At 45.6% G+C, this 44427-nt stretch carries 44 protein-coding genes and 1 tRNA gene; 36 read left to right on the top strand and 9 right to left on the bottom strand.

All coding sequences use genetic code 11. The annotated features are described in order from the left end of the window. Positions 1 to 291 precede the first annotated feature (291 nt). The 14 genes from QUA04_RS11370 (at position 292) to QUA04_RS11435 (ending at position 10564) form a co-directional block, all read left to right on the top strand. Positions 292 to 1161, top strand: coding sequence for a hypothetical protein (locus QUA04_RS11370; protein WP_333256852.1), 870 nt, complete (start codon positions 292 to 294; stop codon positions 1159 to 1161). Positions 1162 to 1288: 127 nt separating this feature from the next. Continuing rightward, positions 1289 to 1816, top strand: coding sequence for a hypothetical protein (locus QUA04_RS11375; protein WP_333256855.1), 528 nt, complete (start codon positions 1289 to 1291; stop codon positions 1814 to 1816). 50 nt (positions 1817 to 1866) lie between these two features. Further along, positions 1867 to 2691, top strand: a complete 825-nt coding sequence (locus QUA04_RS11380; protein WP_333256858.1) for a hypothetical protein — start codon at positions 1867 to 1869, stop codon at positions 2689 to 2691. Between the two features lie 15 nt (positions 2692 to 2706). Further along, positions 2707 to 3207: a hypothetical protein gene (locus QUA04_RS11385; protein ID WP_333256861.1), complete on the top strand. Its 501-nt coding sequence runs from the start codon at positions 2707 to 2709 to the stop codon at positions 3205 to 3207. A gap of 90 nt (positions 3208 to 3297) precedes the next feature. Continuing rightward, complete coding sequence (locus QUA04_RS11390) at positions 3298 to 3597, top strand: hypothetical protein (RefSeq protein ID WP_333256864.1); 300 nt, start codon at positions 3298 to 3300, stop codon at positions 3595 to 3597. 239 nt (positions 3598 to 3836) lie between these two features. Beyond that, positions 3837 to 5075 carry an IS110 family transposase gene (locus QUA04_RS11395; protein WP_333256867.1) on the top strand — a complete coding sequence of 413 codons (1239 nt, stop codon included), beginning with the start codon at positions 3837 to 3839 and terminating at the stop codon, positions 5073 to 5075. Positions 5076 to 5169: 94 nt separating this feature from the next. Then, positions 5170 to 6132: a GNAT family N-acetyltransferase gene (locus tag QUA04_RS11400; RefSeq protein WP_333256870.1), complete on the top strand. Its 963-nt coding sequence runs from the start codon at positions 5170 to 5172 to the stop codon at positions 6130 to 6132. 304 nt (positions 6133 to 6436) lie between these two features. Further along, on the top strand, positions 6437 to 6637 hold the full coding sequence (locus tag QUA04_RS11405) for a radical SAM protein (protein WP_333256873.1): 201 nt from the start codon (positions 6437 to 6439) through the stop codon (positions 6635 to 6637). 123 nt (positions 6638 to 6760) lie between these two features. Beyond that, positions 6761 to 6961: a hypothetical protein gene (locus QUA04_RS11410; RefSeq protein ID WP_333256876.1), complete on the top strand. Its 201-nt coding sequence runs from the start codon at positions 6761 to 6763 to the stop codon at positions 6959 to 6961. Positions 6962 to 7176: 215 nt separating this feature from the next. Next, positions 7177 to 7248 (top strand) — tRNA-OTHER (locus tag QUA04_RS11415). A gap of 130 nt (positions 7249 to 7378) precedes the next feature. Further along, the gene (locus QUA04_RS11420; protein WP_333256879.1) at positions 7379 to 7816 is read left to right on the top strand and encodes a hypothetical protein; all 438 of its coding nucleotides are present in this window, start codon (positions 7379 to 7381) and stop codon (positions 7814 to 7816) included. A gap of 235 nt (positions 7817 to 8051) precedes the next feature. Then, a complete protein-coding gene (locus tag QUA04_RS11425) occupies positions 8052 to 9491 on the top strand; it encodes a hypothetical protein (RefSeq protein ID WP_333256882.1) in 1440 nt (479 codons plus the stop codon). A gap of 70 nt (positions 9492 to 9561) precedes the next feature. Then, on the top strand, positions 9562 to 9879 hold the full coding sequence (locus QUA04_RS11430) for a type II toxin-antitoxin system prevent-host-death family antitoxin (RefSeq protein WP_333256885.1): 318 nt from the start codon (positions 9562 to 9564) through the stop codon (positions 9877 to 9879). A gap of 58 nt (positions 9880 to 9937) precedes the next feature. After that, on the top strand, positions 9938 to 10564 hold the full coding sequence (locus QUA04_RS11435) for a Uma2 family endonuclease (protein ID WP_333256888.1): 627 nt from the start codon (positions 9938 to 9940) through the stop codon (positions 10562 to 10564). 73 nt (positions 10565 to 10637) lie between these two features. On the opposite strand, the gene QUA04_RS11440 is transcribed toward QUA04_RS11435, so the two are convergent. Then, on the bottom strand, positions 10638 to 10892 hold the full coding sequence (locus QUA04_RS11440) for a DUF433 domain-containing protein (protein WP_333256890.1): 255 nt from the start codon (positions 10890 to 10892) through the stop codon (positions 10638 to 10640). 469 nt (positions 10893 to 11361) lie between these two features. Here QUA04_RS11440 and QUA04_RS11445 point away from each other — a divergent pair, with 469 nt between their 5' ends. Next, on the top strand, positions 11362 to 11703 hold the full coding sequence (locus tag QUA04_RS11445; RefSeq protein ID WP_333039029.1) for a hypothetical protein: 342 nt from the start codon (positions 11362 to 11364) through the stop codon (positions 11701 to 11703). 143 nt (positions 11704 to 11846) lie between these two features. Here QUA04_RS11445 and QUA04_RS11450 read toward each other — a convergent pair whose 3' ends face one another. Then, entirely contained in the window at positions 11847 to 12239 is a 393-nt protein-coding gene (locus QUA04_RS11450) for a DUF4189 domain-containing protein (protein WP_333256893.1), read from the bottom strand. Positions 12240 to 12374: 135 nt separating this feature from the next. On the opposite strand from QUA04_RS11450, the gene QUA04_RS11455 reads away from it, so the two are divergent. The 6 genes from QUA04_RS11455 (at position 12375) to QUA04_RS11480 (ending at position 16141) form a co-directional block, all read left to right on the top strand. After that, entirely contained in the window at positions 12375 to 13220 is an 846-nt protein-coding gene (locus tag QUA04_RS11455; protein WP_333256895.1) for a hypothetical protein, read from the top strand. 12 nt (positions 13221 to 13232) lie between these two features. Then, positions 13233 to 13871, top strand: a complete 639-nt coding sequence (locus QUA04_RS11460) for a ThiF family adenylyltransferase (RefSeq protein ID WP_333169993.1) — start codon at positions 13233 to 13235, stop codon at positions 13869 to 13871. Between the two features lie 306 nt (positions 13872 to 14177). Next, on the top strand, positions 14178 to 14357 hold the full coding sequence (locus QUA04_RS11465) for a peptidoglycan-binding domain-containing protein (protein ID WP_333256899.1): 180 nt from the start codon (positions 14178 to 14180) through the stop codon (positions 14355 to 14357). 143 nt (positions 14358 to 14500) lie between these two features. Continuing rightward, positions 14501 to 15067, top strand: a complete 567-nt coding sequence (locus tag QUA04_RS11470; RefSeq protein WP_333256902.1) for a DUF924 family protein — start codon at positions 14501 to 14503, stop codon at positions 15065 to 15067. Between the two features lie 175 nt (positions 15068 to 15242). Further along, positions 15243 to 15674 carry a hypothetical protein gene (locus QUA04_RS11475; protein WP_333256904.1) on the top strand — a complete coding sequence of 144 codons (432 nt, stop codon included), beginning with the start codon at positions 15243 to 15245 and terminating at the stop codon, positions 15672 to 15674. 11 nt (positions 15675 to 15685) lie between these two features. Then, a complete protein-coding gene (locus QUA04_RS11480; protein WP_333256908.1) occupies positions 15686 to 16141 on the top strand; it encodes a DUF6575 domain-containing protein in 456 nt (151 codons plus the stop codon). Positions 16142 to 16206: 65 nt separating this feature from the next. On the opposite strand, the gene QUA04_RS11485 is transcribed toward QUA04_RS11480, so the two are convergent. Together QUA04_RS11485 and QUA04_RS11490 are read right to left on the bottom strand one after the other, a co-directional pair. Beyond that, on the bottom strand, positions 16207 to 17553 hold the full coding sequence (locus QUA04_RS11485; protein WP_333256910.1) for a sorbosone dehydrogenase family protein: 1347 nt from the start codon (positions 17551 to 17553) through the stop codon (positions 16207 to 16209). A 356-nt stretch (positions 17554 to 17909) separates the two neighbouring features. Then, the gene (locus tag QUA04_RS11490; RefSeq protein WP_333256912.1) at positions 17910 to 18416 is read right to left on the bottom strand and encodes an autotransporter; all 507 of its coding nucleotides are present in this window, start codon (positions 18414 to 18416) and stop codon (positions 17910 to 17912) included. Positions 18417 to 19086: 670 nt separating this feature from the next. Between QUA04_RS11490 and QUA04_RS11495 the strand changes: the two genes are divergently transcribed. Then, positions 19087 to 19722: a L,D-transpeptidase gene (locus QUA04_RS11495; RefSeq protein WP_333256915.1), complete on the top strand. Its 636-nt coding sequence runs from the start codon at positions 19087 to 19089 to the stop codon at positions 19720 to 19722. Between the two features lie 148 nt (positions 19723 to 19870). Here the strand turns inward: QUA04_RS11495 and QUA04_RS11500 are convergent, their stop codons facing one another. Together QUA04_RS11500 and QUA04_RS11505 are read right to left on the bottom strand one after the other, a co-directional pair. Then, positions 19871 to 21739 carry a tetratricopeptide repeat protein gene (locus QUA04_RS11500; RefSeq protein WP_333256917.1) on the bottom strand — a complete coding sequence of 623 codons (1869 nt, stop codon included), beginning with the start codon at positions 21737 to 21739 and terminating at the stop codon, positions 19871 to 19873. Between the two features lie 72 nt (positions 21740 to 21811). Next, positions 21812 to 22585, bottom strand: coding sequence for a Uma2 family endonuclease (locus QUA04_RS11505; RefSeq protein ID WP_333256920.1), 774 nt, complete (start codon positions 22583 to 22585; stop codon positions 21812 to 21814). 281 nt (positions 22586 to 22866) lie between these two features. Between QUA04_RS11505 and QUA04_RS11510 the strand changes: the two genes are divergently transcribed. Continuing rightward, positions 22867 to 23616 (top strand): abortive infection family protein, encoded by a 750-nt coding sequence (locus tag QUA04_RS11510; protein WP_333256923.1) that lies wholly within the window; start codon positions 22867 to 22869, stop codon positions 23614 to 23616. 140 nt (positions 23617 to 23756) lie between these two features. Here QUA04_RS11510 and QUA04_RS11515 read toward each other — a convergent pair whose 3' ends face one another. After that, complete coding sequence (locus tag QUA04_RS11515) at positions 23757 to 23942, bottom strand: hypothetical protein (RefSeq protein ID WP_333256926.1); 186 nt, start codon at positions 23940 to 23942, stop codon at positions 23757 to 23759. A 181-nt stretch (positions 23943 to 24123) separates the two neighbouring features. Beyond that, complete coding sequence (locus QUA04_RS11520) at positions 24124 to 24990, bottom strand: HEAT repeat domain-containing protein (RefSeq protein WP_333256929.1); 867 nt, start codon at positions 24988 to 24990, stop codon at positions 24124 to 24126. 319 nt (positions 24991 to 25309) lie between these two features. On the opposite strand from QUA04_RS11520, the gene QUA04_RS11525 reads away from it, so the two are divergent. The 13 genes from QUA04_RS11525 to QUA04_RS11585 all read left to right on the top strand — a co-directional run bounded on the left by QUA04_RS11525 (position 25310) and on the right by QUA04_RS11585 (position 42562). Beyond that, on the top strand, positions 25310 to 26122 hold the full coding sequence (locus QUA04_RS11525; protein WP_333256931.1) for an ABC transporter ATP-binding protein: 813 nt from the start codon (positions 25310 to 25312) through the stop codon (positions 26120 to 26122). 260 nt (positions 26123 to 26382) lie between these two features. Next, complete coding sequence (locus QUA04_RS11530) at positions 26383 to 27120, top strand: ABC transporter ATP-binding protein (protein WP_333256934.1); 738 nt, start codon at positions 26383 to 26385, stop codon at positions 27118 to 27120. Beyond that, complete coding sequence (locus QUA04_RS11535; RefSeq protein WP_333256937.1) at positions 27117 to 27977, top strand: EamA family transporter; 861 nt, start codon at positions 27117 to 27119, stop codon at positions 27975 to 27977. The genes QUA04_RS11530 and QUA04_RS11535 overlap by 4 nt, the downstream gene beginning before the upstream one ends. Positions 27978 to 28169: 192 nt before the next feature. After that, the gene (gene cobN, locus QUA04_RS11540; protein ID WP_333256940.1) at positions 28170 to 32075 is read left to right on the top strand and encodes a cobaltochelatase subunit CobN; all 3906 of its coding nucleotides are present in this window, start codon (positions 28170 to 28172) and stop codon (positions 32073 to 32075) included. An 87-nt stretch (positions 32076 to 32162) separates the two neighbouring features. Continuing rightward, entirely contained in the window at positions 32163 to 33845 is a 1683-nt protein-coding gene (locus QUA04_RS11545) for a hypothetical protein (RefSeq protein WP_333256942.1), read from the top strand. Positions 33846 to 34194: 349 nt separating this feature from the next. Beyond that, a complete protein-coding gene (locus QUA04_RS11550; RefSeq protein ID WP_333256945.1) occupies positions 34195 to 35115 on the top strand; it encodes an NAD(+) kinase in 921 nt (306 codons plus the stop codon). Between the two features lie 161 nt (positions 35116 to 35276). Next, positions 35277 to 35762: a hypothetical protein gene (locus QUA04_RS11555; RefSeq protein WP_333256948.1), complete on the top strand. Its 486-nt coding sequence runs from the start codon at positions 35277 to 35279 to the stop codon at positions 35760 to 35762. A 169-nt stretch (positions 35763 to 35931) separates the two neighbouring features. Next, entirely contained in the window at positions 35932 to 37965 is a 2034-nt protein-coding gene (locus QUA04_RS11560; RefSeq protein ID WP_333256951.1) for a carbamoyltransferase, read from the top strand. A 101-nt stretch (positions 37966 to 38066) separates the two neighbouring features. After that, positions 38067 to 38483, top strand: a complete 417-nt coding sequence (locus QUA04_RS11565; protein ID WP_333256954.1) for an SxtJ family membrane protein — start codon at positions 38067 to 38069, stop codon at positions 38481 to 38483. Then, complete coding sequence (locus QUA04_RS11570) at positions 38484 to 38648, top strand: DUF5989 family protein (protein WP_333256957.1); 165 nt, start codon at positions 38484 to 38486, stop codon at positions 38646 to 38648. It begins immediately after the preceding gene. Positions 38649 to 38652: 4 nt separating this feature from the next. Further along, positions 38653 to 39885, top strand: a complete 1233-nt coding sequence (locus QUA04_RS11575; protein ID WP_333256960.1) for an SGNH/GDSL hydrolase family protein — start codon at positions 38653 to 38655, stop codon at positions 39883 to 39885. 13 nt (positions 39886 to 39898) lie between these two features. Beyond that, positions 39899 to 41224, top strand: a complete 1326-nt coding sequence (locus QUA04_RS11580) for a hypothetical protein (protein ID WP_333256964.1) — start codon at positions 39899 to 39901, stop codon at positions 41222 to 41224. A 6-nt stretch (positions 41225 to 41230) separates the two neighbouring features. Then, a complete protein-coding gene (locus tag QUA04_RS11585) occupies positions 41231 to 42562 on the top strand; it encodes a hypothetical protein (RefSeq protein WP_333256967.1) in 1332 nt (443 codons plus the stop codon). A gap of 221 nt (positions 42563 to 42783) precedes the next feature. On the opposite strand, the gene QUA04_RS11590 is transcribed toward QUA04_RS11585, so the two are convergent. Next, a complete protein-coding gene (locus QUA04_RS11590; protein ID WP_333256970.1) occupies positions 42784 to 44115 on the bottom strand; it encodes a hemolysin family protein in 1332 nt (443 codons plus the stop codon). Positions 44116 to 44427: the final 312 nt, after the last annotated feature.

The raw sequence follows: 44427 nt of genomic DNA on the forward strand, positions 1-44427 counted from the left end.
TCTCTTGTTTCATCTGTCGAAAGAATTCTTAAAGAATTTGGAGATAATTATGTAATTAATTTTGCTTAACTACTTAGTTCACCAGCTATTAATGAAACAGCGATCGAAGTTCAAGCCCAGGAGCCGCCGATCGAATCCAAGTTTGACCGCATCGTCTATCCTCGGCCGGTTAAGCCGATCACACAAACAGCAAAAATTACACCGGGGGGAGTCGATGGAAATACGACAGAGACAGATGGAAGTACAGCCGCCACATTTGTATACTTGCGTGCTGATTCACATCACCCAAGCATGGATACCGCCGAACTACATGGAAGTAGCGGCGGCATTGAAAGCACCAATCCCCAACACAAAGAAAGCGATCACGTATTGGCGCTGGCAAGGAAGAGTGAAGGAGATAAAGGGCGAGCTTTACGCAGTCAGCCAATTGAACTAGCGGCCATTTTCAACGAGTACGATCGCCCTCCCGGTCGCGGGGATGGTCGGGGTCGAGTCGAAAGTGAGCCAAAAGTGAGCCAAAGTGCGATCGGCGATTCGGCCAAAAATTCCCCCGGTGTAAAACTCTCTGATAAGTTTCTGGCTACCTACCCGCCCTACTTCGGCGAGGTTCATTACAAAGCAGATTGCACCGGGCAACTGAGCTTACTCGAACCGGAAACAGATGACGAGCCGCCAGAACCTGATGATTTCCCCAGCATCGATGCTTTTAATGATGCGATGGCCCGTTGGGATGCCGAAAACCCTGAACCGCTTGCTGTGTCTATGGATTCGATGTGCGAGTGGGCTCCGTGTCCGGCTGACTGGTACGAGCCAGAAGCCGAAAAATTGCCTTTAAAAGCTTCCTCCATGCGGGAATTGTCCGAAGTGCTGGAACTTTCACCTGCTCCCGAAAGTTCCAGCACTTGCAACTTTTCCATTCCCACTTTTGACACTTGGTGCGATCGCCCGAACCGACAAACTGACAGCGACGAACCGCCCGACACAGGGAATTTTGCTCGACTGCCGGGGCCCAAACCGCCCGGTTTTCCCCCAAGGGCGATCGGGCAGTCACATGACAGTGACATAAGCTCAGCCCACAAGGTTTACTGCATTACTTACTGCATGGCTGCTGCTGGTAGCAGTCAGTCAGGGCGATCGCCCCCAGGAGGTGATGCTATGTAGGATAAATGCTTGCGTAGTAAGGCGTTTGAACAACTTATCTCCCTTCTTATTTGCTCGCGATCGTCTTAGGAGACTTTAGGGCGATCGCTTCCTCTCACATAACCGTTAAACCTGATTTCAATCTCTTATGAAAATCAATCGAATTGGATTTGGATACACCAAAAACTTAGGCAACTACGAAAATTGCAAAATATGGCTAGAGGCCGATTTGGAGGACTGGGAAGACCCTTCGCAAAGCCTTGATATCCTTCGCACTCGCGTGGCCGAAGAACTTGAATTGCCCTACGAATGGCACGAGCTTAAACACCAATTGGCGAAGCAAATGGCATCCATAGAGACTTTCAACTCCATAATTGAATCTAAGAAAAATCAACTAGCTAAAGCCGAGGAAGCTTGGGATAACTTCGCAGAATTTCTTACCGCTCACGGCGTCGATCCGATCGCGCTGAAGATCGAAAATTTCGCTGCGACTAGAGCCGATCACTCCCCTGCCGGAACAGAGACCACTCCTCTTGCCCAATATGTAGCAGACGATAGCGCCGAATTGGGATTCGGAGAACTTGACACATCGGATGATTACAAGAACGAAACTGGGTGGAATCAGGACGATGATGACGATGACGATGACGATGACGATGACGATGACGATTATTGACTGCCAACTTATCTAGTAAGCAAAGACGACACTATTACCCCTTACTTCTGATGGAACTTGCCGCCGATTTTAATGACATCTTTTGGGAACGCCCAGAAACAGAATTCCAACCGCTCCTGGACTTTGAAGAAGAAACACTCAACGCCGTCCCCTACAACGATTTAGCCGATTTAACCCGGGAGATTAAGCTGTCATTTGTTGATTACGTAAGACAGGGCGTCATGCTCTACACAATCCGGCGTTACCGTTTATATAAACGGCAATTTAAGGACTTTGCCGAATACTGCAAGCTCGCCCTCGGTCGCTCGCCGATTTACTGCAAGCGGATTATAGAAGCGGCGCACACCACGATCGAACTGATAAAAGCTGGGTTTAAAATCTTGCCTACCTCCGTGTCGCAAGCGCTGCCGCTGGTGAAATTTACCAAGATGGACGACACGGGCCACCGCGAGTTAGAGGGCAAATGGCAATCGGTAATTGAGACAGAGCCGCCCGAGCATATAACAGCGGCCAAGATTGCAGAAATGATGGACGACAAAAAGCCAGAGGAGCGAGCCAAGCAAATTAAAGTAAGTGGCAAAGCTTACAAAATGTTGGAACAGAAAGCAGCAGCAGCGGACATGACGGTTTCCGAGTATCTCGAAATGCTGATCGGAACAACCGAACCGCCCGACGATGAGGAGCCAACCATTCCCACCCCCGAACAAGAGGAAATTTTAGACCAACTAGACGCCGAGTTTCAGAAAGACGCGACCGCAGAGGCGATCGGCAAAGCCGACAAACCCGTAGCAGGTTTTGGCAACCAGAAGCTATCAAAAAGCTATCAAAAAGCCATCAGCCCCATTAGATCGGACAAAACGTCCGACTCAACCTAGCTAGTTTTTAAAACCATGTCTCACCATACTTTCACCTACCGGCATTCCGAATTGCCCGCGTTTCGTCCTGAACAAAAAGCGGAAATTGTAGCTTTAGGGTTGCACGCCGATGACTTGATTCTAAAAAGTCAGGGCAATTACAAAGAGTTAGAGGAACTTGCCGAAACGCTCAGCAATTGCCTGGATACTTGCGAGCTAAACCTGCAATCAATCCGAATAATTCCCGACGACAGCCCACAGCCCGAAACCTTCACTTTGACCGACTTACCTATGTCGGAGCAAGCAATGATTTTTAGTACCGCGTTGTTCAGTGCGATGGTGCTGTCAGCCCTTCAAAAAGTAACAAAAGCTGACATAAATTCACTCGTCCTTGCAATATCAGAGCAAGTAAACATCGAAATGGCAGACATTAGCGACAAACAAATTACCGCCGCTCTTGCAAGCTATTTAGAGCAATATCGCAAATACCCCACGCGACAAGGTTTTAAGGTCGAAATACCAACAGCCGATATTTAGAGAAATGGCGGTTAGTTACACTCTAACCGCCGTGTCTGAGATGAGTTGTCTTGGCTGACTAACTGTCCTCTTCGCATCTATAAATTTACCATGCCAACCAAAAACAAGTACCACATCACCGAGTTAATCAAATCGGCAAAAGAGCAGTTCGACAACTTTAGCGATGCCGAAACACAAGAAGTTTTCATCACAATTAGAGAAGCAAAAGCTAGAGGACTATTGCGAAAACAGCCTCCTGACCGCTGCCTAAGTAAATACGTCAACGCTGCGAACTACCTGCTAAATATTTACTCAACAGAACAATTTGCAGCAGTTTTGATGCAAAACATTGACTACTTATACGCATATATTGCGCTAGTAGCCACCAACTCTATCACCACAACCGCCTGAAGATGGCCGCCTGACTCAGCGACCGAAACTCCCTTAATAAGGGGGAGTCGCGGGACGAGTCCTCGGACAAGTGGCGCTTTAAAACTGAAATTAGCTTAATTGCTATTTGTTATTCGTAAGCGCCAGCCTGCATCAAACCGGACAAAATAAACGAGCCTTAATCAGTGAAGTAAGCTTAATTGCTTTTGGGAGATTCGTAGGCTCTCTTGTCCTTTCAATTCCATTTCTCCCTAAACTAGATGAAATATTTAATCGTAGGCATTGACGTTTCTCGGTCGTCAATTGCCGCGTGTTTTATGCTGGAAAAACCCAGCAACCCCCGTGATGACTACTTCGACGCCGATATCGAGGTGTTTTCAGCGAACATTGAAAACTTGAATAAGTTAAGAGCAAAGATTGAAAGCTTTAAAGCTGACAAAATTATTGCTATCTGCGAACCTACCGGGATGAACTACGCACAGCTCTGGATGAACAAGCTTGGCGACTGGGGCTGCGAAGTTAGGATGATTTCCAACAGTAAGCTCCCTAATTACCGAGCCGAGCTGATGGGAAAGGAAGGCAAGAGCGGGGCAAAAACAGATGACATTGACGCTTTTGCGATCGCCTGCTGGTACTTTGACAAAGGGCCCGACAGCTACCTCAAAATTCGTGACCCCCTAGTTAGTCAAATCAAACACGTGTGTTTACGATTGGAACACCTCAATCGAGTGCAAAGCCCAATTGTCAACCGAATGCGACAGGAGCTAGCGTGGCAGTGTCCCGAAGTTGCATTAGTGCGATCGGCAAAACTGCAAGAGGAATTGCCCCCGCTGTTGTGGGGTTGGTTGGCTGATCGGCGAAAGTCGAAAAAGTATGATCGCATTTTGGAAAGCACGATCGGCTCTGGCATCGAACCACAAACTTGCTGGGCAGCTAAACAATATTGCGACATTGAGGAAGAAATCTTCAAACTCAAAAAGCAGTTGGTGGAACTAATCGACAATCCACAGTTTACGGAGTATCGCCGGATTTTTACCAAATTTGGGTTTGGCTATCAGCTTCAGGGCTACTTGCTCGGAGCGATTTACCCGATCGAAGACTTCCTCAGCGACAATCAGCCAGAAGTCAAAATCAGAAAAAACCGTCAGACCGGGAAAGAATCCAAGCTCAAACTGTCAGAGCGTCGCTTCATGCGAGCCGTTGGCATGGGCGTAGTTCGCGAGGATAGTGGCCAGAAAAAGAAAGGCAAACAGTCCGGCAGCGCACTTTGCAGGAAAGCGCTGTGGCAATGGTGTTTCACACGCTTGGAAGTCACAAAAAACAATCCGCCGCTGCAATTTACTTACGGTCAGGGCAAAGACGCGGAGCAAATGTCACCAGCGGAAAACTTGAAGCGGCGAAAAAAAGGCGGCACCCCAATCAAACTAGCCCGCCAGCGGGTAATTGCCCGGTGCATCCGGGAACTGTTCAAAGAACTGTGCAGCATTGTCAAAATCTAAAATCTAAAAGACCCGCAGGAGTAATCTGTCTGCAGGTCTTTTAATCCATCCAAAAATGTCTACAGTGAATAACAACAGGAAATGGTGATTAGCTATGATGGCAAATCTCTCGGGGCGCTGCTATGCGGGCGATCGCGATTTAGATGCGATCGCCCATTTAATCAATACTTGCGAAGAAGTCGATCGGCTCGATGAAGGTACTTCCATCTCGGAATTAGAACAAGAATTTAACCAACCGTCCCTAGACAAAGCCCGCGATATCCGCCTTTGGGAAGATGCGGAGGGAAAATTAATCGGTTTCACTCGGTTGTGGATTTCTGAGCCTGGGGAAGTAATTGACGGTTGGCTGTGGTTTCGCGTCCACCCAGGCGCGCGCGGAGGCGATGTGGAAGCAGCCGCGATCGCCTGGGGTGAAGTGCGGATGCGCGAGGTGTCTGCGATGCGGGGCGGGCGCGTGAAGCTGCGAACCTACGCTCGCGCTGAGGATTGCGATCGCATTTCTGTGCTGACAAGTTGCGGTTTTAAGGTCGATCGCTATTTTTGCCGAATGGCGCGATCGCTCTCGGAACCGATCCCAGAACCGCAATTCCCCGAAGGTTTCGCGCTGCGTCAGTTCCCCGGCGAACAGGATGCGGCAGCTTGGGTAGAAATGTTCAACCAGTCGTTTATCGATCACTGGAATCATCACGATTTAACGGTGGATAAATATAAGCACGAGTTAGCTAAACCCGATTACAGAAATGATTTAGACTTGATTGCTGTTGCTGATGACGGCACATTTGTCAGTTTTTGTTACTGCGAGATTTGTGTGGAAGAGTGCGATCGTACCGGGCGTAATGAAGGCTGGATTGCTTGTCTCGGCACTAGGCGCGGCTTCCGCAAAATGGGATTGGGACGAGCGATGTTGCTCGCTGGTTTGCATCGGCTGAAAGCTGCCGGTGTCGCTACTGCTATTCTCGGTGTCGATACTGAAAATTCATCAGGTGCATTGCGGCTTTACGAATCAGTCGGCTTTCACAATATTCGCGATAGCATTTCCTATGTTAAGGATGTTTGATCGATGTTACAGTTCGCGATCGCGCTTTGACCTAAGAAACCCGGTTTTTTACCGGATCTGCGGGTAGCAACGAAATATTTTCCTGAAAAAACCCGGTTTCTCGCCACTCGTGTAAGTTTTATCTAAAAAACTTTTGCTACCCCCTTGACACACTTGTAGTATATGTGTAGTATATAAATATGGAAAGCGCAGGACAAGCAAAAACCTGTATTTTTCGTGCAAATTCTGAACCTTGACAACTAAATATTGCTCAAAATTTCAACGAACATCAATTTGAAAGTCTTGTAATATAGACTCGATGGTCATGTTGTTACTTTATACGAGACTGTTCGGTTACAAACTGACTCTGGCCGAGTCAGATGTTGTAGGAAATCAGTCTAATTTCAACGAATTTGATGCGGATGCAGAACAGACAAGTTCAGCCAGATTTCAATCAACCAAAAAGGCTGAGCAAATCCGCAAAATTAAACAAGCTTATCATTTAGAACGGCGCTTCTTTCAGTAAAGATTATGAGATTTCGTGAATCTTTACCGATACTGGCAATTTGCTAAGTCTCACAAAAAGCCAAAGTCGAGAGCAGATAAGCTACTAATCCAAAATCCAAAATTGCTCTAGGAGGTATCGGTAATGGTTCACATTCGTTTTGAAGGACGTTCCTATGACGTGGCAGAAAACCAACTGGGTATCACGGCAGGAATGAGCGACAAGGCTATTAAGGAACGTCTAGCCAACCATTTTGATGTCAAGGGATCTCGCTTCGAGTCTTACGTTCTGGATCGCCGTCCCAGCGGCGATTTAATTGTTCGCCCAGAAGCCGTTTACGGCTAGAAATTCACTTAAAGCACGTATTAGGTAGCGCACCCCAACAAAAGAAGCTTACAAACTGGAAACGTTCGACTTAAAATCGAATTGTAGGTTCAATTCCTACTTGCCGTGAGGCTGAAAAAAAGCTTCTCTGACTTGTGCGCTGCCTTTTATAGCTGAATTTTTTATATCTATCCGGCGCTGAAAAGTTCCACTTCGCGCCCCAACAAAGGAAGCTTACATACTAGCTCATTGGTAGAGCAATCCCTCTTAAGGGACTGGTCGCGGGTTCAACTCCTGCGTATGTGCCAACGGCTTTCTTGACTTGCGCGAAGTGACCTTTTAGGCGCTATAAACTCTTGTTGTTAATTCAGGATAATAATTAAGTAATCCTGTTTGTATTGAAGACTTCCGTCCTCAAAAATAAATTGGGTATTAGCCATGAGAAAAAAACTGGCAATTTACCGATCGCCCAAGGAGATAGACAGTCTGATTCATGCCTTCCAAGAAGGCAACCTGTCGCGAAGCCAATGGACGCACGAAGCACATTTAACCGTTGCCCTGTGGTATCTGTGTTATGACTCGGAGCAAGAAGCGATAAATGCGATTCGCAATGGCATTAAACGTTACAACTCGGTTCAAGGAATTGAAACCACAAAAGATAGCGGGTATCACGAAACACTAACGCTGTTTTGGGTGCGAACTATTCGCCGGTATCTCGCCGATGAAAGCCAAAATCGCTCGATCGTACATCTGGCTAACGGTTTGATTGCAAAATATGCCGATCGCACTTTACCCTTTCGCTATTACACGCGCGATCGCCTGATGTCTTGGGAAGCCCGAAATAGCTGGGTTGAACCAGACTTGAGAGCGATCTAATTAGAAACAGTTTCCCTGAAATAGTTAATTTAAAATCGCAGTTTTTGCCGCGCCCCAATCGCGAGAGCTTACATACAGACCCTATTAGGTTTAGCCATAGGTTTACTAAAAAAAAGCTCCCCAAACTTGCGCGGTGATTTTTAAATTTCACTTGCTAGCGTGCAACAACTGCCAACCACCGATTTTGAATACTTCTCAAATCCAAAATCCAAAATCGAATAGGAAGGTAACACCAATGAATATGAATACAGCAGAGCGCGATTTGCGTTTGGAAATGCTCAACAGTCTGCTCACAACTCCGCACCGTCAATTAGAAAAAGTAGCAGAAATTCACAAGTTAATTATCGAATTAGACCCCATTTTTTACGGTCATTTAGCAGTGTGGTATCAACGTCACGGCGACGTGCGCGATCACAAGGAAGTTTTTGCCGGAAATTTGCTGACTTCGGCGCTGACGGAACACCGAGATGCCGGTTTTATGATGCTGCAAGAGTTCCCTCCCTACGAGGTTTCGCGGATTGTGGACTTTATGAAGCAGCACCAGAATAAGGTGCCCCGCAGCGCGCGCACTGCTGTCACTCGCTATCTGAAATCGCGGGAAAAGAATCCGCAGTTTTTCGATCGCGCCGCCATCCGCAACCGCAAGGCGATGAAGCATTTGTACGCAACGCTGCACGTCAAGCCGAGCGATCGCGCTAATGCTATTCTGTTTAAAGACAATCCGCCGGAAGACTCTCTGGCATTCGTTTTGAAGCAGTTAGCAAAGGCGGCGACACCTGCGGAACAGGCGAATTTGATTGTTGAGTACAAGATTCCGTATACGATCGCAGTTGGTGCGATCAGACAGCTAACGCCAACGGTTTTGGCCGCGCTGATTAACTCGATGTCGCCGCAGGAAGTCATCAACAATTTGAAATCGATTCAGTCGCGCGGCGCGATGGATCACGCGGAAGTCAAGCAGTTGATTGACTCGAAGCTGGATGAAGCGGCAAAGTGCGATCGGGTTTCTGCTTACAAAGCGAGTGTTGCGGGCGCGGGCGCGAACTTCGACGCAGCAACGACGGCTAAGCTGGAAGCGGTGACAAACGAACAGGTGAAGAAGCGCGGCAAGATTGTTAAAGCGACTGGTTTGTTGATTGACAAGTCTGGTTCGATGGAAAGTGCGATCGAAGTCGGCAAGCGTCTCGCTGCTTTGATTTCCGGCATTTCCGACGCTGCGCTGTTCGTTTATGCCTTTGACACCATGCCCTATCCAGTGCAAGCAAACGGCAGCGAATTGACAGACTGGGAAGCCGCTTTCAAACACATTCGCAGCGGCGGCGGCACAAGTTGCGGTTGCGCGGTGGAAGCAATGCGAATAAAAAAGCAGGTTGTCGAGCAATTCATTATGGTAACAGATGAAGGCGAAAACGCTGCACCTTATTTTGGAGATGCTTATCAGAATTACTGCCGCAGTTTGGGGGTAAATCCTGATGTTGTGATTGTGCGAGTTGGTTCTTGGTGCGAATATGTCCAGAAGCAATTAAAGGACAAACAAGTATCGGTAGAAACCTTTACCTTTGCCGGAGATTACTACTCCTTGCCGAATTTAGTGCCGATGTTGAGCCGTCCTTCGCGGCTGGAATTGTTGATGGAAATTCTGGACACGTCGCTCCCGGTGAGGGATGATAAGTGATATAATTGGGCATGGCTCGTCAGTTAAGCTGGCGGGCTGTGCTCGCAAAGTTAGTGGGAGTTAGAATTGTATGTCGACTGAGATTACATACACTGACGCTGAAGCAAATTTAGAAAATCTCTGCGATCGCGCTGTGGAAACTGGCGAAGTAATAGTTATTAATAGGCCTAACGGCAAAAGTACGGTTTTGATTTCTGAGGCAGAATTAGAAAGTTTGCTAGAAACGCTTTATTTGCTGAGTTCGCCTACCAATGCAACTCGTTTGTTTACAGCATTTAAAAGAGCTAAAGCAAGAGTCATTCAACCTCAGACACTAGATGAAATTTGTAAAAAATTTGGGATTAATGAAGAGGATGATACTGAAAATGAGGTAGTGATCGCCAGTTAAATCATTGATGACAGAATCACAATCTTCTACTATACTCTAAACTTGGGAGGAGCCGTTGGTGACTTCAATATTAATCAAAGATTTAGCAACCGACTTAGAGCTTTTTACCGAAGATCCCGTGGAAAGATTTATTACCAGCGGGGTAAGTTGGGAACAGTATGAACAACTACTGACTCAACTCGGAGATAGTCCTTGGTATCGGGTTACTTATTTAGATGAAGTGCTGGAAATTATGGCCCCAAGTCGCCGTCACGATCGAGATAAAACCAATATTGGGATGCTGCTAGAAGCGTATTTTCAAGAAACACGGACTCGGTTTTGGGGATTGGGTTCAACTACCTTCCGCATTCAAGCAAAAAAGGGCGGTACAGAACCGGATGAGTGCTATTGTATCGGTACTGAAAAAGAATTTCCTGATTTAGCGATCGAGGTTTTACTCAGTAGTGGCGGCCTGGACAAGTTAGCAGTTTACAAAAAGCTCGGGATCAGAGAGGTTTGGTTCTGGAAAAATCGTCGCTTTGAGGTTTATCATCTTCGGGCAGAGGAATATGAAAAAATGCAGCAAAGCGAGTTGTTGCCGAATTTGGATTTATCACTGATTGCAGAGTATGTACAACGGCCTGATCCCCTTGAGGCGGTGTTGGAGTTTCGGGAAAGAGTTAGAGAAAATTTAGGGGGAAGTTGAGATTTAATATCGCTCTTTACTACCAAACATCTCCCTCAATATCCTCAAGCGACAACTTTTTACCTTTTTTCAATTATTCTCTAATTTGAGCGATAATTTCTTGTAATTCTGGATTAGCGATGGATGAGACTAACTGGGAATCCGCACCAGCCAAAGCAGCGCGTAACTTTTCCGAACTCAGTGCGGGATATTTTTCTAACACCTGCTGTTGAGTCCATCCCGCAGCAAAGAGTCCCAGCAAAAATTCTACAGATAATCGAGTTTCTGGTGCTGCTGGTTGACTTGTTGAAGCTTTCGGGTTTGGATGAATGAGCTTTCGCCAGTCCATTGTTTTACTTAAACGATTGGGGAAGATTCCGCCGATTATACTGCATTTGGACACAGTAGAAATACGGGCATCGTTGACTGACTTTGTAACAGTGCCACCGCAGGGCCTACCATTTTAGATTTTAGATTTTAGATTTTAAATTGAGAATCACTGATGGATTAAGGGTTTGAAGCTTGGCTACAGCGGCATTTTTTTTTGAGCTGGGGTCATTTCGCGATTTTGCGATTAAATTGTTATTACGATCGCAGTACAGCACTTTCTTATAGGGTACAGTGATGGGGTAGCGACGGGGCGATCGCCCTTTTTGCTTCAGTCCGTTTCCATACCAAACAGCGATCGCACTAAATCTCAACCCACTGTGCAACGAACTGTGCAACGAACTGTGCAACGAACTGTGCAACGAACTGTGCAACGAACTGTGCAACGAACTGTGCAACCCACAATACAACTACTTTAACTTCTTAAAACTATGGGAAAAAAGTCGAAAGCCAAAAAATCCCAGGTCAAAAAATCCAGTTTGCTCTGCCAGCGACTCCAAGAAGCTCTCGATCGAGGCAGCAAAGTTTGGATTAAAACAAATAATAGCAGTTTCGGCGGCATCCCGATTAATTTGTTCGGGGAGTTTGTGGAACTTTTGGTGATAGTTCCCCCTAACGAACAGGCGGAACATATCGATGCTTACGGACAAGTTACGTGGCTGATTCGACTCTCTGATATTATTGCACTCGCTTACCCTACTGAATATTGGTCTAAAGATAGATTAGAAAGTTTGCTGCCACCAGATGCAGTTACTTCCGAAGTAGGAGATTAACTGCGTAGGGTGTGCATTGCGTACCCTAATTTTAGCTGAGTTGTATTTGGTATGGTGTGCATTGCACACCATACATTTACTATTTTTTAAGCTGTTTTAGCAGCCAACATATACACCTGTTCCACCGATTTTTATCAGTTTAATTAGTTGTTGCAAGCTGAAAGCTGGATTTTACAGTTGCCGCCATCTAGTTCGCTGCAACCGGCGAGAGCTTGAGCTTCTGCTGCGGCTTTATCGTCGCCCCAGCCCGCACCGGCTCCTCCTTTGCCTACTGCGATCGCTCCACAATTATTACTATTAGATGTCAGGGGTTCGCAGTCGTTTGCACCTCCGCTGTGTTCATTGCAGACGGCTACTGCTGCGTTTAGTGCTTCTTTCTCCGTAGGATGATCCCAACTAATACCAGTGGCGTCAGAAGTCGGAGAATAAGCAGTAGCTCCATAGGTGTCCTGAGCTTTAGCTACCTGGACTGAGCCAAAAAGAGGAAGTGTCAAAGCTGTGACTACAACCCACTTAGAAAAAAGGTTTTGCAGCATATTTACTTAAGATATTTACAAGGTTAAGTTGCGAGGTTCGCTCAATATTAGATTAGGAGATGAACTCGTGTCAATAGTGTTGAGGAATCTTTATATTTTATTCAATTAAAAGTCTCTTCGGTAACAAAAAGTAAGATGATGGAGGTCAATTCAGTGGCAGATATCCGCAAAATCCTCAGCCAAATCGCTGCCCAAGAAGCGCACCTACTCGATACCCACTTCCTGGCTCCTTGCGTACCCGGGGGAAGCGTGCGGATAAGAGTTAGCTCAATGATTTATACTTTTCTACCGCAGCCACGCAACTTTGAAGGATGGGCTCTTTTTGCGCCAGTAAATGAAAAAAATGCTGCGGTAATTGAGGAGCCGAGTTTGCCGCAAGTGGCCGAGTATTTGCAACTGCTCGTACCCGTTCGCTTGCAGTTAGCCTGCGTGTTGCAAGGGCAAACTTGGCTGGCTTATCCTGTTAACGAATCTGATGCTAAACAGCGCACGGGTGTTGCGAAACCCGTACCAGTTCATTTAGTAACAGAAGGTTCGCAGTTTGAGCCGATTGTTGCGCGCTGGGACGGTCATTGTTTGTGGTTTGAAGAGATTGACAGGCGCGCCGATCCGCTGCCCTCTGAGAAGTTAAAAGCAGCTTTAAAAAAGTTGATTTTGCCTCCCGAAGTTCGCTTTAAAGGGATGACACCGGAAATGCGAACAGTTTACGAATTAGTGTCCCGAAATATTAAAGGTTTCGATCCGAAAGTGCGGGAAGAAAAGCGCTTGCAGCGGGCGTTGAAAATGGGCGGCGGTGAATTGCGGGATTTTTTCGACCGCGAAAATTATTGGCTAGTTGAATGGACTAGCGGAACCGGAGAACACCACACTTCTGCGATCGCCAAAAATGACTTGACAGTTATGAGTGCTGGCATTTGTCTCAGCGGATTAGACAAAGACTTCGACTTGCATTCATTGGTTGGAGTAGTCGAAAATCGATAATTCTTGATTACCATGAGTATATTTTTTCACGAACAACTTTACAGAAGTGCGGCAGTGATGTCGCAGATCAAAAATTTCCCGGTAACGGTGTGCGGCGCGGGCGCTTTGGGTGCGAATATTACAGAAAGTCTGGCGCGATCGGGCTTTTGTCAGTTAAAAGTCATCGATCGCGATCGCATCGAGGAACGCAACCTTTCCACTCAACCCTATTATCGATCGGACATCGGCGCATTCAAAGCCAAAATTCTCGCCAACAACCTCTACCGCGCTTTGGGAGTCAGCATTGACGCGCACTCAAAAGAATTGACACCCGCAAATGCCGATCGGCTGCTAGCCAACAGCGCCACAGTCATCGATACTTTTGATAACAGTGTCGGGCGGCAAGCAGTCAAGGATTACTGTGCAAGTGCCTCCCTTCCCTGCGTGCACGTCGGATTAGCTGCCGATTACTCCGAAATAATTTGGAACCAACACTATCGGGTTCCTTCAGCGGCGAATGATGACGTTTGCGATTACCCGCTGGCGAGAAACTTGGTAATGCTGACGGTTGCAGTTGCTTGCGAAGTAATTGTTACCTTTGCTGCTACCAAAGAGCAACAAAATTTAACTTGCACGATCGGAGATTTTGCAGTAAAGCCACTTATATTGTAGAATGTCGGTTGACTGTTGCCAGAAACCTGGTCAATCAAGATTGGATGCCCCCATCCTATAAACCCGGTTTCTCACCCTCAAACAATCGTCCAACTTGCAAAAAACGCTTGAAAAATTAACAGGGAAAGTATGGCCGGATCGCAGACTTTTTATTATTTACTAGCAATTCTCGCCCTATTAGTTTTGACGGGCACAAGTAGAGCAAACTATGCAGCAGGCTCCGCAGTTTGCTCTACTAATGATTGCCATCGACCAGCAGTGAGATACCATAAAAGGATTTTAAAATGCGGATCGAGAGGGCACGATGTGAAGAAACTGCAAAAGTTGTTGAACGCGCGGGGCTTGTCCCCACACCCGATCGTAATTGATGGCGTTTTCGGTCCGACAACCGAAAATGCAGTGAAAAGATTTCAGCGACAAGCGGATATTCCTGTAGACGGAATTGTGGGAGGTCAAACTTGGGACAGACTGTTTACTAATTCGTAAATTAAAGCACCGGACAACAAAAGTTCCTAAGTGATCATTGCTAATCATTAATCGCTGCGGTTTGTAGTTGTGCAGAGAGCGCATTTTGTGCAACTACATACACAGAAGCTGCCATCAACACTCAATCGCACACTAAAGTGCTAATGAATGAAGTTTTAGATTTTTGGTTTGGTCGATCGCACTCTCCTGAGTTTGGCAAAGTCCACAAGAAATGGTTTGAAAAAGATGCGGATTTTGATGCCCAAGTGCGATCGCGCTTTCTGTCGCACTACGAACTAGCCGCCTCCGGTAAACTCGACTCATGGCACGATTCCCCCGACAACTGCCTAGCATTAATTATACTGCTCGATCAATTTCCGCGTAATATGTTTCGCGGAACACCTCAAGCATTCGCCACAGACAGCAAAGCTTTAGCCACCGCCGAATACGCTGTTAATAATAAATTAGATCGCGACTTGCTTACTGTACAAAAATTGTTTATTTATCTGCCTTTTCAACACAGCGAAAACTTACAAAACCAGCAACAATCTGTCGAACTATTTCGCCAACTCAGCGGCGAACCTGAAAGCGATTCACTCATTGAATACGCGCAGCAGCATTTGGAAATAATCGAACGTTTTGGGAGATTTCCCCACCGCAATCAAATTCTCGGTCGCGAAACAACCCCCGAAGAAGCGGAGTTTCTCAAACAACCTGGTTCGGGATTTTAAAACGCGATCGCCAAATTTTTAGGTTATTCGCTGTACAGACTTAAAAATACTATAGTTAAGAGGAATAGCCCACTAATTTTACAGCAAAAAGCACGGATTACAATTGATATAAAAAATAGCTATTTTCGGCTAACATTTAAAATTTAAAATCAAATCGGCTACTAAAATTATCAATATGTGTTTCAAACACCAAGAATATATAGATAAGCTTTCAACTCAATGCCCGCCACAGGACTATCAACCTAAAGAAATGCTGGCTTTTAGATTTGTATTTGAACCCAATGATGAACGCTCTATTAATAACTTTAAACCAGTGCTGATCATCACTCCCCAGCGCAACCTCAAACCAGAAACTGAAGCAACCAGATGTCAAGGTTATGCGCTATCATTATTTGATACCAGGGAAAATGCCGAAAAACGTTATTTAAAACTAACAAAAAAAAGAAAAAAAATTCGCGATTCTGTGGGCACTCACATAGCAGCAGGATCGCTCGACAAGACAGATGGAGTTGTCTCTAAAATAGATGATAACGGTCACTTGAGCCTACATGAATTTGCTACTTCTGATTTAGCAGCAAAATTTGTAATAACATCTTGTTTATTGTAAGGTACAAAAAAATGGAAGAATTAATAGGATTTAAACTAAGTAAGTTTCCTCTAACTCTTAGAAGCATAGTCACTTTAGAGTATTTCGACGGCCCCCTGCTATCGCTTTTTGAGAATGAATACGGCGATAGCTATCTTTATTCTTGGTGCGATGTAGATAATTTGTACAATCGCTGGTTGGTTTTCAGAGTTGCACAACTAACTCTCAAGCTTTACATAGAGGGACAAGTTTCATTGCACGAGTTAATTGTAAATCCTGTTGACGGATTTCTATATTCATTAGATATAGACAATGATTTACAGGTGAAAAACACTTATTTAATCCTGCCTGAAAATTTACCTGTAATCTACTTGCCCGAAACAGATTCCTATTACGAACTGTCTGATTTAAATCGCGAAACGGCGGAAGAAGATAGGTTATTAATTTTTCAAAAACTTTCCGGTGAATCTCAACTTAGCAAGGTTTGAAGCTGACTAAACAACCAGATTCCCGACTTCTTGAAAAAGTCGGGATCTAATCGATCGCCCAACCGTCAGCCGCGATACTGCACTCGATAAATCCGATTATTCGCTTCCTCAGTAAACAGCAAACTTCCGTCAGGTAAAACCAGCAAACCAACTGGCCGCCCCCAAGTTTTCGGGCCCGACGGATCTGTGAGAAAACCAGTCAGAAAATCCTCATAATAACCTTGAGGGCGTCCGTTCGCCGCATTAAAAGGTACAAACACGATTTTATAACCAGTTCCAGCGTTGCGATTCCAACTGCCGCGAAACGCCACAAACGCCCCGTTCAGGAATCTTTTGGGAAACGTTTTGCCGTCGTAAAATTGAAGCCCCAAAGCCGCCGAATGCGCCTGAAACAGCACGTCTGGCATTAATGTTTTAGCCACTAAATCAGGTCGATCGCTATTGCCATTTCTGGCGTGGCGCGGATCGAGCAAATTCGGCTTAAAATAAGCGTAAGGCCAGCCGTAAAACTCGCCTTGACGAATTCTTGTCAAGTAATCCGGCACCAAATCATCTCCCAAACCGTCGCGTTCGTTGACTGTCGTGTAGAGTTGATTTGTTTTTGGGTGAAAATCCAATCCCACCGGATTTCGCAAACCGGAAGCAAAAATTTGCTGGTTCTGGCCGTCCAAATTCATCACTTGAACAGACGCCCTCGGCAGCGGTTCGACATCGGCATTAGACTGCGATCCAACTGAGACGAAAAGCTTGCTATTGTCCGGGGAAACGACAACATTTCGCGTCCAGTGTTGGTTGTAGCCGCCGCCCGGTAAATCAGCAATTTTTTGACCACTACCTGTCAATTGTTCCTGCCCTTTTGTGTAGGGAAATCGGCGGACTTCATCGGTATTTCCGAGGAAAAAATAGCGATCGCCAAAAGCCATGCCAAAAGGAATATTTAACCCGTTTTGGGTACTTGCAAAAGTCTTGCGAACCTCAGCAACCCCGTCGCCGTTGGCATCCCGCAACAGCGTAATCCGATTCTGCCGGGTTTCTGTTACCAAAACATCGCCTGTCGGCGTCAAAGCTAGCCATCGGGGAGCGTCTAAATTGTCAGCAAAAACGTTGACGACAAAGCCAGGAGGTACTCGCAGCACTGGCGATGCGGGAATAGGTATTACTTGAGGAGGTTTTGAGGCGCTTTCGCTGGCTCCTGGCTGCGGCAAAGAAGTTGCAACAATGCGGATGGGCTGCGGCGACAGCGGTTTGGTCGGTACAATTTGATTTGTGCCAACATTTACCAGCGGTGCACGGGAGGGAATTTGCGACAGGGGGCCGTTGTCGCCCACAGCAGGGGCGATCGCATCTGTAGCTCGATCGCACGCAATCATCGGCAACAGCAGAATTAGCAGCAAGAAACGCAGGTAATACATAGCAGCGATTTCTCAACAATTGCTGGACAATTCTATTATTCTAGCTGCTATTAAACAGCTAAGCCACCGCCTGCGCGGTGGCTTAATTCCATTTACTGATACCAGTTGCAAAAAAGAATGCAACTGTAGGCCAGTGCTCCAAACTTTGAGCTTGATCCGTCAATCGATTTTAGATTTTAGATTTTAGATTTTAGATTGAAGAAAGCGACCCCACTGATAAATCGGGGGGCTTGCGACCCGGATTCGGAACTTTTTTCTGGCTCCACGAATGAATCCTGGGGCCCCGGACCAAATTACTTTTGGTCATTCCCAATCGAAAATGGAAAATCGAAAATCGAAAATGGTATAACCTAGCTTTACCAAAGTCCTCTCACAGGAGCGGGACGGGGAGCCGGAGCCGGAATTGGACGGGGAGCCTGCGGAATCGGAGCCTGCGGAATCGGAGCCGGACGAGGAGCCGGACGCGGTGGCAGTTCTGGGGTCGGACGCGGTGTCGGTGCTGGGGTTGCGGGACGAGCAACCGTTGTGGCTACCACCTTATAATCGGGGATCACCGCGATATTTTGTATCTGAGATCCGGCGACGGTGGCTCTGACTTTCATTCCCGGTACTAAGCCAAGAATTCTCAGGACGCATCTTTGAATCCTGAGAGTCCTGTACGGCGCGTTTTCTTCGCGAATAGTTACTACGTCGCCGACAATACTTTTGACAAAACCGACAATGGTTCTAGTGTTTGCTGTTGTGGTGGTCTGCGTTTGGGCTATTTGAGTTGCAGGGTTAGCCATCGCAGGATGTACTGAGACCGCCGAAATTACCACCGACAGTGTTGCACCTGTCAATAATTTGATGTTCTGAAGACGCATTGAAACCTCACATTAACTGCTATTCAGGGTCGGGTTTGCTTCCGCTGCGCGAAAGTCCCAACCTCTATACCTAATCCAGTTTAATCCCCCGAGTAGGAAATTTATGACAATCTCAAAAAAAGATTATCGAACAAGTATTGAAAGACTAAATTTTACATCATAAGTTCCCGATTTACAACAAGTTCAGCGGTTTACATCTCTAGAGTGTTGCCGTGATATATTGAGTTTATTCGATCGACCGTAGCAGTTTTTTTCCGCCGACCTAACTGTTGCTGAGGGGAACTCTACCCAAAGACAGATTGTGCTTGCCGGATACAGCAGCGCCATAGTTTGAATACTCGATCGCCAGTCTGCCATGGCTAAAACATCAAATTAGTCGGAGGTAAAATTTAATCATTTTCTGGCAATATTTACGCATAAACCGCGTTTTCTCATGACATTCTATTACGTAACTCCACTGAGCCGCTTATAAAAACCTTGTGGTTTTAGTATTATTGCCTAAGCTTGGTGCTGAGTTACAAGTTATCAGTGGTGGAATTTTAACTAAACACTGTGCAGCGCAGTTGCCGTCAAAAAGGCATCTCAAAATTTTTCTAATCGGGTGCGGTTGGCGGATAATTAGATAGGAACTTTGTAGGAACTGCTGGTGAGGAGTTTAGCGAACAAAACAATGGTGAACAGCAAATTTTTATTTAACAAGTTAATTGTACTGAGCTTGAGTGCAGCCGCGCTGTCGGTCGGCATACAGCAGCAGGCGACTGCCGAAGTGGTGGCTAATTTAAGTAATAGTGCGATCGCAGTGCAGCGGTCCACATCCGAGACAAAATTGCCGAATCTCGGAACCCCAGAACTGCCGCCCTTGGGAGAACCATTTCGTTATATTCCCCAGGAACCAAAGCCTGCGGTAAATCCTATTGAGGAAGTGCATTTAGTGCTGAAATTGCGAGAACGCCGTGTCTATGTTTACCGACAAAATAAGGTGCAAGCCAGTTTCCCGGTTGCTGTGGGAAAAGGCGGCTGGGAAACTCCTACAGGCAATTTTAAAGTTATTCAAATGATCAAAGATCCAGTTTGGCAAAATCCTTGGACAGGAGAACTTATTCCTGCTGGGCCAGACAATCCATTAGGGAGTAGGTGGATGGGGTTTTGGACGGATGGCAAGAACGTGATTGGTTTTCATGGTACTCCGAATCCAGAGTCGATCGGGGCTGCGGCTTCTCACGGCTGCGTCAGAATGTTTGATAAAGACGCACAGGCTTTATTTGAGAAAGTCGCAGTTGGTACACCGGTGATAGTTGAGCATTAATTATTAGCAAGTATAAAAACATCAATTCCCGGCTTGAAATCGCGGCTACACATACAAAGTCCGCCTGCGCGGACTGAATAATTTCTTAGTCCGCGTAGGCGGACTTCGTTTGTATAGTAGCGGTTTCAACCGTCGAGCTATTTTGATATTAGATAGATTGCTGATATTTTTCCAGCAACTCCGGGATATAATCGTAGCCATCAACACCGATCGCCGGAATGATATTCGCTCGACTTTTAGCCAAAGATTGTTTAAAAGATTCCGCCCCCATTTGACCCCGCAAAATTGTCAACAAACCAGCCGATTGACGCCACTCCATCGCACCAATTTGCTCCAAAGTATACATCCCCAAACTGCCCGCAAATATCGCTTTTTCTAGTTCGTTGATTCTGTAATAAGCTTGAGCCAAGTAAGCCAAATTCAGACCTTGCAAATATAAATCCCCTGAGAATTGAGCCGCTTGCCAACCTTTGAGCAAATATTCGATCGCAGCTTCAGCATTTTCTAGGGCGATTTTAGCAATACCAAGACTACTGGAACAAAAAGCTTGACTTTGGCGATCGCCCAATTTTTCCGATAGCAACAAACCTTGTTCCAAATAACCGATCGCACTCTCGTACACCTCCGGTTCCACCTCCTCCAACTGCCGCGCTTGAAAAACTTCGCTGTAACCCAAGTTAGCCAGGGCATTTGCCTCGCCTTGTCGCTCTCCCGCTTGTCGTGCCATAATTAAAGCCCGCTGGCTGTAATTAATCGCTTCCTGATAATTTTTTTGAGCAACATAGTTGCGGCTGATGTGATTGAGATTGGCAACTTCGCAAGCTTTGTCTCCTTCGGTACGGGCAATTTCCAGCGCTTGCTTGTGCAGCAAGAGCGATCGCTCATAGGCCCCAGCCGCTTGCATCGAATAACCCAAAAGCGTCAGAATCCGAGCTTTCGCTTGAGTGCCTTCAACTCGCCGCAGCGGTTCGTCTAAATAATCCAAAGTATGTCGCAGCGCTTTACCATCAAACGAAGCAAAAATTCCCCCGTAAAGGGGAAAGTATTCTCGCTGAGAAAAAGCCCGCAAAATTTGCAAAGTTACTTGAAAACAAGCATTTGCCAACTGTTCGCCGCTCTTGGTAGAATTATTAAACCCACTAGCTAACTGACTCCAAATTACCGCAAAAGTAATGTAAGTAGAAATTGAAGCTTTTGTTGACACTTTGGAATCGTAAACTTGCTTATCAAACCATGTCGCCAACGCCCGTTGCAAGCACTGCAAAATAATCGCCACTTCCACCAATATGCCTAAATCTAAACTCGATTGCTGGGCTGCGAATTGAACTACAGATTCACCGACTGCAATAGTATTCAAAAGAGCCTGGGGAAAGGGACTGTTAACTTTTTTTGCCCAAAAAGCCCAAGGCCCATTTTGTTCGGGACTACCGGCAAATCCTAGCTGCTGCGGCTGATAAATCCAGCCCACAAGTTCCGGTTCCAAACGCTGCCACGATTCTAAACCTTTGGCGATGCCGACGGTAATTTGCTGCAAATCTTGTTCGGTTTCAGGATTGGCAGTTTGCAGCATTTGTTGGTGCAGAGATTTTGCCAATTGCTGCAATTGAGCCAGAGTCAGCGGATGTTCTTTATTCGGATCGATTACTTGCAATAATGCCAGGAGGCGGACGTTAGATTCGGCAGTAACGATTTGTTGGATTGAGGATGCAATTGCGCGATCGACGCGGTTATCTTTCTGCCAGCGTTCCCATTCTCCTTGGATGGTTTTGAGAGCTCGGAGGGTGCGATTTGCCTTTGCTTGTTTGATTTCGTCTTTTTCATTTCTGAGTTGATTTTCAGTGGCATCGAGGCGTTCACCGAAACAGCGTTCAAAGATTTCGCCAGTACCAGTGCTAATGTCTTGCACCAGCATTTGATAAACTTGTTCTTTGGAGCGAATTTGACCTTTGAGGGTGATTTCGACAATTTTGTCGATTAGTGCTAGGTAGCGATCGCGCAGTGAGGTAGAGTCTGGCATAATTTATTTTTAGTTAATAAGTTTTTATCGACAGCGCTTGCAGCTTGCACAATTTCATGCTGCTATTTAATTTTACAGCTCCTCTGGATTAATGCCCATTGCTCTGAGGCGATCGGCTAATCTATTTGCTCGCTGACTTTCTAATTCGGCTCGCTGACTTTCTAATTCGGCTCGCTGCCTTTCAAACTCCTCGGGAGTCAGAACCCAATTTCCACTGACATCGTACCAACGCAGCCACCACCTCGAACAACCTTGATAACAACCTTCCCACAAACCTATACCTAATTCTAATTCCGGTATCCAGAATCTGGGTTCGGTTAAAACTTGTTCGCGGTAACGATTGCCAATCAAGCCAAATATTCTCAAATGATTGTTGTACCGACTGAAAACAAAGTAGTAAGGAATCTGCAAAATCTGTTCGTAAACTCGCCACTTAGTAGGCGGTTTATTTCGTGCTTCTTCTGTAATTCCTAAATCCTCATCTTCAGTTCCTGGTGACACCAGTTCCACTACTACCAGAGGACTGACATTTTCTTGCCACATCACGTAGCCCAGGCGCAATTCGTCACCTCGATAAAATCTCGGAACCCCCAATACGACAAACCAATCAGGTCTTTTGTACCAATTGAAATGCTTAGAATCGTAGTATAGATTGAGGTCGGTCGCTATAAATATTTGTTCGGGCGGATGGTTGGCGGGGGGACAGGTTAGACGCAGCAGTTCGGGTTGAAACTCGTGGAATTCGTCAGGCAAACCCGGTTCCTCCGGGTCTTCACTGGGTAAATCATACATCGTAGGTAGGACTTTTGTTTGCGAAGGCTGCGAATCCGGTTCGTACATCGTCATAAGATTACCCAGGCGAGACGGCTTGAGGAGATTGAAGCGGTACGGCAATTATAATATTATAGCGCGATGTGATTTCTTGCGGCAGAAAGTCAGTATCTTTTGCACCGGGAATCTTAGCTAAATGGCGATCCTTGGGAGCACCATGTTTAATAGTTGTAGTTAGTGAGGCATCACAAAAAAGATGAAAATAAAGCTATACGATCTTAAGCTAGATAGTTGATTGGACAATGTGAGTTAGTAAAGGTTAGAATGTTGAGGTTAGAATTCAGATTTTAGAAACGATGATGACACGCTTAGATAAAGTACGGCAACTCCAAGATATATTTATTGCTTGTGCAACAGGTGGCGATCACAGTGATCGGGAATACCGTAAACTCCGTTTAGAGTTATTGAGAGATAGCGCAATCAGAGATCGCCTTCCTCAATTTGTTAGAAATTGCGACGAAATCTCAAAATTCTGGGGTTTTATTAAAGCAAAGTTCGGTACCTACCAAGAACGAAGGATGTTTATATGGGAAGAATTTGGTTCATTGATTGCGTCTCTAGAGCAAAATATTATTGTGGCTCAACCAGCAGATGATGATATTTCCGCCATTCTTATCAATTTCGATACAGAACAGGTTCATATTGCTTGGCAAAAAGCTCTTGAACGCCGAAATCAAGATCCAGAAGCAGCGATTACTATGGCGCGTACATTAATCGAATCGGTTTGTAAACACATTTTGGATGAAGCAGGCATTTCTCATAGTGATAAAGATGATTTGCCTAAACTATATTATGAAACGGCTAAGCAACTTAATCTGGCTCCTCAACAACATCAAGAAGAGGTTTTTAAACAAATTCTTGGTGGTTGCCAGAGTGTGATTTCAGGACTTGGTACTTTACGTAATAAGCTTAGTGATGCTCATGGTAAAGGGAAACAAGCTATTAAACCTTCTCCTCGACACGCTGCACTTGCTGTAAACTTGGCGGGTTCAATGGCAGCTTTTTTGGTCGCAACTTGGGAGGAACGATTGTCGAAAGCGACCTAACAAGGCGATTGGAACGGACTGGGGAAAGCGACTGGTAAGATTACAAAGGCTAGTTGGAGTCACTCAACCAGAACTTTAGACCGTTGAAATGCTGACCTTGCAAAGGGAAACGTTAAAAACATTTCGTTTCCCTCTTTCTGTTACCACCTCGGTCTAATACTAGAATTCCGGCCTTCTCTCAGACTTGGCGACGGCACACCATTCTTGAAATAACACCAAGCTCGATCGCCCTCCACTCCCGGCCTCACGAAAGTAAAAGCCTGACATTGTTCATCAAACACATGGATTTGTTTGTAAAGCTCCGGGTCGGGTTGGCTAATGTACATATTGCTATAATCAGCGCCGATTCTGTCAGTATTTAACTCTAAATTCCACCTTGTCAACAGCCACTAGCTGCGGCACAACAGTTTTAGCTTCTGCACCAATCATCCCCAAAGCAGAGGCTCCACTACTAGGCATATTTGGATTGGAGTCTTTAAGTAAAAGAATTAGCTGCGGCAGTGCAGTTTAAGCTTTTGCACGGATTTTATTCAAAGCAGAGGCTGCACTACTACGCACATTTACATGGGAGTCTTTAAGCAGGGAAATTAGCTGTGACTGTGCAGTTTTAGCTTCTGCACCGAAACTTCCCAAAGCAGAGGCTGCACTGCTACGCACTGTTACATCTGAGTCTTGAAGCAGGGGAATTAGCTGTGGCACAGCAGTTTTAGCTTCTGCACGCATCCTTGCCAAAGCATAGTCTGCACGGCTACGCACCTTTGCATCGGAGTCTTTTAGCAACAGAATTAGCTGCGGCAGTGCAGTTTTAGCTTCTGCGCCCATCCTTCCCAAAGCATTGGCTGCACGGCTACGCACAGTTGCATCGGAGTCTTTCAGCATCAGAATTAGGTGTGGCACAGCAGTTTTAGCTTCTGCACCCATCCTTCCCAAAGCATAGTCTGCACGGCTACGCACAGTTGCATCGGAGTCTTTCAGCATCAGAATTAGCTGCGGCAGTGCAGTTTTAGCTTCTGCAGCAACCGACACATCTGAGTCTTTCAAGGTTTTGACAAAGACAGGAATAGCAGGGAGACCGATTTGTCTTAGAACCTCAGCAGCACTGTGGCCGAGTGACAAATTCTGATCCTGCAAAGCTTCCATCCAATCAGGGATGGCTGGTTCACCTATTTTTCGTAACAGCTTAATAGCTGGATCAAGTGCCGTTTCATCGTTACTCTTTAACTTCTCGGTGAGGGAGGCAATCTGTTTGGGATTAGCTGTGGGTTCGTCCTTAATTCCAGCCGCAGCATTGCGAGTCAACAGCAAAGACGATGTGAAAGATAGAAACGAGAGAGCAATTACGGCAGCTAATCTTTGTCGGTAGTGCTTCGTCATGGGCTAGAATCCTTGTATTTGATGAGCCGTCTCAGCCATTTGAATAATTGTGTATACATTCTCATCAAACTGTTTCAGGACTCCGGGCGATCTAAATTTGTGCTTGTCTGTGGTGAAATAGATCGCCCTAAATACTGCTTAAAAAGCGCCACTTTAAGAACATTCCGCAGTCTAAGGCATAATTATAGGAATCCTTGCAGGAGTCGTAATTTTTTTACCCCACCCCAACCCTCCCCGAACCCGCTCGCTCGGGAGTAAGAAATTCACAAATGATGCGAGGATTGCTATAGATATCTTATATTCGTTCTATGATGTGTTTATGATTTCCGAACCCCTTACCCTCTCAACAAGCAATCCTGTTTTAGCAGCCAAAGGATTAACTCGTCGTTTTGGTGGTTTAATTGCTGTAAACAACGTATCTTTTACAGTTGAAAAACACGAAATTTTTGGATTAATCGGTCCTAACGGCGCGGGCAAGACAACTCTATTTAATCTAATGACTGGACTGATACCTGCTTCTAGTGGCAACCTGATTTATCAAAATGAAAATATTTCCCAATTGAAGCCTTATCAAATTGCTAATAAAGGTATTGCCAGAACTTTTCAAAATATTCGGTTGTTTGGGGAACTTTCTGCTGTGGAAAATGTGGCGATCGCCCGACACATCCACAGTCGATCGCACAATCCCGTTTTATCACTGCTAGCGGGCATATTTGCGTTGCCAGCGTCTAATGCAATGGAGCGCCAAACCCAGCGGAAAGCCTTAGAATTGTTGGATTTAGTCGGATTGGGCGATCGCGCGGGCGAACAAGCCAAAAACTTGCCCTACGGCGACCAGAGGCGCTTAGAAATTGCCCGCGCTTTAGCCCTAGAACCGCAAATATTGCTGTTAGATGAACCTGCTGCGGGCATGAATCCGAATGAAAAGCATAAATTAAGCGAATTTATCCGCGAAGTGCGCCAACAATTCAATTTAACTGTAATATTGATCGAGCATCATGTACCGCTAGTTATGGGATTGTGCGATCGAATTGCCGTCTTGGATTTCGGTCAGCTTATTGCCTTGGGCGAACCGGCTATTGTCAGGAATGACCCGGCTGTGATTGAGGCTTATTTGGGAGATGAAATGTAGAAATTTTAACTTCACTTCCAGCCAGAGCCTGGGAACCGATATCTAGAAGCTCTGGCTCGTTTGGTAACACGAAAAATCGAGGCTGAGCCTCTCGATATGCGTTCCCAGCCCGAGCCGGGGAACGAGTAAAATTAATAGTTAGCCTTAAATGAATCTTCCAGTCCTCATAGCGAGAACTTCAGCTATGAGCCAGGGGTTTCAACCCCTGGCGGACTGCTGGAAAAGAGACAGTTTTGTTATCAACAATCAAGTCACCTAAAATGCACGACAGCCCACCCAAAACAACCCAAAACCTCCTCTTAGAACTCAAGAATCTTTCTGTAAATTATGGTGGCATTCAAGCCATACAAAATATTAATCTCACGATTAATGCGGGCGAGGTTGTCAGTCTCATCGGCGCCAACGGTGCGGGCAAAAGTACCACACTCAGGGCTATTTCTAAAATAGTTAATATACACCAAGGACAAATTATTTATAACGGGCGCGACATTAGCCGCCGCCAAGCTCACGAAGTTGTGAAATTGGGAATCGCCCACAGTCCAGAAGGGCGGCGGGTTTTGGCGCAGCAAACCGTGTTGACTAACTTAGAATTAGGGGCCTATATTCGATCGGACTCGGCAGCAGTAAAAGCCGATTTAGAGCGCCAATTTGAGATATTTCCGCGCTTAGCAGAAAGGCGCCGCCAGCTAGCAGGAACCCTCAGCGGCGGGGAACAGCAAATGCTGGCGATAGCCCGTGCGCTGATGTCGCGCCCGAAACTGCTATTATTAGACGAACCCAGTTTAGGCTTAGCACCTGCGATCGTCAAAGAAATTTTCGGAATCATTCAAAACCTCCGCTCCACAGGCGTTACAATCCTTTTAGTCGAACAAAACGCCAGTTTAGCACTGCAAATTGCCGATCGGGGTTACGTACTAGAAGCTGGTAATATTACCCTCACAGGTATGGGAGCGGATTTGCTAAACGACGAGCGAGTCAGGAGCGCATATTTAGGTTGACTTGGTTAATTTTAGGAATCTTGACCGCTTTCTTTGAAGCCGTCAAAGACGTTTTTGGCAAACAAAACCTCAAAAAAAGTGACGAATATGTCGTCGCTTGGTCTTTCTCATTTTTTTCAGTCATCTGTTTGATTCCCTGGGTACTTTATACAGGAATTCCGGCATTAAACTCTCAATTTTGGCTCGCCCTACTAATCGGAGGTAGCATCAACGCTGTCACAGCCCTCCTCTACATCAAAGCCATCAAACTATCAGATTTATCCCTGACACTACCGCTGGTAGCTTTGACACCATTATTCATGTTGGTAACTTCACCGTTAATTGTCGGTGAATATCCAAAATTTTTTGATTATATTGGCATTTTACTAATCGTATCCGGCTCTTATTTATTAAATATCAAAGAGAAATCTAAAGGATATTTAGCCCCATTCAAAGCACTGCTGGATGAACCCGGACCCAAATTGATGTTAATCGTCGCATTACTATGGAGTATTGCCGCCAATTTTGACAAAATAGGAGTTACAAATTCCTACCCTATTTTTTGGGTATTTTCTTTGTTTGGTACAATGAGTGTTTTGCTACTGCCAGTTTTATTGCACAAAACCCCAAATCCAGGGCGACAAATTCTCAAACAATTACCAATGCTAGCTGCTATGGGGTTTATCAATGCTACTGGAATAATTTTTCAAATGCAAGCTTTGACATTAACTTTCGTAGTGCGAGTGATCGCGATTAAGCGTACTAGCGTGTTAATGGGTGTATTGTTCGGTCATTTCATTTTTAAGGAAAAAGATATTCAAGAAAGATTATTAGGGGCGGGAATAATGATTTTGGGAGTTTTATTTATCAGTTTATAGGTTGAGATTTCCGGGACTTTGACGCTCATTCTCCCCCCGAATGTAGGGGCGGTTCCCCCGGGTCCCCCCTCTCTCGGATGGGCGGGAATGTCCGGGTTGGCAAACACGCCCTAGCCTTTATTTATGTATAAGTCATGTTATAGTAAGGGCGATCGCAGTTTCTCTCACTATTTATTAAGATAAAAAAAATTAATGCACAAAATAGCCGCCACACCCGGAGGTTGGAACCCTCAATCAGAAGGAGTAATTTTTATTCAGCAAACCCCAGCACCAATAGTATTTATTAGTGCTGCTGACACCGACATTCAAACTCTCGCAGCCGCCGCCTCCAAAATGCCGGCAAAATTTCCCAAAGTGCGGGCAGTAAACCTGCTTCAGTTGCAGCAACAACTAACAATTGATACTTATGCCGAGGAAGTTTTAGAACGCGCAGAGGTCATAATCTTAAGACTTTTAGGAGGGCGTTCTTATTGGTCTTACGGGTTAGAGATTCTGCGGGAAACGGTGCAGAAAACTAACGCCTCACTGATTGTAATGCCGGGAGAAGACAGTCCAGATCCAGATTTAATCAGCCATTCAAATGTATCGCTATCAGCCGTCAATAAACTGTGGCGCTACTTTACAGAAGGCGGAGTCCAAAACTTTGTTAACGCCCTCAAATTTGCCGCCGATACTTGCCTGAAAACTGCTTACAATCCACCGCTACCTCAAACAGTTTCCCGCGTCGGAATTTACGAATGGGGCGGACAGGCGCGGGCGTGTTTTGCAACTTTACAACCCGATTCAGATCCCCCTCCATCCCCCGATAGAAGGGGGACTTTGACAACTTCTGCCTCCCCCCTTATGAAGGAGGGTTGGGGGGAATTTCTGGGTTTACCAACCCTTGCTAAAGTCGGAATTTTATTTTATCGCGCTCATTATTTATCAGGAAACTTAGCACCAATTGATGCACTTTGTCAAGCTCTAGCAGAGCGAAACTTAGTACCAGTTCCCGTCTTTGTGTCTTCTCTTCGGGAACCGGATTTGCAAATAGAATTGCTGGAATATTTCCAGCCAAAAGAATCAGAACCCATTCAATTATTGCTCAACACCACAAGTTTTGCAGTCTCCGGTTTCAGCAGTCAAGAACCGGAACAAAATAGTTTAAAATCCTTAGACGTTCCTGTATTGCAAGCAATCTTCAGCGGTGGCGGTTTGGAACAGTGGGAAACGGAACTTCAGGGACTTTCGCCCCGCGATGTGGCCATGAATGTAGCATTGCCGGAAGTAGACGGAAAAATCATTAGTAGGGCTGTTTCTTTTAAAGCGGTACAGACTTGGAACAGCGAATTAGAAACAGATGTAGTAGGCTATGTAGCAGCGGGCGATCGCATTCAATTTGTAGCAGATTTAACCGCGAATTGGGTGAAAATGAAACAAACCCCAGCCGCCAACAGACGCATCGCTATAATTCTAGCAAATTACCCCACTCGCAACGCCCGCTTAGCCAACGGTGTCGGCTTAGATACACCCGCTAGCTGTGTCGAAATCCTCAAAGCTATGCAGGAAGCTGGGTATCAAATTGAAAACCTACCCGCTAGCGGCAACGAGTTAATTGAACTTTTGACTTCGGGCGTAACAAATGACCCGGAAGGATGCGAATTGCGGCCTGTTCATCAATCTTTGGATTTGGCAGAATATGAAGAATATTTTGCTAGTTTGCCGCAGGAAGTGCAAGATGGGATTTGTAAAAGATGGGGGCTTCCCGGAAGCTATGCACAAGATTTTATAAGTAACAATACGTCTTTTCCGATTCCGGGGATTCAGTTCGGTAATGTATTTGTAGGAATTCAACCCTCGCGGGGATATGAACTTGACCCCGCATTAAATTATCACGCCCCCGACTTAGAACCCACTCACAATTATCTGGCTTACTATTATTGGCTGCGAGAAAAGTTGGGAATTGACGCTATAATTCATGCGGGAAAACACGGCAATTTAGAATGGCTTCCCGGTAAAAGTATAGCATTGTCTAACAAATGTTATCCAGAAGTAGCATTAGGTGCGCTGCCAAATTTCTATCCCTTCATTGTCAACGATCCGGGGGAAGGTTCCCAAGCAAAAAGACGATCGCAAGCTGTGATTATCGACCACCTGACACCGCCGATGACTCGCGCCGAACTCTACGGGCCTTTGCAGCAGTTGGAAACCTTAATTGATGAGTATTGCGAAGCCCAAAGTTTAGATCCGTCCAGATTGCCCATGATTCGCGATCGCATTCTCGCCCTCACCAACAAAGAAAACTTAGATAAAGACTTAGGAATACAACTCAATAAATCGGAATTTACAGAATTTATCACCCGCACAGACGGCTATCTTTGCGAACTCAAAGAATCCCAAATCCGCGACGGATTGCACATTTTCGGGCAGTGTCCCGAAGGTAGACAGTTGAGAGATTTGATAATTGCGATCGCCCGCCACCCCACCAACGGGCGATCGGGCTTAACCCGCGCCCTAGCAGAAGATTCAGGCTACGATTTCGACCCCTTAACCTGCGATCCAACGTCGATAATTCAGCACCGCACAGCAGGCGATTTAACAGCAGAACTCGAAGAAAAAGCCGCTGAATTAGTAGATAACTTAATCGAAAACATCCGCGTTCATCCGCGTTCATCTGCGGTTAAAAATATCCAAGTAGGACAAGCCACCCAACAAGAATTAGACTGGATAAATAACTATCTTTTACCTTCACTCCTCCAAACAAACCAAGAAATTACCAACCTTTTGCGCGGACTAGATGGGCGGCACATACCAAGCGGCGCATCCGGCGCGCCCACGCGCGGCCGACCAGATGTATTGCCCACCGGTCGGAATTTTTACTCAGTAGATATTCGCGCCATTCCCACAGAAACCGCCTGGAGAGTTGGCAGGGTTGCTGCTGAAACTTTAATCGAAAGATACACCCAAGAAAACGGCGAATATCCGAAAACTTTGGGTTTGTCAGTGTGGGGAACATCCACCATGCGAACGGGGGGAGACGACATCGCAGAAGCCTTGGCGCTGATAGGAGTTCAACCAGTTTGGGATGGCCCTTCGCGCCGGGTTGTAGATTTTGAAATCTTGCCAGTTTCTGTTTTGGGGCGGCCGCGCGTTGATGTTACTTTGCGAATTTCTGGCTTTTTTCGCGATGCTTTTTTTAATTTAATTGATTTGTTTGACAGTGCGGTAAAAGCTGTGGCAGATTTAGACGAATCGGCTGAAAACAACCCTTTGGCGGCACAAGTTAAAGCGGAGATTCTGTATTGGGAATCTACAGGTTTGAGTCAGGAAGAGGCGCAAGGGCGATCGCAATTTCGAGTCTTTGGCTCAAAACCGGGTGCTTACGGCGCAGGACTTCAAGGCATAATTGAAGCTCAAAACTGGACAGACGACAGCGATTTAGCAAAAGCTTACATTAATTGGAGCAGTTATGCCTATACCTCCTCTAGTTCCTCAAATTTGCCGGGAGATGTAGCAGGAGTTAAACAGAGTGAATGGGGATGTTCTGCACCCGAAGCATTTGAAAAACGCCTCTGCCAAATGCAAATAGTTCTGCAAAACCAAGACAACCGCGAACACGACATCCTCGACTCGGATGATTATTATCAATTCCAAGGGGGAATGACAGCCGCAATTCGCAATTTGCAAGGCAAAAATCCTGAAACCTATTTCGGAGACAACTCGATTCCCGAGAAGCCGAAAGTGCGGCAACTGCGGGAAGAAATTGCGCGGGTTTATCGCAGCAGGGCTGTGAATCCCAAATGGATAGAAGGTGCGATGCGACACGGTTATAAAGGTGCTTTTGAAATTGCAGCAACTGTTGATTTTTTGTTTGCTTACGATGCTACGGCAAATTGTGTAGAGGATTTTATGTATGAAGGAATCGCAGAGGCTTACATTTTTGATGAGAAAGTGCAGACATTTATTCAAGAAAACAATCCTTGGGCACTGCGAGATATGGCGGAAAGATTGCTAGAAGCTCGTCAGCGAGGGTTGTGGCAGAGTGCGAACCAGGATACATTGGATAAATTGAGGTCGATCGCCCTGCAAGCCGAAGCAGTCATCGAATCCCATACATAAATACGCAATTAACGTCACGATCGCGGCTGGAGACCAAAGGCAGTTTGCGGTAATATCTAGTAATATTTTGCCCACGGTGAAAGCTGTATGATTCGCCGCTACATTGCTAGCCTCAGTACCAGCATCTTAAAACGTACCTGTGCCGCTGCCGCCGTGCTCGCGCTAACAGTCGGATCTTCCCCCCCCAAGCCGCCCAACACCGCAGCGCCATCGGGTTCGATCGAATCCCCAGTCCTAGCGCAGTCGTCAACGCCTCTGTTAGCTAAAAACGCCAACCAAACCCAAAAATCCCTCAGCGTTTCTTCATGCCCCCAAAACGATGGCTTCACGGAGGCAGTTAACTTTGCCACCCAAGCTTCTAATTTGGCTCAATCAGCCAATTCACAACAAGACTGGGACGAAGTAGCCGCCCTGTGGGTGCAGGCCGTCGCCTGGATGCAAGCGGTTCCCCCAGGCAGTCCCAGACGGGCGTTTGCGGAGAAAAAAGTAATCGAGTACATGAGAAACCTGGTTTATTCCCAACAGCAAGCGGGCGCAACCCGATCGCAAGCCAGTACAGTCAGCTTCAGCAGCGATTTACTCAACGAACAACTCGAACTTTACCTATCCTACGTTGCTGCCGTCGGGCCACCAGATGTTTTGATTGTCGGTAGTTCCCGGGCATTGCAGGGCGTCGATCCCAAACAGCTAAAACAATCTTTGGTCCAAAATGGCCGTCCGGGCTTAAAAATATTTAACTTTTCAGTCAATGGCGCAACTGCACAAGTAGTTGACTTTCAACTGCGGCGGCTTTTGAAGCCCGGTCATTTGCCTCAAATGATTGTCTGGGCGGATGGTGTGCGCGGATTTAACAGCGGCCGGGACGATCGCACTTTTAATTCGATCGTCGATTCTGAAGGCAGCCAACTTTTAGCAGCAGGCATTCGCCCCGAACTGCCGTCGGATGAACCCAACGAGATTCCGCTGTGTTACAGATTCCCGCAGCCCTGCGCTAACAACACTTTCCGCAAAGCATTGGCATCTGTCGATCGACCTTTCAGGACGGGATCAGGGGCCCACCCCACAATCAAATTCCTGTCCAGTGGAACGGGCAAGATGCCCGTTCCCTCAAATGCTGCAGGCTGGCAAGATGCCCAACCCCTCCTCCCCACAATCAAATTCCTGTCTCGTGGAACGGGCATCTTGCCCGTTGCCTCAAATGCTGCAAAATATTATGAGGTAAAACCGATCGCAGCGGATGCAGCAACCCAAAAAGCACAATTGATTCCAGTCTCGCGGCGGACAAGAGTAGCAATGAGGCAAGTCAGCGAATTGGCAGATTCGATCGACTCCAACGGATTCATGGCTATGTCGGGCACTTACAACCCCAACACTTATTATCGAGAACGCGCTTACGTTTCAGGCCAGTACGATCGCGACTACGAAAACTTCAACCTCGGAGGCACACAAGCAACAGCCTTTAATTCAGTTGTAGCATTTACCAAAGCTCGCAAAATTCCCCTGATTTTCGTCAATTTGCCCCTCACCGACGACTACTTAGATGGAACTCGCCTGTGGGCAGAACAGCAGTTCCGCCAGCGAATGCAGCAACTCTCGCGGCAAAAAGGCTTCGCTTTCCGCGACTTGTCGCAGCGGTGGCCGGGCCGTAACGACTATTTTTTTGACCCCAGCCACCTCAACCGCTTTGGGGCGATCGCAGTTTCTCGCCTACTCGCGGCCGATTCCAGCATTATCTGGCCACGGCCCAAATCCAGTCGCAGCGACGGGTGAAGGAAGTTCGGCAACGGATTCGCTCCACGGATGTAACGGATGTAAAGGATAGAAGGAAGAAGGAAGAAGGAAGATGTGGAAATGCAGTCATAATAATATTTCTTATTCCCGGCTTTCTTTTTACCAGGCAAATCCTGGTAACGCAGATCCACAGGCTCTGCCTCGCAATGCTCAAAAATAGTTTAAAATCTAACCTGATGTCCAAAACCAATTTGTGCGATCGAACATTTTAAGATATTTCACTCAGCCTAAAATCTAACAATCAAAAATCCAAAATCGATAGATTGTGAGCTCACTCTAAAATCTAACTATCCCAAATCCAAAATCTAAAATCTAAAATCGATAGGTTGTGCAACTAAAACAAGTAATTATTGCCCACAAAGCCAGAGATACCCTCAGCCAGCGGTGGGCAGAACAGTGTGCCCGCCAATTAGAAAGTCGCGGGTGTCAGGTTTTAATGGGGCCCAGTGGCGCGAAAGATAACCCGTATCCGGTGTTTTTAGCTTCTAGTAACAGCCCAATTGATTTAGCCGTGGTGCTGGGCGGCGACGGTACGGCCCTAGCTGCGGCACGGAATTTGGCTGCTGACGGCATCCCGATTTTGGCAGCGAATGTGGGGGGACATCTGGGCTTTTTAACCGAGTCTTTTGAGGATTTCCAAAATACTGAGGAGATTTGGGACAGACTTTCGGAAGATAGGTATGCTGTGCAGAAGCGGATGATGTTGCAGGCAACAGTTTTTGAGGGAAACAGAAGCAATCTCGAACCCCAAAGCGATCGATTTTTGGCACTAAATGAAATGTGTGTCAAACCTGCTTCAGCCGATCGAATGCCGAGCTGTATTCTAGAAATGGAAGTTGACGGCGAAGTAGTCGATCAATATCAAGGCGACGGTTTAATTGTGGCAACTCCCACCGGTTCGACTTGCTACACCGCATCTGCCAACGGGCCGATTATGCACTCGGGAATGGAGGCGATCGCAGTTACTCCGATTTGCCCTTTGAGTTTATCGAGTCGGGCGATCGTCCTGCCGCCCGGTTCAGTCGTCAGCATTTGGCCTTTAGCAGATTACGAACTCAGTACCAAACTCTGGACAGACGGCATTTTGGGTACTGCAATTTGGCCAGGACAGCGCGTAGACGTGCGGAGGGCAGACTGCGAAGCCAAGTTTATCATTTTGCGGGAAAACTATTCTTATTTCAACACTTTGAGGGAAAAACTTCACTGGGCAGGAGCCAGAATTCGGTACAGCAACAATCACCGCAATTAATCCGAATCATCCACCATGAAACTGCATTAACCCCTGGGACACGTAAGCGTGAAAAAACCTGTTAAATCACCAACAATCTAGATACAAAAACCGCCATCAGCCAACCCATAATCTCTGTACTTTGTTAAGATCTCTCAATATCTTGACAAACAGCCTGATCTATGCAGATTTCCAAAAAATCAACCCGACCTTTCAACCCTCAAGATACATATCCCTGTCCCGTGTGCCGCACCGGTCAAATTTCCACCCTAGCGCTGATGGACGCCCTAGCTTGCAACTTCTGCCAGCACATTTATACCGCAAGCGTTGAAAGACAATCGCTCCAAATGGCCGATCGCCAACCGCCCGTAACTTGGCACTGGAACGGTAAACGGTGGATAGGAGCCCACCTCGAAGGCGTAGAATTCGGATGGCCCTACTTTGCAGCGGCTCTTGGTCTAATTTTCCTTCCCACTACCTTGCTGGGACTTTCAGCTTACTATTTTCCCCCGGTTCCCGGCAGCCGGTTGTCGTGGCTACCCGTAGCTTGGACAGGGTTAGCTTTTTTGTCCCATTTAGGCATCGTGCTGTGGTTGGTAGGTGAATTTTATCAATTCCCGGTAGTAACTTACTTCAGAGCTTGGGGGCGCAGGATAAGCCGGCGCTAGCTTAAATGCTCTCTAACACTCGATCCCCGTCGGGCGGCGCACCGACATCGATCCAGGTAAAATTAGAGGCGATCACAAAATTCAATTCCCAATCAGCACTGAAGCAGCTATAATCGTTAGCTATTCTAAATAGTCAAAAGCAAACGCATTGCGATTTGTGAGGAGAGCGATGAACATACTTGGAATCTCGGCGTACTATCACGACAGCGCCGCAGCCTTAATTCGCGACGGAGAAATTATAGCAGCAGCGCAGGAAGAAAGATTTTCCCGCAAAAAGCATGACGCCAGATTCCCTAAGAATGCGATCGCTTATTGCCTGAAAGAAGGGAACATAGATTTGCGGGAACTCGATCACATAGTCTTTTACGACAAACCTTTAGTCAAATTCGAGCGCCTTCTCGAAACCTATTTAGCCTACGCACCCGAAGGTTTTCGCTCTTTCGTAACCGCCATGCCGATATGGCTCAAAGAAAAGCTTTACCTCAAAACCATGCTCAAAAGAGATCTGGCAGCAATAGCAAACTGTAAAACGAATAAACTGCCATCTCTGCTATTTACCGAACACCACCAATCCCACGCAGCATCGGCATTTTTCCCCAGCCCGTTTCAAAAAGCAGCCGTTTTGTGCCTCGACGGCGTGGGCGAGTGGGCCACAACCTCGGTTTGGTTGGGAGACGGGAACCAACTTACACCTGAGTGGGAAATCGATTTTCCCCACTCTTTGGGTTTGCTTTATTCAGCTTTCACCTATTACACCGGCTTCAAAGTCAACTCTGGCGAATACAAACTCATGGGTTTAGCTCCTTACGGCGAACCCAAGTATGTAGACAAGATTCTCAACTATTTAATCGACCTCAAAGATGACGGAACTTTCCGTTTGAACATGGATTATTTCAACTATACTGTTGGCTTAACCATGACAAACAAGAAGTTTGACGAACTATTTGAAGGGCCGCCGCGCCAAGCTGAAGGAAAATTGACTCAGCGAGAAATGGACATTGCAGCTTCCATTCAAGTTGTTACCGAAGAAGTGGTTTTGCGGCTTTGCAGAACAGTTAAAAAAGAATTGAATGTCGATTATCTTTGTCTTGCGGGCGGCGTTGCTCTCAACTGCGTTGCTAACGGCAGACTCTTGCGGGAAGGTATTTTCAAAGATATTTGGATTCAACCGGCGGCGGGAGATGCGGGCGGTGCTTTGGGTGCGGCTTTGGCTATTTGGTATCAGTATTGCGAACAAACTCGCACGGTGAGCGCGAACACGACAGCAAATAGTATAGAATCCCTCAAAACTGAACTTGTCACTACAAACGCAGCGGTTGAGGAGAGGACTGAAGTTCTAACTACAAACCAAGCGGTGGCAACTGTGGCAGCGGTTGAGGAGAGGACTGAAGTTCTAACTCCAAACCAAGCGGTGGCAACTGTGGCGAAGTCTGTTGCTCATTTAACTTGTCACGATCAAATGCGCGGCTCTTATTTGGGCCCTAGGTTTACTGACGCAGAAATTCTCGAATATTTGGATGCTGTCAAAGCCAGCTATCACCGATTGGACGATGCTGAATTAATGCCACAGTTAGCTGAGATTTTGGAACAGGGAAATGTGGTGGGATGGTTCCAGGGGCGGATGGAATTTGGGCCGCGGGCTCTGGGCGGTAGATCGATCATTGGCGATCCCCGCAGTGCTAAAATGCAGTCCGTGATGAACCTGAAAATTAAATATCGGGAATCATTTCGACCTTTTGCGCCGTCAATCTTAGCCGAACGAGTTGCGGATTATTTCGAGATTGACCATTCCAGCCCTTATATGCTATTAGTAGCACCTGTCAAAGCCAGTCTCCGTATTCCGATGACTCCCGAACAAGAGCAGTTGTTTGGCATTGAAAAGCTCAACATTCCGCGTTCCGAGATTCCGGCTGTCACCCACGTCGATTACTCGGCTCGCATTCAAACTGTTCACAAAGAAACCAATCCTCGCTACTATGACTTAATCAGCCATTTTGAAAAGCGATCGGGCTGTTCTATTGTGGTAAATACTTCTTTCAACGTCCGAGGCGAACCCATTGTTTGCACTCCAGAGGATGCTTACCGCTGTTTCATGCGAACCGAAATGGACTATCTGGTTTTGGAAAATTACTTGCTTCCCAAGTCCGAACAAATTCCTTGGAAACAAGATGATGCTTGGAAAAATGAATTTGAACTAGATTAGTTATTAGTTAGTTGTTATTGGTTATTAGAAGAGTGCGAATAACCAATAACAACTAACTAATAGCAAATAACGAATAACCAATTCCCCATTCCCCATTTCTAATGAGCGACGAAATTAAGAAACTCGATAAAAAAGGCCTGCGCGATTTCGGGCTGCTAATTGGCGGGCTGATTGCAGTGCTGTTCGGGTTAGTACCTTTACTGAGGAGACATTCTATACCTTGGTTGCCCTTTTGGCTGCCCTGGGCAATCGGCGCAGTCCTAATCGTGCTAGCATTGGTTGCGCCGAAATCGCTAAATCCCATTTATCACGGGTGGATGCGGTTTGGACTGATCCTCCACAAAATCCAAACGCCGATCGTCCTAGGGATAGTTTTTTACCTGATAATTTGGCCGATGGGAGTGCTCAAAAACATTTTGGGCGAAGATGCAATGCGGCGCAAACTGAATCCTAAAATGGATACTTACCGCGTCCCAAGTAAAGCAAGAACAAAAGTTAGTATGGAGCGTCCTTTCTAAGTGTTTGAATCAACATTAGACTTTCTCAAAGATTTGTGGGCGTTTATGAAAGAACGCCAAAAGTATTGGCTGTTGCCGTTAATTGTGACTTTAGTCTTTTTGGGAGCTTTGATTGTATTGAGTCACGGTTCTGTGATTGCTCCGTTTATTTACACCCTGTTTTGAAAGAATGAGCAAGTTGAAGAATTTGGGTGTCAATTTAGGTTTGACACTCGGTGGTTTATTGATGGGGGTGATAATTGGTGAAATTGGATTGCGGACGGCGGGGATTGAAGGCTATCAAAAAATAGGAGATTTCGTAGACTCGGCGCCAACTCGTTTTCACACTTCCGATCCGAATTTGGGCTGGAAACTGAAACCTGGTGCCTCGGGCGAGTGGAATGGGGAAGGTGCGAGTTTTGTGCAGGTGAATAGCGAGGGTTTGCGCGATCGTGAACATACAAAAGCAAAACCTCCAAATACTTTGCGCGTGGCGGTTTTGGGCGATTCTTTCACCGAAGCAATTCACGTACCTGTCGAACAAACTTTCTGGTCGAAATTGGAACGAAAGTTAGGCAACTGCGAGGCCGTTAAGGGACGGAAAAATGTTGAGGTCATCAATTTCGGCGTGCAGGGTTACGGTACTGCTCAAGAATTAATTATGCTGCGAAAAAAAGTGTGGGATTACAGTCCTGATATTGTAATTCTTGCTTTTTTTATTGGGAATGATGTGATAAATAATTCTCCGAAACTGGAATACGATCGCTACCGACCATTTTTTGCTTATGATGCTAGCGGCAAGTTAGTACCTGATATGTCTTTTCGCAATCTGCCGCCGATAGATCGCAACGAAAGAGCAGTTTCATTTGTAGACAGGATGCCCAGTTTTCTCGTCAACAATTCGCGCATTTTGCAGGTCATTAAAAAAGTAGACTTAGAAAGGAAAAAGCGCGAGTTATCTGAGGATTTTACCACTTTAAGTACCCAAAACCTTAAGGAACCTCAGAATGCAGATTGGCAAGAGGCTTGGAGGGTGACAGAGGGTTTGATTGTGACTATGCGGAATGAAGTCGTGCAGAAAAATGCTGATTTCTTGCTTGTGACAATCGGCGATCCGATGCAAGTTAGACCAGAGGCGCAGCGGCGAAAAAATTTTATGACAAAGAACAACATTCAGGATTTGTTTTATCCCGATAGGCGGCTGGAAAAATTGGGCGCGCGCGAGGGTTTTCGGGTACTGAATTTATCCGAACAGATCCAAGGTTACACTGAAAAATATCAAGTCTGCGCCCACGGTTTTGAGAATTCTGTACCCTGTGGGGGTCACTGGAATGAACTCGGGCATCGGCTGGCCAGTATCCTGATTAACCGAAATTTGTGCCAACAATTGAAGCAGTCTAAACTCCCCAAAAAACAACCGTAATCAGTCAAATTTCATGAAAGATTCAACGGCGCTCGAAAAAATCAAAAATATATTAATTATAATCGCGGTTAATTTGGTGATCGCCTTTCTTTGTCTGGAAGCTTTGTCGCTAGCTTTTTATTTTATCAACCAAAAGCAGTTTTTTTATACCAGAACTAAAGCCAAAGAAAAAGTAGTAGAAGATATTGAAAGGAGTGGCATTAGACTTGATGAATCTATCGTAGAAAGACTGCACCCACTTTTTGGCTATGTACTCAAACAAGGTGCTTTCACCAATGAAAAATTAAAGTTAAAAGTCAACAAAAACGGCTTTTTTTCACTGTACGAATATCCGTTTGTTAAAACCAATAAAAATCAAGTTATTATCGGAGTTTTTGGGGGTTCAGTTGCGAATAATTTTGCAGTTGATGAATACGTGACTCGTAGATTGTCTAACAAATTGAAGACTTATCCAGAATTTGCCAACAAGGAAATTATTGTTTTAAATTTTGGCAATGGGGGCTACAAGCAGCCCCAGCAATTATTAATTTTAAATTACTTTCTGGCTTTGGGTCAAGAATTAGATTTAGTCATCAATATTGACGGTTTTAACGAAGTAGCACTGTCTAATTTAAACAACAAAGCCCAAGTAGAAATAGGAATGCCCAGCGTTCAGCACATACAGCCGCTGACTGGTTTAGCCAACAACAACTTGTCACCGGAAGCGATGAGTTCGATCGTGAAAATCAACGAAAACAAAAAACAATTGAAAGCAGGTATTGACAAATTGCAAACTTGTCAACTTGCTTTTTGTCACGCTGTTACCTCGCTACAGGTGAAACAATTACTCAACAATTACCAGCAAGCCGTTGTCAAGTACGATCGACAAGTCAAACAATCCAACCCAGACACCGCAAGTAGCGGTATAGTATATATTCCCAAAGCTGACTTTGTTTTGCAGGATGCCGCTGCTTTTGACAAAATGGCATCGATCTGGTACCAATCGTCGATCGGGATGAATCAAATTTTATCAAGTAGAAAGATTAAGTATTTTCACTTTATCCAGCCCAACCAGTATTATCCCACTAAGCGAGCGTTTACCGCAAAGGAAAACGAAATCGCGATCGACAACAAGAGTCCTTACATCGAAGGTGTGAAAAAAGGTTATCCGGTATTGTTGTCGAAAGTCGATGATTTGCAAAAAGCTGGGGTTAATGTTTTTAGCGCAGTGAATATTTTAGACAATACAAAAGAAACGGTTTACAAAGATGCGTGCTGTCATTATAATTCAGTGGGAGAGGAAGTATTGGCAAACTATATTTCTAGTTCCATTATTAAAGTAGTAAGAGAGTCGAAATAAATATTTATGAAAGATTTAAAATTCCTCACAAAAGGACAAGAATTTCTCAAGATAACTTTGATTAATTTAGTGCTTTTACTGGTTTTCCTCGAACTTGGTTCCCTGGGATGGTATTTTGTCAAGCACAAGCAATTTTTCTATACTAGAGAAAAAGTGCAAGATAAGTCGGCTTTAGGAATTAACTTAGAAGGAGTCCGGCTGAACGAGTCTATTGTTGAAAGGTTTCATCCTTTTTTTGGGTTTATTCAAAAACCCAGCGCTGATTTTAGACCTGGTTTTAAAGTCAATAATTATGGATTTATTTCTCCTTACGATTACCCTTTCAAAAAAACTAAACCGAATCAATTTATTATCGGAGTTTTTGGTGGTTCGGTGGCTTCTAATTATGGAATCTTTGAAGTTCAAAACAAAATTTTACCTCAATACCTCAAGCAGCTTCCGGGTTTGAAAGATAAAGAATTTGTAATTTTGTCTTTTGCTACAGGAGGCTATAAACAACCCCAGCAATTATTGATTTTAAACTATTTTTTGGCTGTAGGGCAAGAACTGGATCTGGTCGTCAATATAGATGGTTTTAATGAAGTAGCACTTTCTAACTTAAACAATAAAAATCAAGTCGATTTGGCGATGCCAAGCATTCAGCATATTTTGCCGCTGACTAGCTTGGCGAATAATAGCCTTTCTACTAAGGCTATGCAAGCAACTCTCAGAATTAAAGAAAATAAAGCTAGGATAAATCAGGGTTTGGAAAGTTTGCAACACTGCTATTTAGCTGCGTGCGATGCTTTGACTTCGGTTTACGTTCAAAATCTAGTTAATAACTATAAAACCGATGTCATTAAGTTTGAAAAAGAACGAACTAAACAAACAAAAGATGACAGTGGCAGCGTTATTTATATCAATACTAATAAGTCAGTTTTACAGGATTCAGTAGCTTTTAAAGAAATGGCGTTGAATTGGGCAAAAAGTTCAATCTTTATGCACAAAGTTCTGTCTGCTAGTAATGTGCCTTATTTTCATGTTCTTCAGCCTAATCAATATTATCAGACGAAAAGAGTGTTTGGTGAAGCCGAAAAGCAGATTGCTTTTAACAAGGATACTCCTTATGCTAAAGCTGTGCAAATTGGATATCCGGCTCTTTTCAAAAAGTTTCCTAATTTGGAAAAAAATAATATTAATCTAGTGAATGCTGTCAATGTTTTTGACAAGACTAAAGAGGCTGTTTATGTAGATAGCTGCTGTCACTACAATCAAGCTGGAGAGGTAGTTTTTAGTAATTATGTGGGTCGTTCTATTCTGGAATCTTTGCGGAAAGATGAAAGAAAAAAGAAGAAGTAGGCGGGATTCCACTAACCATCAACTAATTAAAGAAACCATCTCAAAAACCTGCCCCCACCCCACGGTAAATCCCAATGTACCTTCAAATGTACCGTGAGACTGGAGGTAGGTTTATTTATATTTTGAATTATTGCCGAGATTTTTGCTCAAACCCGCCCCAGAAGAAGGAAATGTACTTTTAATCTGGGCCGATGAGAACAATTGACTATGGCGAATGGTTTTTAGGTTTTTGGTTCGGTTCTAGATCGATCGCCCGCTGAGTCGAGCGGCATTACCAATATCTTATCAACTCGGTTGCCGTCCATATCGACTACTTCCACGCGCAAACCGTTCCACTCAAAATGCTCGGCTGCTGTGGGAATTTTGCCCAAATTTGTAATCACAAAACCGCCCATTGTGTGGTAACTTCCTTTGTGTTCTGCTGACAACTCTTCGATTCCAAATATCTCAAAAAAATCTTCGACTGCTAGCATTCCGTCTAACAGCCAAGAACCGTCTTCGCGCTGCACGGCTTCCGGCTCGTCAGCATCTTCAATCGAGGGAAAGTCGCCAACGAGTTCGACTAAAATGTCGTTGACTGTAACCAATCCTTGAATGACGCCGTATTCGTCTACTACCAAGGCAATTTGATTGCTAGATTGTTTGAAAAGTTCTAATACTTTTAACCCCCGCGTGCTTTCCGGTACAAATAAAGGCCGCCGTAAAGAAGCGCTTAAATCTAGGGGTTGACCAGTTAAAGTCCGAGACAGCATATCAGTAACGTGTACTAAACCGACAACGTTGTCGAGTCCTCCCTGACACACCGGAAACCGAGAATGACCGCTGCCGAGCATTTTTTGGCGGTTTTCTTCTACTGAGTCCTCGAGATCGAGCCAGGTAAGATCGGGACGCGGGGTCATTAAGGCGCTGACTCGCCGATCGCCCAAACGAAACACTCTTTCCACCATATCTTGTTCGGCTTCTTCAAAGGTTCCGGCTTCGGTTCCTTGCTCGATTAAAACTTTAATTTCCTCTTCTGTAACTTGCGGTTCTGTCGATGGCGATATCCTCATCAGTCGCATCACTAAGTCAGTGGAATAACTTAACAGATAAACCGCAGGAGCGCCAATTTTGGAGAGCATTCGCATGGGAATTGCTACGCTAGAAGCGATCGGCTCAGGGTTGTTGAGGGCCAGCCGCTTCGGCACGAGTTCGCCAATAATTATGGTCAGATAAGTTATGGTTAAAATTGCGATGACTGAGGCGATGGTGTGAGAGTAGGGCGCCAGGGCAGGAATCAGCCGCAACAAAGGCTCTACTCTTTTAGCAATGGTCGTTTCTCCAAAAGCGCCCGACAGAATAGCCAGCAGCGTAATCCCGATTTGAACTGTCGGCAAGAACTGATTTGGGGCATTAGCCAGATCCAAAGCTACGCGGGCATTCGTTGAACCCTGGTTTGCCATCTGTTGCAGTCTCACCTTCCGTACTGAGATGATGGCCATCTCTGACATCACAAACAAGCCATTGAGGAAAATTAGCAGGAGAACAATCAGAATATCGGTACTTGGGGACATTTCTAAAATTTTCGGTAGTAACGGCGAAGCGCTCTGCCCGGTTAGTCGATTTTAGATTTTAGATTTTAGATTGACTCGGCAGCCAGTATCTGGGGGATTTCCCTAATGTCTAAAATTCTTCGATCTTCACAACTTGAGTCGGGGGCTTGTATCCGTCTTTGGGTGCAGTCACAGGACCCGGTTAGTCGATTTTAGATTTTAGATTTTAGATTTTAGATTGACTCGGCAGCCAGTCTCTGGGGGATTTCCCTAATGTCTAAAATTCTTCGATCTTCACAACTTGAGTCGGGGGCTTGTATCCGTCTTTGGGTG

This window comes from Microcoleus sp. S13_C5 (assembly GCF_036700845.1).
In the GTDB taxonomy this organism is placed as follows: Bacteria; Cyanobacteriota; Cyanobacteriia; order Cyanobacteriales; family Microcoleaceae; genus Microcoleus.

Coding starts and splice junctions, on each gene's coding strand:
- QUA04_RS11370 (WP_333256852.1), top strand. CDS start 292: ATGGATACCGCCGAACTACATGGAAGTAGCGGCGGCATTGAAAGCACC.
- QUA04_RS11375 (WP_333256855.1), top strand. CDS start 1,289: ATGAAAATCAATCGAATTGGATTTGGATACACCAAAAACTTAGGCAAC.
- QUA04_RS11380 (WP_333256858.1), top strand. CDS start 1,867: ATGGAACTTGCCGCCGATTTTAATGACATCTTTTGGGAACGCCCAGAA.
- QUA04_RS11385 (WP_333256861.1), top strand. CDS start 2,707: ATGTCTCACCATACTTTCACCTACCGGCATTCCGAATTGCCCGCGTTT.
- QUA04_RS11390 (WP_333256864.1), top strand. CDS start 3,298: ATGCCAACCAAAAACAAGTACCACATCACCGAGTTAATCAAATCGGCA.
- QUA04_RS11395 (WP_333256867.1), top strand. CDS start 3,837: ATGAAATATTTAATCGTAGGCATTGACGTTTCTCGGTCGTCAATTGCC.
- QUA04_RS11400 (WP_333256870.1), top strand. CDS start 5,170: ATGATGGCAAATCTCTCGGGGCGCTGCTATGCGGGCGATCGCGATTTA.
- QUA04_RS11405 (WP_333256873.1), top strand. CDS start 6,437: ATGTTGTTACTTTATACGAGACTGTTCGGTTACAAACTGACTCTGGCC.
- QUA04_RS11410 (WP_333256876.1), top strand. CDS start 6,761: ATGGTTCACATTCGTTTTGAAGGACGTTCCTATGACGTGGCAGAAAAC.
- QUA04_RS11420 (WP_333256879.1), top strand. CDS start 7,379: ATGAGAAAAAAACTGGCAATTTACCGATCGCCCAAGGAGATAGACAGT.
- QUA04_RS11425 (WP_333256882.1), top strand. CDS start 8,052: ATGAATATGAATACAGCAGAGCGCGATTTGCGTTTGGAAATGCTCAAC.
- QUA04_RS11430 (WP_333256885.1), top strand. CDS start 9,562: ATGTCGACTGAGATTACATACACTGACGCTGAAGCAAATTTAGAAAAT.
- QUA04_RS11440 (WP_333256890.1), bottom strand. CDS start 10,892: ATGGACTGGCGAAAGCTCATTCATCCAAACCCGAAAGCTTCAACAAGT.
- QUA04_RS11445 (WP_333039029.1), top strand. CDS start 11,362: ATGGGAAAAAAGTCGAAAGCCAAAAAATCCCAGGTCAAAAAATCCAGT.
- QUA04_RS11450 (WP_333256893.1), bottom strand. CDS start 12,239: ATGCTGCAAAACCTTTTTTCTAAGTGGGTTGTAGTCACAGCTTTGACA.
- QUA04_RS11455 (WP_333256895.1), top strand. CDS start 12,375: ATGATGGAGGTCAATTCAGTGGCAGATATCCGCAAAATCCTCAGCCAA.
- QUA04_RS11460 (WP_333169993.1), top strand. CDS start 13,233: ATGAGTATATTTTTTCACGAACAACTTTACAGAAGTGCGGCAGTGATG.
- QUA04_RS11470 (WP_333256902.1), top strand. CDS start 14,501: ATGAATGAAGTTTTAGATTTTTGGTTTGGTCGATCGCACTCTCCTGAG.
- QUA04_RS11475 (WP_333256904.1), top strand. CDS start 15,243: ATGTGTTTCAAACACCAAGAATATATAGATAAGCTTTCAACTCAATGC.
- QUA04_RS11480 (WP_333256908.1), top strand. CDS start 15,686: ATGGAAGAATTAATAGGATTTAAACTAAGTAAGTTTCCTCTAACTCTT.
- QUA04_RS11485 (WP_333256910.1), bottom strand. CDS start 17,553: ATGTATTACCTGCGTTTCTTGCTGCTAATTCTGCTGTTGCCGATGATT.
- QUA04_RS11490 (WP_333256912.1), bottom strand. CDS start 18,416: ATGCGTCTTCAGAACATCAAATTATTGACAGGTGCAACACTGTCGGTG.
- QUA04_RS11495 (WP_333256915.1), top strand. CDS start 19,087: ATGGTGAACAGCAAATTTTTATTTAACAAGTTAATTGTACTGAGCTTG.
- QUA04_RS11500 (WP_333256917.1), bottom strand. CDS start 21,739: ATGCCAGACTCTACCTCACTGCGCGATCGCTACCTAGCACTAATCGAC.
- QUA04_RS11505 (WP_333256920.1), bottom strand. CDS start 22,585: ATGACGATGTACGAACCGGATTCGCAGCCTTCGCAAACAAAAGTCCTA.
- QUA04_RS11510 (WP_333256923.1), top strand. CDS start 22,867: ATGATGACACGCTTAGATAAAGTACGGCAACTCCAAGATATATTTATT.
- QUA04_RS11515 (WP_333256926.1), bottom strand. CDS start 23,942: ATGTACATTAGCCAACCCGACCCGGAGCTTTACAAACAAATCCATGTG.
- QUA04_RS11520 (WP_333256929.1), bottom strand. CDS start 24,990: ATGACGAAGCACTACCGACAAAGATTAGCTGCCGTAATTGCTCTCTCG.
- QUA04_RS11525 (WP_333256931.1), top strand. CDS start 25,310: ATGATTTCCGAACCCCTTACCCTCTCAACAAGCAATCCTGTTTTAGCA.
- QUA04_RS11530 (WP_333256934.1), top strand. CDS start 26,383: ATGCACGACAGCCCACCCAAAACAACCCAAAACCTCCTCTTAGAACTC.
- cobN (WP_333256940.1), top strand. CDS start 28,170: ATGCACAAAATAGCCGCCACACCCGGAGGTTGGAACCCTCAATCAGAA.
- QUA04_RS11545 (WP_333256942.1), top strand. CDS start 32,163: ATGATTCGCCGCTACATTGCTAGCCTCAGTACCAGCATCTTAAAACGT.
- QUA04_RS11555 (WP_333256948.1), top strand. CDS start 35,277: ATGCAGATTTCCAAAAAATCAACCCGACCTTTCAACCCTCAAGATACA.
- QUA04_RS11560 (WP_333256951.1), top strand. CDS start 35,932: ATGAACATACTTGGAATCTCGGCGTACTATCACGACAGCGCCGCAGCC.
- QUA04_RS11565 (WP_333256954.1), top strand. CDS start 38,067: ATGAGCGACGAAATTAAGAAACTCGATAAAAAAGGCCTGCGCGATTTC.
- QUA04_RS11575 (WP_333256960.1), top strand. CDS start 38,653: ATGAGCAAGTTGAAGAATTTGGGTGTCAATTTAGGTTTGACACTCGGT.
- QUA04_RS11580 (WP_333256964.1), top strand. CDS start 39,899: ATGAAAGATTCAACGGCGCTCGAAAAAATCAAAAATATATTAATTATA.
- QUA04_RS11585 (WP_333256967.1), top strand. CDS start 41,231: ATGAAAGATTTAAAATTCCTCACAAAAGGACAAGAATTTCTCAAGATA.
- QUA04_RS11590 (WP_333256970.1), bottom strand. CDS start 44,115: ATGTCCCCAAGTACCGATATTCTGATTGTTCTCCTGCTAATTTTCCTC.